The organism is Bhargavaea cecembensis DSE10 (genome assembly GCF_000348905.1).
GTDB classification, from domain to species: domain Bacteria; phylum Bacillota; class Bacilli; order Bacillales_A; family Planococcaceae; genus Bhargavaea; species Bhargavaea cecembensis.
The window spans coordinates 57,281-113,437 of record NZ_AOFT01000008.1 but is presented as its reverse complement, the minus strand read 5'-3'; the positions used below and the strand labels follow the sequence as shown (position 1 = coordinate 113,437).

The following is a 56,157-nucleotide window of genomic DNA, read 5'->3' as shown; positions in this document are numbered from 1 at the left end:
CGCACCGGAACTCGCGCACTTTGGCCTCGACTTCCTCGGTGTTGCTGATGGAGATGACGACTTCCAGCTTCGGGTGGGCGGCAAGCAGATCCTCCAGCAGTCGGGGAAGGACGTACTCTCCGATCGTATAGCTTGCCGCGACCGTCAGCGTTCCGGTGAGCTCGCCGCTCTGCCGCATCATGTCTTCTTTCGTTTCTTCGGCAAGCGCCAGCAGCTGCCTGGCCCGCTCGTAAAGCAGTTGCCCGGCCGGGGTGATGCTGAACTGCTTCCGTGACCGGATAAAAAGCGCCGTGCCGAATTCCTCCTCCAGCTGTCTGATGTGCAGGCTGACAGTCGGCTGGGCGAGGTTCAGCGCCTCACCCGCTTTCGTAAAGTTCCTGCGCTCTGCCACTTCGGTGAATGTCCTTAATTGCTCCAAAAGCATATCCTGCCTCTTTTCCATCAGAATTTCTGATTGATTCTATCATAAAGGTTCATTTTAATGATTGACACCGTAAGTCTATAATGAAGGCAAGGAAAGGGGCAACATTCATGAATAAAGGATTCTGGATCGGAATCGGCCTGACGCTTCTGCTTGCGGTGCTCGCAGAGCTCGCGGCCGGCCTTCCATATATATCGCTGATCGGGCCGCTCGTGTTTGCGATCCTGCTCGGCATGCTCTGGAATACATTCTTGCCGGTGAAGGATGAGTGGGGGAGCGGACTCAAGTTTGCCTCGAAAAAACTGCTCCGGGCGGGGATCATCCTGCTCGGGATGCGGCTGCATCTCGGTGACCTGGCGGAGGCCGGCTGGACAGCTTTCGGGCTCGCGGCCATCAGTGTGGCCGTCGGGATCGCAGCGGTATGGGCTGCGGCCAAACTGCTGAAGTCGGACCCGGCGATCGGGTTCCTGACCGCGGCGGGCACGGGTATCTGCGGAGCGGCTGCGATCGGCGCGGTTTCTTCCCAGGTCAAGTCCAAGCCGGAAGAGACCGCGGTGAGCGTAGCGATCATCTCGATCGTGGGGACGCTGTTCACTTTCGCCTATGCGCTTCTGCACCCGGTCATGGGACTGACCGAGAAGCAGTACGGCCTGTTTGCCGGCGGTTCGCTGCATGAGATTGCAAACGTCGTCGCGGCCGGGGACGCGGCAGGCGCTGAAGCGCTCGACTACGCGCTCGTCGTCAAGCTGACACGCGTCGTCCTCCTCGTCTTTGTTGCAGCGGGCATCGGCATCTATGCCGCCAGGAAAATGCAGAAGGAAGGGAAACAGGGAGGCCGCCTGACGTTCCGCGAGCTCCCGATCCCTTGGTTCATCATCGGCTTCCTCGCTGTCAGCGCCATCTACACGACAGGAATCGTGCCGGATGCTGTCGCCGCGCGCATCGTCGACCTCGCCTATCTCCTGCTGGCGATGGGATGGCGGGCATCGGCCTGAGTGTCAGCTTCCAGGCATTCCGGAAAGCCGGCTTCAGGCCTTTCGCAGCCTGCCTGATCGGCTCCGTCGTGCTGGCGGGCGTTGTCTATGGTTACGTGACATTGATCGGCTGATAAAAAAACAGCGCGCCGCCTGTCCACAAGGGACAGCGGCGCGCTATTTTTTCTGTAAGCTTATTCAAAGACGTGATAATTCTTGTGCGACACAACGGTGCGGTCGGACGGCACGCCGATCGCATCGGCGTCATCTTTCGTGATCTGCACGATAACCGAGTTCTCGAGGATCTTTTCAATCTTCCCGATAACCTCGTGATCGTTACGGACGAAAGAAATCACCTCGCCCACTTTCCGTGCTGCAACAAATGGCGACTGGTCTTTCTGCTTGGCAGGAAAAGCCATCCTCATCCACCCCTTTGAAATAATTCTCGGTAAAAAAGAAAAAGCCCGGGTCTGATCCCAAGCATGAGAACGGGAGCGGCGAAATTGCCGACCCTCCGGACAGGTTGTCCATATACGATTATAGCATACTTTGTATTTTTTTGCAGTTTCCTGATACGAGACAATAATTCCCGGGAGTGTTTCTGTAGACACACTGTCAAGTGAAGGGACGGATGATTAAACATATTGACAGACGAATCAGAAAAGTATGTTCTATAATATTTAAGGAAGCTCAACGGCTGCTGACGGGGAATCAGCTGGAAGTAGTCCCTATACCAAAGGGACGGGAAGTTTTGTAGAATCATGGTACATTCAGACGTTCCGGTTCCGTGTTTGACCGGGGATTGGACAAAGGGGGAAAAGCATGAGCAACAACAAGACAGATTGGCGATTTAAAGTTGCCAACCGGGAGGCGCTGATCGGCTGCGGTCTCGCACTGCTCAATTTCGTCTGGTGGTTCGGCTTCGCCTACGGGATGGGTTCGAGACCGGTGGAGGAGTATTCATACATATTGGGCATGCCGGACTGGTTTTTCTACAGTTGTGTAGTGGGGTTCATCCTGATTACGGCACTCGTTATCGTTGTCGTCAAATTTTTCTTTAAAGAAGTTCCGTTCGAGGAAGAGGAGGAGACGCAATGAACTGGTCGGTCATCATACCGCTCCTCGTTTTCCTGATCGTCATTTTCTTTATCGGGATCTGGTCCAGCCGGAAGGGGGCCAAGGTTTCAGGCGGAGACTTTCTGCAGGATTATTTCCTGGGCGGCCGTGAACTTGGCGGCTTTGTGCTGGCGATGACGATGGTCGCGACCTATGGCAGTGCATCAAGTTTCCTCGGCGGACCGGGAACAGCCTACACAATGGGCTTCGGCTGGGTGCTTCTTGCCATGTCGCAGGTCGTGACTGGCTATTTTGTCCTGATGATCCTGGGGAAAAAGTTCGCCATCATGGCGCGACGGTACCGGGCGCTGACCCTCGTCGACTTCCTGAAGGCCCGCTATAACAGTGCGCCGGTCGTGATCCTTTCAGCTGCGGCCATTATCATCTTCCTGTTTTCGGCGATGGCCGCCCAATGGATCGGCGGGGCGCGCCTGGTCGAATCCCTTACAGGGATGAGCTATCATACAGCGCTCTTCGTCTTCGCCGTATCCGTTCTGGTTTATGTAACCATCGGCGGATTCCGCGCGGTCGCCGTGACCGATGCGGTCCAGGGGGCCGTCATGGTCATCGGCACGATTGTCCTCCTTGCGGGCGTCATTATCGCGGGCGGTGGCGTATCGAACATCATCCATGATCTCGTGTCGGAAAACCCGAATCTCGTCACGCCATTCGGTGCAGACGGGAATCTCGGAAAAGCATACGTATCTTCATTCTGGATCCTCGTCGGGGTCGGAGTGGTCGGATTGCCTCAGATCGCGGTCCGTTCGATGTCATACAAAAACTCCAGGTCGATGCACCGCGCATTGATCATCGGCACGGTTGTCACCGGGGTAATCATGCTGAACATGCACCTGATCGGCGTATTTGCGCGGCCGATTCTCCCGGGCATCGATGTCGGGGATAAAGTCATTCCGCTGATTGCAATGGATGTCCTGCCGGCCTGGCTGGCAGGGATTGTGCTTGCCGCGCCGATGGCGGCCATCATGTCGACGGTCGACTCACTGCTGATTCTTGTTTCCTCGACTGTCGTGAAAGACGTTTATCTGAACTACATCAAGCCGGATGCCAACGTCAGGGCGATCAAACGCGCCAGCTTCGGAGTGACGGCCGTTCTCGGGACCATTGTCTACATTCTGGCACTTGACCCGCCGGATCTGCTCATCTTCCTGAACCTGTTCGCATTCGGCGGTCTTGAAGCGGCGTTTATCTGGCCGATTGTTCTGGGGCTTTACTGGAAATATGCCAACAAATACGGGGCTATCGCTTCGATGATTGTAGGGATCGGCAGCTATATCGCCATCCACTTTTATAACGAGGCGAACGGGAATCTGTTCGGCGTGCATACCGTAACGCTGCCGGTTCTCCTGTCATTTGTCGCTTTCATCGTCTTCAGCCTGGTGATGAAGCAGGAAGCCTACGACTATGAACGGATCAGAAAAGGGGAGATTGCATGACGACCGATATGAAGAGCGTAACTTATCTGAGAGACCGCGAGGCGGTCATCCGCCTGACACAAGAGCTTGTCCGGATCGAAAGCGTCTACCGCGGCGAAGGCATCTCCGGCGGAAATGAAGAAAAGGTCGCGAACTATGTGGCGGATGTACTCCGCAGCTATGCCATCGAGACGCACGTCGAAGAAGTTGTTCCCGGAAGGCCGAACGTCATCGGGATTGTGGACTCGGGCAAGCCGGGCCCGACGCTTTTGTTTGAAGGGCACACCGATGTCGTGACGGAAGGAAACCGGGAAGCCTGGACATATGATCCGTTCGGAGCGGAAATCATCGACGGCCGCATGTATGGGCGGGGCACGAATGACACGAAGGGAAATCTGGCCTGCATGATCACCGCCGTCCACTCGCTGCTCCAGGACGGAGAAGACTTCCGGGGCAAGATCATCCTTTGCATCCCATGCGATGAGGAAGGCATGATGATCGGCATCAAGCACTTCATCGAGCAGGGCTGGGCAGACGGCGTCGACGGCGCCATCATCTGTGAGCCGGAGGAAAACAATGTCTGCATCGCCCAGCGCGGCGCGATGCGCATCCGGGTCGACATGTACGGCAAGATGGCCCACGGTGCGATTTCCTGGAGCGGGATCAATCCGAACTGGCGGATGGCCCGCCTGATCGTCGAGCTAGAAAAGCTGGAGAAAGCGGAACAGGAACGGCTGGGAGAGGACCCGTACCTGAAATGGCCGTCCATTACGCCGACCATCCTTCAGGCGCCGGTCAAGGGCGATGCGCAGATTAACGTCATCCCTGATCACTGCCGGATGACGCTGGATATCCGGACCGTGCCGGCGCAGGATCACGACGAGCTCCGCGGCAAGATCGATGCGATCATCGAAAAGCTGAAGGCGGAAGATCCTGACTTCAACTGTGAGCTGACCGTTCTCGATGACCGCCCTGCGACCGCGACATCCAAGGACGAGCCGGTCGTCCGGGCGATCTATGAAGCTGTACAGCATGTGACCGGGAAAGAGCCGGTCTACAACGGCGTGCCGGGCGCAACTGACGGAACTTTCCTCCACGTGCACGGTGTTCCGATCGTGACAATCGGCGCCGGCGACCGGGACATTCCGCACCAGATCGACGAATACGTGGATATTGAAGAGCTTGCCGAGACGACAGCGATTTACCGGGAGGCGGCACTGCGCTTTCTGAACAGGGAAAAGGCGGAGTCATGAATACCTGACAGGCGCCGACGGCATCAAATGCCGTTTCGTGGCTGCTTGGGATTTGAATAGGGAAGCGGAGCGGCCGGACTGGATTCCGGCCGTTTTTCATTTGAAGTTCTGTTTTACCCCCCAAAAACCCCCCTGCGGGCGTTCCGAAGGGGGGAGGTGGACTGTCATTTATTCAGGTGAGCGCTGCACGTGAGCCGGAGCCTGTCCGAGGCCGGGGGCTTCCTGCTTTTTCTTGTAGAACAGGAAGTAGATGCCGACGACACCCAGGGCGACAATTGTGGTCAAGATGACCTGAATCTGCATCGACGGGATAAAGAACATCGCCAGGTAGATGCCGGATACAGCGATGATCGTCGCATACGTCAGGTAAGGGAACAGCCACATCTTGACCGGCAGGTGGCCGCGCTCCTGCTCGAGCCGCTTCCGCATGCGCAATTGCGAGACACTGATGATCAGGTAGACCAGAAGGGCGACCGCACCCGACGAGTTGATCAGGAACAGGAAGACCTTGTCCGGCGAGATGAAGTTCATGATGCAGGCGATGTAGGAGAACACCGTGCTGAACAGGATGGCCCGTACCGGCACGCCTTTTTTGCTGAGCTTGAGGAAGTATTTCGGCGCATCGCCCTTTTTGGCCATTCCGAACAGCATCCGGGAGTTGGCATAAAGTGCCGAGTTCAGGCAACTGAGCACCGCGGTCAGTACGACGAAGTTCATGATCTGTGCGGCGGCCGGAATGCCGATATGGTCCAGTACGGCAACGAACGGACTGACCAGGATGTTTGCCGAGTTCCACGGCAGGAGCGTCACGACGACTGCAATCGAACCGATATAGAAGATGAGGATCCGCCAGACAACGCTGTTGGTCGCTGTACGCACGGAGCGTACGGGGTTTTCTGATTCACCGGCAGCGATGGCAACGATTTCGGTGCCCATGAACGAGAAGATGACGACCGTGATTCCAAGCATGATGGCGCCGAATCCGGATGGCATAAACCCGCCTTCACCGAGGAGGTTGACTGTTCCCGGAGCCGCAATGCCCGGGTACCACCCGAACAGGACGGCAACGCCAAGAACGAGGAACAGCGTAATGGCGACGACTTTGATGAGGGAGAACCAGTATTCGAATTCACCGAACGCCTTGACGGAGAACAGGTTCGTCGCAGTCAGCGCCACCGTCAGGATCAGGCTCATCAGCCAGATCGGGAAGTCCGGAATCCAATACTGGATGATGGCCGCGCCGGCAAGCGCTTCGATGGCGATGACGACGACCCAGAAAAACCAGTACAGCCAGCCGATTGTAAAACCGGCCCACGGCCCGATCGCTTCATTCGCGTAGGTCGAGAACGAGCCGCTTGTCGGGTACGCGGCGGCCATCTCGCCGAGCATCCTCATGACCAGGACAACGATCAGGCCTGCAAATGCATAGGAGAGGATGGCGCCCGGCCCGACGGAGTTGATGACTGCACCGCTCCCGATAAAGAGCCCTGCGCCGATCACCCCTGCAATCGAGATCATCGTGATGTGACGGGTTTTCAGGTCCGACTTCATGCCCGGCTGCGTGCCGGAACCGGGTTCTGTCTGGTTCTGTAAGGCCATTTTAAATTCCCCTTTCTGCTATCGGCGCTTTCGGAAAGCGCTTTCAATAAGTGCTTGAAATTTCTTATCTCTCTTTATCATAGTGAATCAGAAGGGAAAGTGAAATGGACAGGACGTCAAATGCTTTTGGCGTGCAGGCGACGGAATGTAAAAAACACATCAAAATAACTGGAACACCGTAAATTTCTCTGTATTTTACATGATTTGGCTAAGCTGATTGATCCATAATAGACAAACTGTCCATAGAGAGAGGGCGATTGTTAGACATAAATATAGAAGAATCAGAATGTTCTATCCGTTAGGCTATTGGTACAAGCGAATGTTGTAAGCGTTATCAAAACAGCTTGAGGTGCTCGGGGGAAAAAATAAGTAGGGGGGAAATGCATGAAAGCCACATTCAGAACACCTAAAACTCACAAAGGGTGGATCGGACTTTTCGCTATTCTGACCATCGTGTTATTGGGAAGCTGGCCGGTTATTCCGCTGCTGAATCATACCACCATTATTTTCGGCATGCCGATCCTGATGGTCTGGTCGATCTTGCTGATTTTCCTGACCACGGGAATTCTCATGATACTTAATAAGATGGGGGTGAATGACTGATGGCACAGTGGATTCCCTTTTTAATTACGGTTTCCTACATGGTGATTGCGGTCTGGCTCGGCTTCGGCGCAGGTAAAGGGCGCAATATGAACAAAGTGGAAGAATGGGGAGTTGCTGGCCGCAGCCTGGGGCCGATTGTCATGTATCTTCTTGTCGGTGCAGGGGGCATCAGCGCGTATACGTTCATGGGGGCACCGGGATGGGCGTATTCGAAAGGGGTACCGGTTCTATACGTTGTCGTTTATCTGACGTTTATGGGCATAACCGCATGGTATCTGGGGCCGAAAGTATGGGACCTTGGCGTGAAGTATAACCATGTGACGCAGGGGGCAGCGATCACTCACCGTTATGAGAGTCCTGCCCTGGGAGCACTGGCTTCCTTCGTCACTTCGATTGGAGTTCTTGCCTACGCGGTTCTTCAAACCACAGGCTCTGCTTATATTCTGAATGTCATGAGCCACGGCAAGATTCCGGTCTGGCTGGGCGTAATTTTGTCTCTCGCCGTTATTTCAATCTATCTGTTCAAGAGCGGGTTACGGGCGATCGGAATCACGAATGCGTTTCAGGGTGCACTGATGTTCGTTGTCTCGTGGGCATTCGGTCTGTGGGTAGTCAAGCAGTTTACAGGCGGTTATTCGTTCGGTCCGGTGTTTGAGCGGGTCCGCGAAGAGGCACCGCAATTCCTGACACTTCCGGGAAACCTGGGGGACATGGGTTTTGCGTTCTGGACGACATCCATTCTGATTTCCATGGTATCGGTCTGGCAGACTCACTGGATCCAGTGGATGGGAGCCAATACACGTAAGTCGATCCGTACCGCAGCCACGATGCTTCCGACTTACTACGTCGTGTGCATTCCGATGCTGGTGGTAGGATTCATCGGCATCTTCGTTTACCCATCGCTGGCACAGGCGGACACCGTCGCCATCCAGATGGCGATGGATAATATGCCGGTACTTCTGGCAGGTCTGTTGGGTGCGGGAACACTGGCTGCTGCGATGTCCTCGAGCGAGCCGTGTATCCATGGGACAGCGCTCAGTTACAGCAAGGACATCATCCAGCCAATCTTCAAGCTGTCTGATGAGAAAGCGGGCAAACTGACGCGCTGGCTCATCTTCCCGATCATGGGTCTGATCGTTGCGCCGATTTCGATCATGCAGCCTGCCAGCCTCGTTTACATCCTGCTGATCGGCTATGGCTTTATCGGCCAGGCGTTCCCGGCGCTTGTCGGAATGTTCTTCTGGCCGCGTGCAACCAAGCAGGGCGCATTCTGGGGACTCGCTGCAGGCTTTGTCGTGACGCTGGTCTTCTCGGTCTGGTTCCCGCATCCGCTGGGCATCCATGCCGGAATATGGGGGCTCTTCGTCAACCTGCCGATCTTCTTCATCGTTTCTCTGCTGACCGAACCGGTCTCCAAGAAGACAGTCGAAGAATTCTTCCCGGATATGGTGGATGAACTGTATGAGGAAGTTCCGGAAAATACAACGAAGCCGGCGTCAATCTGACGCCGGCTCCGCATGGAAGGGGAATGACATCATGGCAAAGGAACTGTTTATCAACGGTGAGGTCATCACCGTCAACAGCCAAAACGAAATCGCGGAAGCTGTCGCCATAGAGGACGGAAAAGTTCTCGCTGTAGGTACTGCGGAAGACATTCTGAAACTGCAGGATGGGGAGGCGGCGGTCACTGACCTCGAAGGGCGGACGCTCATGCCCGGCATCATCGAATCGCATATTCATACGACGATGTACGGGGCCAACGTCCTTGCCGTCTCCTGCAAGGACCCTGGTATCCGTTCCATACCGGACTTGCTGGACAAGTTAAAGGAGCAGGCGGCTTCGGTACCCGAAGGGCAATGGGTCCGTGCCTGGGGCTTCAATGAGAATGCCATCGGGGAGGGGCGTTTTCCGACCCGCGAAGAATTGGATGGTGTTACGGACAAGCATCCTGTGATGGTGGTCCGGGCATGCGGACATATTTCCGCGGTCAACAGCAGGGGGCTGGCGATCGGCGGGATCACCCGTAATACACCGGACCCGGAAGGCGGAACCATCGGAAGGGATGCGGACGGTGAGCCGGACGGACGACTCATTGAAAATGCCCACATGAACCTGTATCAGCTAGCCGCCCATACACGTGATGAAATCCGCGAAGCCCACAGGGTCGCTTCGGGGCACTTTGCGGAAAAAGGGATTACCGCCGTCCATGATGCGACCGGTTATGGCATTGAAAACATTGAAGCGCTGCGTGAGGATGCCGAAGAGGGAGTGATCGCACAGCGTGTGTATGCGATGGTCGGGGCGCTGAACAATCCGGACAAAGTCGTCAGGCATTACCTGGAGAAGGATATCCGCACCGGTGAAGGGAACGATCGCTTCAGGTACGGGCCGGTCAAGGTATTTCTTGACGGCTCAAGCAGCGGACCGACCGTCTGGACGACTGAACCGTATACGAGTGATCCTGAAAACTACGGGATTCACTATATGACTCAGGAAGAGCTTGACGAATTGTTTGTCCCGGCACATGAAAAAGGCTGGCAGATCACAGCACATGCACAGGGTGATGCGGCCATCGATCAGTTGCTGAACACGATTGACAAGGCGCTCAGGCTCCACCCGCGTGAAGATGCGCGCCATCGTATCGAACACGCCGGGCTTGCAAGAAAAGACCAGGTGCAGCGCATGAAGGAACTGGGTGCTGTCCCGACACCAAACCCTGCATTTTTCTATGAGTACGGGGACGGCTATGTAAAGAACTACGGTCAGCGTGCACAAAACATGTACCCGCTAGCCAGCTACCGCGAGGCCGGCGTTCCGGCAACGCTCACAGCGGACTGCCCGGTTACAGATTTTAACCCGATGAGGGGCATCCATAGCGCCATCACGAGAAAGGCGCCGTCCGGACAGGTTGTCGGAGAGGCGGAACGAATCGGCTTGCTCGATGCCATCCGCTGCTGCACGATCAATGCGGCCTATTCCGGATTCAGCGAAGAAAGGACTGGATCCATCGAACCCGGGAAGCTTGCCGACCTCGCCATTCTGGACCGTTCTATTCTAACTGCTGAAATCGATGACATTCCTGAGATCCTGGTCGACCGGACGATCATTGGCGGAGAGACGGTCTTTGAACGGAGCGGAGAGGCGGTCCGTTCATGAACGATACCCGGACGGTCAGAAAAATCCATCTGAGCGGCTCGCCTTATGAGATCGGTCGTGGTCACGGGGAGCAGGGAAAGAGAGAAATCACAAATAGCCTGTCCACATATGAAGCACTTTTCCATGGATACACGGGGATGTCCTGGCAAGAGGCCTGTGAAAAGGCATTGCTTCATCATGACGCAATATCGGCTTTCCGGCCTGATTATCTGGAGGAGATGCAGGGCGTCGCAGACGGGGCCGGTGTCCGGTTCGAAGATATTCTCGCATTAAATGCAAGAAGTGAGATTGCACTGACGGCTACTCCGGATGGATGTACGTCATTTGCTTGCAACTGGGAGGGCGAAGTCTGGCTCGGGCAAAACTGGGACTGGAAAAGCAGCCAGTTAGATTCGCTGCTGGATATCCAAATCGAGCAGGAGGGGAAGCCTTCTGTGCGAATGATCACGGAAGGCGGCATTATCGGGAAAATCGGTTCCAACAGCGCCGGTGTAGGGGTTTGTCTGAACGCACTCATGACAAGGACCTGGCAGCCGAAAGTGCCGATCCACCTGGGGTTGCGTGCGGTTTTGGACTCCCATACGTTCGAGGAAGCTTCTGAAGCCGTAAGTGATGGGCGGATGGCCTCCCCCGCGCATTTTCTCATTGCTTCCAAAAGCGGTGAGATGGCCGGCACAGAGGTGTCGCCTGTCCATACTGCAGCCATTCCCCCTGAAAACGGGTTGGTCGTTCATACCAATCACATTTGTGATCAGCAACTGCAAAAGGCGGTATCAGACTTTCCGATTCCTGATTCTGCCCCTCGTCTGAATCGGATCCAGGAGCTGATGAATGGGTTGGATGAAACCGCAAATGCTGAACAGATGTTTGCTGTACTATCCGATCATGAAAACTATCCGGACTCCATTTGCAGACACATCAACCCGTCCCATCCGGAGCACATGCAGATGGAGACTGTTTTCAGCATCGTGATGAACCTCACCGCCGGATCTTTTGACTATCGCACAGGAAGGGCATGTGAAGCAGGCGCCGGTTCAAGCAGAATCTGAACCGGTGCTCTTCCTTTTGTGCGAACATCGGAAAGGAGCAGTGTCACCATGTATATCCCTCCGAAATTTAAAATTACGGATGACGAAATCAACCGTGGGATAATCAATCGGCATAGTTTTGCGACTCTGTTCTCACAGCATCATGGATTGCCTTTTGCCACACACTTACCGTTAATGTTAAGTGAAGATCACTTATCCCTTTACGGGCACTTCGCCCGTCAGAATCCTCAATTCGAAGACATTGCCGGTCAAAATGTATTGGCTGTTTTCCATGGACCCCATTGTTACATTTCACCTTCCTGGTATGAGACGAATCAAGCAGTTCCGACATGGAATTACGTGACGGTGCATGTATTTGGGGAAGTCGAGCTGATTGGGAACGGAAGTGAGCTAGCAAAACACCTGAATGATATCGTTCTCAAATACGAAGCGCCGGATAGTCCGTACAGGCTGGATCAGGCTGATTCAAATTTTATCGATGGAATGACCAGGGGCGTTCAGGGATTCAGAATCAAAATCAGCAAGATCGAAGGAAAGGCAAAGTTAAGCCAAAACCAACCTTTGCAACGGCAAAAACGGGTGATTGAGCAGCTGGAGAAAAGCCCGAATTCCGACGAGCGCCAAATCGCATCATTCATGAAGTCAAATCTGGAAACAAGACCTGCCAATCCTGCTCTTTCAGAATAGGATTCCAACGCATCGAGGGGGGATACCAAATGGAAAAGGTTAATCGTCAGCGGCTGCAGAGTTTGCTGGAACAGTTCGCCTCATTCGGGGCTACGGGGGAAAATGGAGTGACCAGGCTTTCCTTGTCCCGGGAAGATATCGCCGCACGAGATAAATTCATAGAAGTCAGTGAGGAAATTGGCATGTCGGTGAAAGTGGACGACATGGGGAATCTGTATGCCACTTTATCCGGCAAAAAAGACATGCCGCCGATTGTGATGGGCTCACACCTCGATTCTGTAAAAAAAGGCGGTCGGTTCGACGGAACGCTGGGTGTTGTGGCAGGGCTGGAAGTAGTCCGGACCATCGTAGAGCGGAACATCGAGACGGAACATCCAATAACAGTGATGAACTTTACAAATGAAGAAGGTGCCCGCTTCGACCCGGCGATGATGTCTTCCGGGGTGTTGGCGGGAAAATTTGCGAAGGAAGACATGCTCCTGTCTGCAGACACGGAAGGCGTGACATTCGGTCAAGCACTAGAGATAAGCGGGTACGAGGGGGAAGCCGGGAACCGTCTCAGGGAAGCCGCTGCCTTCGTAGAGCTGCATATTGAACAGGGCCCGGTGCTGGAACATACCGGTGAGGAAATTGGCGTCGTCCAGGGCGTGATGGGAATGACCTGCTGTGAAATTTCACTGAAAGGCGAATCGAATCACGCAGGTACCACACCCATCCCGATGAGAAAAGACCCCATGTTTGCTGCCGCACAAGTCATTGTGGACCTGCAGCGGGAACTCAAAAAGCTGCCGGAGGATCTCGTCTACACGATCGGCAGGATCCAGGCCCATCCAAATATCCATACGGTCATCCCGAACGAGGTCACGTTTACCCTCGAGGCACGGCACACAAGCATGGACGTCGTCCGGCAGGTTGAGCGGATCATTGACCGACTCCCCAAAACACTTGAACGGTGTGAGGTAACCTCCAGAAAGCTGTGGGGAAGAGAGACGGTTGAATTCGATGGGGCTGTTGTCAATGCGGTTTCCGAAACAGCGGCAGAACTCGGGTTAAGAACCCGCAACATGTACAGTGGAGCCGGGCATGATGCACAATTTATCGCCAGTTACATTCCGACAGCCATGATTTTCGTTCCGAGTGCCAAAGGTTACAGCCATCGCGAGGATGAGTACACATCGTATGAGGATTGCGCACAGGGTGCGGATGTCCTTTTGAATACGGTGCTGAAGCTGGACCGGAATGCCAGTACCCAAGAGGAGAAAGTATTGGAAGAGAAAAGTGTATAAAAGAAAAACGGGAAAGTCCTTTTCATCAGGACTTTCCCGTTTTTAATGAACCGGCAGCAGTTTCTCCGCTCCGCTCTGCTCCAGCATCCGGTACGCCTGCACGGCGACTTCCAGCGCAAGCCGGTTATCGGGCTCCATAAAGTCTGTACCGAGCAGGACCTCAAGCTTGCCGATCCGGTGGTAGAGCGTCTGGCGCACGATGAACAGGCGCTCTGCCGCCTCTTTCTTGACGCCGCCGCATTCCAGGTAGACAACGAGCGTCTCGAACAGGCGGCTGTCATGACGGGCATCGTGTTCAAGCAGCGCCCCCAGATAATCATCGACGTATGTCTCCAGCTCTCCGCTCCGCTTCAGCAACAGCAGCAGACGGTGAATTCCGAGCCCTTCATAGAAAACCGATTCCGTGATGCCCTCTTCCTGCAGCCGGATCACATCCTCGCTCTCGCGGTAGGCCCGCCGGATGTATGCGATGTCCTGATAGGTTTTCCCGATCCCGAACCGGCTGCCCTCGAACTGTGGTGCCGGCATGTTGAGGAATTCCCGGATCAGCGGCCGGAAGCGGTCGTCCCGTCGGCTCTGTTGTTCCTCCGAGATAAAGAAGGCAATCACGATCAATTCATTTTCTCCCGAAGTGATGGCGGGGAAGAAGCCGTGCCGCTGGAACAGACTGCGGATCAGCAGTGCCCGCTGGACCAGTTCTTCTTCAAGCAGGTCCTGTGACGGGAATGGCGGTATCTCAGGCATGTGGATGGTGAACACCCGGTAGTACATGTTTTTGCCGCGCGCCGGCAGTACGGCGCGGATCGTTTCCGGATCCATGCGCCGCCCGGTAATCAGGTTCCGGACCACCTTGTCCTCGAGGTTCTGCTTGCGCTCTTCAATTGTCCGGTTCCGCAGGAGCACCTGGGAAATGGCGAGGCCTGCGCGGTCCAGGATCAGGAAATAAAAGTCATCCTGGAGCGGTTCATCCATGCCGAGGAAGAGCCGTCCCCACACTTGCCCGGGGCCCCGCACCGGTACGTTCGCGTAGCGTCTGTCCGCAATTTCCACATAACGTTCGGTGTCCTCCAGCCCGCCTTCCGCTTCGAGGCGGGACCGCAGGAGGGATTCGCTATGCTTGGCCTCCGAAGGATAAAAGTAGGGGGCCGGACGGTCGGAGATGAAGATGGCCTCGCGCCGAAAGTATTCATGGAGTTCCTGGAGAATCTTCAGGATGCCGTTGGAGGTAAGGGAAAGTTCGATAAAACGTCCCGACAGGCGGTCCAGCTCGGAAATCATCTTGTGATGACGGTTGATCAGCGCCGTATGGAGATCATGCGTGATGTCGACGAACCGGATCACTTCTTCGAACACGATGATCGGGAAGCCGAGATTGTCGGCCAGCTTGAGAACTTCCGGGGCGATCTGTTTCGAGGAGTCCGCCAGTTCGATGCACAGTGCGGATGCCCCGAGTTCATTTAACTTCCCGATATAATAAAGCTGCGTCTCCAGGTCAAGCGCCATGCTGATGCCGGTTGTCAGGATCAGTTCGCCGCCATTGATCAGCGACTCAAACTCCCGGACTTCAAGGATATGCGACCAGCGGATCTTCCGGGAAAGACCGGATGCACCCGCGGCCAGTCTGGCTTTTTGAAAAGACTCTCGTTCCAGTACGTCCCGGACAGTCAGCTCGATGTTCTTCAAGTTCAGCCCTTCCTTTCGTCCAATCACATAGCCTGTCAATTTGACACATTGTCAAATGACAAACATTCTGATAGTTTGTACAGTAGATTATGAAGTGCACAAGCCAACCAGTCAAGATGACCATTTAACCAAGAGGAGGAGTTATCAATGGAAACAGCAGTCGTTAAAACGCAAACGCTTTCAAACTATATCGGTGGACAATGGGTCAAATCGACCACGGAAAAATATGAGGAAGTCCCGAACCCGGCAACCGGAGAAATCATCGCGGAAGTTCCGATTTCCACAAAAGAAGACCTCGACAAGGCAGTTGCAGTTGCAAAAGAGGCATTCAAGACCTGGAAAAAGACGCCGGTGCCGCAGCGTGCACGAATCATGTTCAAGTTCCAGCAGCTGCTCGTAGAGAACTGGGATGAACTCGCCCGGCTTGTCACGATCGAGAACGGCAAAAGCTTCACGGAAGCGCACGGCGAAGTGCTCCGCGGCATCGAATGCGTCGAGTTCGCGGCGGGTGCGCCGTCCCTCATGATGGGCCAGCAGCTTCCGGACATCTCGAAAAACATGGAATCGGGCATGTATCGCTATCCGATCGGTGTCATCGGCGGCATCACGCCGTTCAACTTCCCGATGATGGTTCCGGCATGGATGTTCCCGCTTGCAATCGTCGCAGGGAACACGTTCGTCCTGAAGCCGTCCGAGCGCACGCCGCTCCTGGCGAACCGCCTGGCGGATCTTCTGAAGGAAGCAGGCCTGCCTGATGGAGTGTTCAACATCGTCCACGGCGCGCATGACGTCGTCAACGGCCTGCTCGAGCACAAAGACGTTCCGGCCATTTCCTTTGTCGGCTCCCAGCCCGTTGCAGAATATGTCTACAAGACGGGTACGGCACACGGCAAGCGCGTCCAGGCATTGGCAGGCGCGAAAAACCACTCCATCGTCATGCCGGATGCGGACCTCGACAATGCGGTCAAGAACATCACCGGCGCGGCATTCGGCTCGGCCGGCGAGCGCTGCATGGCTGCGGCAGTCGTCGTGGCCGTCGGAGACGTAGCGGATGAGCTTGTCGACCGGCTGAAAAAAGCGGCAGACGACATCACAATCGGCAACGGTCTTGAAGACGATGTGTTCCTCGGACCGGTCATCCGTCCGGCCCACAAGGACCGCACGATCGGCTACATCGAATCGGGCGTCGAGGAAGGCGCGAAACTCGTCCGCGACGGCCGCAACGACAAGTCGAGCTCCGAAGGCGGCTATTTCGTCGGACCGACGATCTTTGACGAGGTGACACAGGAAATGAAGATCTGGAAAGATGAAATCTTCGCGCCTGTTCTGTCTGTGGTCCGCGTTGAAACTCTTTCGGAAGCAATCGAATTTGCGAACGCTTCGGACTTTGCAAACGGCGCCTGCCTGTATACGGACAGCGCATCGGCAATCCGCGAATTCCGCGACGACATCGATGCCGGCATGCTCGGCGTCAACCTCGGCGTCCCTGCACCGATGGCCTTCTTCCCGTTCTCGGGCTACAAGAAGAGCTTCTACGGCGACCTCCACGCCAACGGCAAAGACGGCATCGAGTTCTACACCCGCAAGAAAATGCTCACACAGCGTCACTGATAGAAAAGCGGAGCGGGCCTGTTCAGACCCGACAGGCATAAGACGGAATGCGTCGCGGGTCCTGACCCGCAAAGCAGGCCGGCTTATGACCCCGAGGGTCTGGCCCGTGCAGCTGGACAGCAGAAAAGCGGAGCGGGCCTGGCCCGCAGAGCCGGGCAACAAAAGGGGTGGCGGGGCTGGAAGATCAATTAGGGACCGCGAAAGATCATCAAAGTCCCTCGAAAGATCAATAACGCCCCGCGAAAGATCAATAAGACCCGGCGAAAGATCAAATAAAGGCCGGATCCGTCCGGCGTCAATTTTGAGCAGCCGCCCCTGAGGCGGCTGAATTTTAAAACGAATTCATCCGAGAGGGGATAGTACGATGACCGTTGTTAAGACGGATACACAAACGCTTGTCGAAAAAGACCGGCAGAACGTCTGGCATCACATCTCTCCATATGTGGAGAAAAGCCCGCCGATGATCTGGGCAAAAGGGGAAGGCGCCTGGGTGACGGATCATGAGGGGAACCGCTACCTGGACGGCATGTCCGGACTGTGGTGCGTGAACGTCGGCTACGGCCGCGAGGAACTGGCAAAAGCGGCCTATGACCAGATGAAGGAACTTTGCTATGTGCCGATGACCCAAAGCCATGAGCCGGCGATCGAGCTTGCGGCGAAGCTGAACGAATGGCTCGAGGACGATTACATGATCTTCTATTCCAACAGCGGATCCGATGCGAACGAAGTCGCATTCAAGATCGCCCGCCAGTACCATCAGCAAAAGGGCGAAGCTTCCCGCTACAAGTTCATCAGCCGCTACCGTGCCTACCATGGCAGCTCGATGGGCGCACTTGCCGCCACCGGCCAGTCGCTCCGCAAGTACAAATATGAGCCGCTCGCACCGGGTTTCCTCCATGTGGCGCCGCCGGATAACTACCGCCGTCCGGAAGGCATGAGTGTGGAGGACTACAACATCATGCGCGCGGAAGAACTCGAGCAGAAAATCATCTGGGAGCAGGAAGAAACGGTTGCAGGGGTCATCATGGAGCCGCTCATCACAGGAGGCGGCATCCTGATTCCGCACCCGGTCTATCTCCAGAAAGTGCAGGAGATCTGCAACAAGCACGGCGTTCTCCTGATCATCGACGAGGTTATCTGCGGATTCGGCCGTACTGGGAAGAAGTTCGGCCACCAGAACTTCGGCGTGAAGCCGGACATCGTGACCATGGCAAAAGGCCTCACAAGCGCCTATCTGCCGCTGTCGGTCACCGCGGTGCGCAAGGATATTTACGAAACCTTCAAGGACAGCGCGGAAAACAGCCACTTCCGCCATGTGAACACATTCGGCGGCAACCCTGCAGCTTGCGCGGTGGCGCTGAAGAACCTTGAGATCATCGAGCGGGAGGGCCTTGTCGAGCGGGCGGACCGCCACGGCGAACGTCTCCGTGCGGAACTGGCGCATCTTGAGGATCACCCGTATGTCGGTGAGGTCCGCGGGATCGGCTTCCTTCTCGGCATTGAGCTGGTCGAGGACAAACAGACCCGCGAACCGGCAAGCGCCGCGCGCATCGGCAAGATCATCGCCAACTGCAAGGCGAACGGCCTGATTGTCGGCAAAAACGGAGACACCGTGGCGGGACACAACAATATCCTGACACTGTCCCCGCCGCTTGCGTGCACGGACCAGGACGTCGATTTTATTATTTCCGTGATCAAGAAGGTTTTTGAAGAGAATCGTTGAAATAAGTACGTTGGGGATTTAGTATGCGGGAGGCGTCAGCCTCCCTTTACAATGGAGGGAAATGGAAATGAAAATCGGTGTACCTAAAGAGATTAAAAACAATGAAAACCGCGTCGCAATGACGCCTGCGGGAGTGGCGACACTGAGCACTGCCGGTCACGAAGTGATCATCGAGAAGGGAGCGGGACTCGGTTCCGGCTTCACCGATGAGGAATATGCAAACGAAGGTGCGGTCATTGTAGAAACAGCGGCGGATGCATGGGCTGCCGAAATGGTCATGAAGGTCAAGGAACCGCTGCCGGAAGAGTACGGCTACTTCCGCGAAGACCTGATTTTGTTCACTTACCTGCACCTGGCTGCGGAACCGGAGCTTGCGGCAGCGCTTCTCGAGAAGAACGTAACCGCCATTGCCTATGAAACGGTCCAGCTGCCGAACCGCTCGCTGCCGCTCCTTTCGCCGATGAGCGAAGTTGCCGGCCGCATGGCGACACAGATCGGCGCCCAGTTCCTCGAGCGCATCCACGGCGGCAAGGGAATTCTCCTGTCCGGCGTACCGGGTGTCCAGCGCGGCAAGGTCACCGTCATCGGCGGCGGCATGGCCGGCGCGAACGCCGCCCGCGTCGCGGTCGGCATGGGTGCCAAGGTAACGGTCATCGACCTGAGCCCGGAGCGTCTCCGCCAGCTGGACGACCAGTTCGGCAACGATATCCAGACACTGATGTCGAACCCGTTCAACATAGCGGAAGCAGTGAAGGACGCGGACCTCGTCGTCGGTGCCGTGCTCATCCCGGGTGCCAAGGCGCCAAAGCTCGTCACGGAAGAAATGGTCAAGTCGATGCAGCCGGGCTCCGTGCTCGTTGACATCGCGATTGACCAGGGCGGCATCTTCGAGACATCGGACCGCATCACGACACATGACGACCCGATCTATGAAAAGCACGGCGTTGTCCACTACGCTGTCGCCAACATGCCGGGCGCAGTGCCGCGCACGTCCACAATGGCGCTCACAAACGTCACTGTACCGTATGCGCTCCAGATCGCCAACAAAGGCTGGAAGCAGGCGGCACTCGATAACGAGCCGCTCCGCAAAGGCTTCAACACCTACGCGGGCCGTGTGACTTACAAGACAGTCGCGGAAGACCTCGGCTACTCGCATGCCGATCTGCTCGATCTGATCGAGCCGGTGGCACAGCACAACTGAACATGAAGAAGGGGAACCTGTCCTGGACAGGTTCCCCTTTTAATATGAGTGCTAATATTAGTGTCGGTGATAAAGTAGTGCGTTATAAATAGAAACCAATTTTTGATCCACGGGGGTGAAAAAACTTTCCTAGTCAGGCAGTCTTCTTCTTCCCGAACACCGATGATACCCGGTTTTCCTCCCCGGCCCGCATCCTGCGGAAGTTCTCGAGGTGCTTCCATACCGCCATCCCGAAGAGTCCGACGGCGATCAGGTCCGGCCCGATGCCCGGTGCCAAGAAGACGGCTGTCGCGGTGAAGGTGACATACAGCATCAGGACACCGAACACGAGGAAGTCGGTCACGAGTGAAATGACAATGAGCAGGGCGAGTCCCACAAGGCCGATCTTCCAGTCGAAGCCCAGGAGCACCCCGATCACCGTTGCCGTGCCCTTGCCGCCATTAAAGCGCATATGAAACGGGAAGTTATGCCCGATGATGGTCAGCGCGGACATCGAGAAGACAAGAAGGGCTCCGGCTTCCGGTCCGAGCCCAATTGCCTGGGAAATCCATCTGGCAAGGAGCACGGCCGCGACCCCTTTTCCGATGTCGATGGCGGCAACAAGCGCGCCGAATTTCTTGCCGAGCACGATGGCGGCATTTGATGCACCGGCATTTTTCACACCGGTTTCTTTCAGGTTTACGCCGGACAGCCATCCGGCGACGGTCGATCCGTGGATGTTGCCGATCAGGTAACCGGCCGTCACGGCGATCATGATCCATATCCAGCCCAGCTGCTCGGGCATGTCGTCAGCCTCCTATGATTGTTCTTTTTCCTTATATTAAGCTTCATTCAGCCTAATATAAGGGGTGTTAACCGTCACCCGCACTGCATGATCAACTGTGTCCGGTCAAAGCGCTTCCCGGCAAGATCCTTTTTCCGGATGCAGAAGTACAGCATGCCAAGGTCGCCCCAGACAACATCAAGATCTTCGTCACTGTCCATCTGGAAAAGAAGGACGTAGTCATCCGCTGCTTTTGCAGCTTCACCCCAGTCTTCTATTCCGTCACAGTAGTGGGCGATTTCCGGAAACACCGGGTTCTGGACGGCGAACGGATGGCCAAGCACCCGGTGATGCGGGGCCCCTTCTTCAAGCAGTCCGAAGATGGCGTCTCCGGTGTCGTCGTCGAAATCCATCCCGATCACGGCGTCTGTGTCCAGCGTTTCCTGCTCGAGGAACGCTGCGGCGAACTCCGGCAGCATCGCTTCTTCAGGAACTTCACGCCTTTCAAGTTCAGCCGGACTTTCAAAGTACAGCACTTCCCAGCCGTTCCGGTCTTCCGCCTCTCCGCCCCACGGCTGTTCTTCCCTGTCATAGAAAAATGACAGGACACCGGAAACAGGAAGCGGATGGGCAGTGCCGGCAAGCGCTGCATCCGACAGATTAAGCTGGGCGATCAGCGTAAGCGGCTTGCCGTCATTGGACGGGATCTCCACATCAGGCGGAAGGTCCGGCGCGCCTCCGAACTTCGATGCGCCGGGAGCCAGCGTCCCGGCGGCGTCTTCTTTATTCAGTCGGAAGCCCGGCTTCGTCAGTTCGGAAAATGGCGCAATGTATTCGGCCAGTCCGTTTGCTTCCAGCTTTTCTCTCCAGGTTTTCATAGAATCCCTCCCAGGAACGGCAGTCTTCTATAAGTTAACGGATGAGCCCCGTAAACGTTTCATGTTTTTTCTGAAAAATACACTTGACTTTACCCGCAGCACAGTCCTATACTGTTTACCAGATGGAAAACAAAATCAGAATACTCTTATCAAGAGCGGCGGAGGGAATAGGCCCTGCGAAGCCCGGCAACCGGCAGACCCTGTCTGCAAAGGTGCTAATTCCTACAGATTCGGGAGCGGATCTGACAGATAAGGGGAGGCATGCGGCGTGTTCGCATCGGCCCTCTTCCTATCAGTGAAGAGGGTTTTTCATTTTTCCGAAAAGGCAAATCCTCCTCTCCTATCGCGTTTCCATCGAAACCACACCTTTAGGAGGCAATCAATATGACAAACTTCAAACCAGAAACAATTCTCGTGCACGGAGGCCAGGAGCCGGACCCGGCAACAGGCGCAATCGCAGTACCGGTCTACCGCACGACAGCTTATGCATTCCGTGACACGGAGCACGCGCAAAACCTGTTCGCACTGAAAGAGTCGGGCAACATCTACTCCCGCATCATGAACCCGACGGTTGACGCATTCGAGAAGCGCATCGCTGAACTGGAAGGCGGCACGGCTGCCGTTGCTCTTTCTTCCGGCATGGCGGCGATCGCATTCTCGATCCTGAACGTCGCACAGGCAGGGGATGAGATCGTCTCCGCGGCAAACCTTTACGGCGGAACGTACAACCTGTTCGCGGTGACACTCCCGCGCTACGGCATCAATGTGAAGTTCGTTGACTCCACAGATCCAGAAAACTTCCGCGAAGCGATCACCGACAAGACAAAGGCGATCTTCGGCGAAATCATCGGGAACCCGAGCCTGAACGTCCTTGATGTCGAGGCTGTTGCGAACATCGCACACGAAAACGGCCTGCCGCTCATCATCGACTCCACGTTCGCGTCGCCTTACGGCTCGAACCCGATCGAGTACGGTGCGGACGTCGTCGTCCACTCTGCAACGAAATGGATCGGCGGCCACGGCCGCGGCGTCGGCGGCGTAGCCGTTGACGCGGGCAAGTTCGACTGGACACAGGGACGCCACCCTGGCTACACCGAGCCGGATGTCACTTACCACGGCCTCCGCTACGGCATCGATACGGCACAGGCAGCATTCGCAACACGCCTCCGCGTGCAGCTGCTCCGCGACTTCGGCCCGACGCTCAGCCCGGATAATGCGTTCCTCTTCCTCCAGGGGCTTGAGACGCTTCACCTCCGCATCCAGCGCCACAACGAAAACGCGCTGAAAGTCGCCCAGTGGCTGAAGGATCATCCTTCCGTCGAGTGGGTGCAGTACAACGGCCTTGAAGAGCACCCGTCGTACGAACTCTCGAAGAAGTACCTGAAGAACGGTGCCGGCTCTGTCGTCATCTTCGGCATCAAGGGCGGACGCGAATCGGGACGCAAGCTGATCGACAACGTGAAGCTGTTCTCGCATGTCGCAAACGTCGGCGACGCACGCTCGCTGATCATCCACCCGGCTTCCACGACGCACCAGCAGCTGTCGGCGGAAGACCTGAAGAAGACAGGCACGTCGGAAGAACTCGTCCGCCTCTCTATCGGCCTTGAGAATGTCGAAGACATCATCGCCGACCTGAAACAGGCGATTGAGGCTGCGGCACCTGTAAAAGCATAAGACAGCACCGAATTTTTGAACAATTTTAAACTTTTCCCGCCCCGGGGGTTTCTTTGCGGGGCGGAACTTGTTATATTGGAAGGAATCTTTGTGTCGGAGGTGTTTCGCCCATGGCTCCAGTGAAAGCGGCCATCCTTGGATTCGGTACGGTCGGCCAAGGCATTTATACAATCGTGAATGAACGGAAACAACAACTTGAGAAAACGATCGGTTCCCCGATCGAAATTGCTGCGATCCTCGTCCGCGACTTGGATAAAACCCGCCCTGAGACCCCGGGAGTCCTCATTACCGACCGGTTTGAGGACATCCTCTCCATTCCGGATCTGAAGGTCGTTTTCGAGGCGATCGTCGGCGAAGAGCCGGCGCGCACTTATCTGGAGCAGGCGATTGCGCAAGGCTGCCATGTCGTTACGGCAAACAAGGTCATGTATGCAAAAGCCGCCCCTGCACTTGAACGGCAAGCCAGGGAACAGGGGACCGGTGTCGGATACGAGGCGACCGTCGCAGGCGGCGTCCCGGTGATCAAGACCATCGGCAACCTGAACCTGACCAACGAAGTGACCGGCATTCAGGGTATCCTGAACGGCACATCGAATTTTATCCTGACGAAGATGCGCAAAGAATCGTGCACATTCGAGGATGCCCTGAAGGAAGCCCAGGAACTCGGCTATGCCGAGGCGGATCCGACCAATGACGTGTCCGGCTTCGATGCGTTCTGCAAGCTGATGATCCTGAGCGGCCTGTCGTTCGGTGAACAGCCTGACTGGGAAAACGTGCCGATGGAGGGCATTGATTCGCTCTCGCTTGAAGAAGTGACCGATGCCGACCGCCAGGGCCTCCGCTACCGCCACATCGCGGATGTCCGCCGCGGGGAAGACGGCTCCATCCAGGCGTCCGTCGGCCCGGTGCTGATCGGCCCGGACCACCCGCTCTACGGCATCGACGGCGTCGACAATGCCGTCGCCATCGAAACCGCCTATGCCGGAACGCTCACCGTCATCGGCCCGGGCGCCGGCATGCTGCCGACCGCAAGCGTCATGGTCGAGGACGCAGCGGTAAAGCTCCGGGAACACGCCACCTTTCGCGAACTGGTGACCCGGTCATGATAAAAGCGATGCCCTTTTGGGGGCATCGCTTTTTGGTGCGGCTCAGAACGGGGTCAGCCTGCGTGCACTGCTTGCGGTTGTGTCCTGATGGTCTTGAGCGCGGTTGACCAGGCAACGACTTCATCGAGCATGTTATGGACCGTCTGCTCATGAAACGGTGCAGGCTTGAAGGTCGTCATGTTTTCAAAATCCGTGAAGAGGCTCAGTGCCGGCTGTGTCCGGACAGTTGCAACGGCGGGGACCGATAAGATCAACCGCAGGTTATTGGCGGCCGTGACCCCGAGGGAGGAGCCGTAGCTGACAATGCCGGCAGCCTTGTTGTTCCATTCAGTATACAAGTAATCGATGGCATCTTTTAGGCCGGAAGTGACCGCTTTGTTGTATTCCGGAGTCACAAAGACGAAACCGTCAAGCCCGCTGATTTTTTCCGACCAGGGGCGGGCTTCCGGTGTGGCATACCCCTGCGACATGATGGCCGGTACGGGCTCATTATAGCTTGGCAGGCGGTAGTCCTTGATATCCACCAGTTCAAATTCCGCATCTGTTCGCTTATCGGCAATTGACTTTACCCATTCCGCCACTTGCCGGTTGACTCTTGAATCCCTTGTGCTTCCGGTAATGATTCCGATTTTGATCATTCTTGTTTCCTCCCTAATTCATTTGGTTTCTTGCTCTACTTGTAGTCTAGGGCAGAACGGAATTGGGCAACACCAATAGTTTTGCGGAAGTGTCGCTTATACAACACACTCGAGAAAGTGTCTAAAACAGGAGCGTTGATATCATGACTCAAACCAAGACAGACCCTCGGGTCATACGCACCCGCAGCCTGATCATGGATTCATTTATCCAGCTTTCCGGAAAAAAAGATTTTAAGGACATCACCGTGAAGGATCTGACCGCTGAAGCCATGATCAACCGGGCTACGTTCTATTATCATTTTGAGGATATTTATGACTTGCTGGAGAAGGCGTTGTCTGAAGTATTGTTGGTCAACCTGGACTATGAGCACTTTCGGGACAGCCGGCTGGATGAGGAAGCGCTGGTCAGGATTTTTACGGCCGTGACGAATTTTCAGCTGTCTTTATCCAATCGATGCCACAGTGGTTACGAAGACACGATTGCCCGGATCATCAGAAATCAGCTGGAAGTGATTTTCAGCAAAATGCTGTCCGGACAGGATCCGGAAGCGGATGATCAGTCGCTTCAGATCACGGCTGCCATGCTGAGCTGGGAAATCTACGGGGCTTCGGTGGAATGGAGGAGGAATAGCGGGGTGGATCCGGGGGATTTCATCCGTCCTGCACTTTCTTCCGTCCTCAATGGCATTCGGGTGGTCCGCTGAGACGCCGGAAATTCATAAAAAGCGATGACCCCCTTGAGCGGGGCATCGCTTTTTTAAGTGCCGGACTGTAAGAGTTATGAAAAAGCCCCCGGCAGCCGCCTGGGCTTCAGTTTGAAGAATAAGCATCCGAGTTTGAAGAATAACCGCCCGAGTTTGAAGATAAGCCCCCTGAGTTTGAAGATTACGCGTGTGGGCGGCTGCTCGCCGGCAACAAAAAAGGAGGTCCCCGGTAAGTCCGGGGAACCTCCTTTTATTCAGGAAACAGGTCGGACGACAGATACCGCTCGCCGGTGTCAGGCGCGAGGCAGAGGACGTTGGCGCCCTTCGGCAGTTTCTTGGCGACCTGGACGGCGAAGTGGGCGGAGGCCGCCGCGGAGGCACCGACGAAGATGCCTTCTTCCGCTGCGAGGCGGCGCGCCATCACCTGGGCGTCTTCATCTTCGATGAGGAGGATCTCATCATAGACATCCCGGTTCAGGATGGCCGGGACAAATCCCGGGCCCGTACCCGGGATCTTATGCGGGCCGGGTTCTCCGCCGGACAGGACGGGTGATCCTTTCGGCTCGACGACATAGATCTTCAGGTCCGGGATCTGCTTTTTCAGCTCTTCTCCGGTTCCGGTCACGGTGCCGCCGGTGCCTGCCGTCAGGACGAAAGCGTCCAGCTTTCCGTCGAACGCCTCAAGGATTTCCACGGCGGTCGTGCCCCGGTGGGCGTCCGCGTTCGCCGGGTTCTCGAACTGCATCGGGATGAAGGCATCCGGGATATCCGCCGCCAGTTCTTCTGCCTTGGCGATTGCGCCGTTCATCCGCTCTGCGGCAGGAGTCGAATACACTTCGGCACCGTATGCTTTCAGGATCTTCACCCGTTCTGCAGTCGCATTGTCCGGCATCGTCATGATGCACCGGTAGCCTTTTGCCGCGCATACCATGGCGAGGCCGATTCCCGTATTGCCGGATGTCGGCTCGATGACCGTGCTCTTGCCGGGGATCAGCTTGCCTTCGGCTTCCGCCTGCTCGACCATGTTTAGTGCAGCCCGGTCCTTTACGCTGCCGCCGGGATTGAATGATTCCAGCTTGATATATACATTTGCGCCATCCGGATCCGGAATTTTATTGAGCCGGACGGCGGGGGTGTTGCCGATCAGGTCCAGAATGGACTCGACAATTTTCATGGCAGATTCCGCCTTTCTCACATACGATGGAGTTAATTCCTATTTACAAAGTATAGTTTAAAAAAATAACTCCGGCAACCGTCCGATATTTCCAGGACTCATCCATTGACATCTCAGCTTTTTAGGGTAATATTATGCTTAAAACTTAGTAATTCGATATGGATTATAATTTTAGATTTAGAAGGAAGTGCAATGATGTTCCTTAAGATAGATGGAATCCAAAAAAGCTTCGGAAAGGACGGCCGGCGCGAACAGGTACTCAAGGATATCAGCGTCGATGTCCGGGAAGGCGAATTCATCTCGCTGCTCGGGCCATCCGGCTGCGGCAAGTCGACACTGCTGAACATCGTTGCCGGGCTGAACCGTCCGGATTCGGGCATCCTGCAACTGGACGGCCGGGACATCGTGAAGCCGGGCAAAGAGCGGGGCATGGTGTTCCAGCAGGCTGCTTTGTTTCCTTGGCTGACTGTTGAGGAGAACGTGATGTTCCCGCTGAAAGGGATGCCGAAAAAGGAAGCGAAAGAAGTCGCGAAGAAATACCTCCGGCTCGTGCAGCTGAGCCAGTATGCGGGGCACCATCCGCATGAGCTGTCGGGCGGCATGCAGCAGCGTGTGTCGATTGCGCGTGCGCTTGCGATGGATCCGGCAGTTCTTCTCATGGATGAACCATTCGGCGCACTGGATGAGCAGACCCGTATGCGCCTCCAGGGCGTGCTCGAAGAAATCTGGATCGAGACAAAAAAGACGATCATTTTCGTTACGCACAGCATCCAGGAAGCGGTCCGGCTGTCCGACCGCATCATCGTCATGGGAACCCATCCCGGCCGTGTCCTTCAGGATATCGAAGTCACGCTCGGGCGCCCGAGGGAAGGCCATCTGAAAGAGATGGCCGCCTATGAGGAATCGATTCTTGAAATGCTGAAGACGGAAAATGACAAAGTGGAAGAAGAGGAACGTAACCATGCGGTTGGTCATTAAGCGTCTCGTCTTCTTCGTCTCTCTGTTTCTTGTATGGGAACTCGCGGTCAGGCTGTTCCAGATCCCGGCGGTCCTTTTGCCGGCGCCGACCGATGTGTTCCGCGCACTCGGTGAAATGATTGCGGACGGCACGCTGTTCCGTGACCTCGGGGCCAGCTTCATGCGGCTCCTGGTCGGCCTCGCAATCGCCCTCCTGATCGGGCTTCTGCTCGGCATTCTGCTCGCGAAGTCCAAGACGGCCGATGAAACACTCGGCTCACTGATCCTCGCACTGCAGAGTATCCCGAGCATCGTCTGGCTGCCGCTTGCCATCATGTGGTTCGGCCTGAACGAGAAGTCGGTCATCTTCATTATCGTCCTTGGTGCGGCGATCGTCATGACGATCAATGTGCGCACGGGCATCCAGAACGTCTCGCCGATCTACCTGAAGGCGGCGCAGACAATGGGCGCATCCGGCCCGGACCTGTTTTTCCGGGTCATGCTGCCGGCGTCGGTTCCGTATTTCGTCACCGGTACACGCCTTGCCTGGGCATTCGGCTGGCGCGCACTCATGGCCGGTGAGCTTCTCAGCACCGGCCCGGGACTTGGCTACACGCTGAAATATGCTTCCGACTTCGGACGGATGGACATGGTGCTTGGCATCATGATCGTCATCGGAATCATCGGGGTCACAGTCGACCTGCTTCTGTTCCAGCGGTTTGAACAGCAGGTTCGGGTGAAATGGGGACTTGAACCGTCCTCATGACGGAGTTTACGGTTGTGGATTTTCAGTATGAATGAATATACCGGGCTCGGACCCGGAAAGGGGATGTTGGAAATGAAGAAATGGTGGCTTGGAGCACTTATGCTCGGCATCATCACGCTGCTCGCAGCATGCGGGGGCGGAGATTCGGACAATGCAGGCGGCGGGGACAAGGAAAAAATGGTCATCGGCTACTTCCCGAACATTGACCACGCACCGGCAATGGTGGCAAGGGAAAACGGCTATTACGAAGAAAAACTCGGCGATGATGTAGAACTTCAATACATCACGTTCCCTGACGGCGGCACATTCATGGCGGCCCTCAAATCGGGTGAAATCGATGCGGGACTCGTCGGTCCGGGTCCTGTCCTGAACAACTTCTCGAACGGAGCGGAAGTGAAAGTCCTTGCCGGCGCATCTTCCGGCGGCACGGTCGTTGTCGCAAGCGAGAAAAGCGGCATCGATTCGGTCGAAGACATGGCAGGAAAGACGTTCATCACACCTGGCATCGGGTGCACGCATGATGTCCAGTTCGAAACGTATCTCCAGCAGCTCGGCAATGACGAGCTGGCTTCTTCCCGGATCGGCGGCTCGCTCAATCACGTAACGGGCAACCCGGCATCCTACCAGGCAATGTTCGAATCCGGCAAGGTTGACCTTGCTGCGGTTCCGGAGCCATGGGCTTCGATCCTCGTCGACAACGGCGCAAAAGTCATCATCAGCACGGAAGAAATCGCCTACGGTGAAAGCCTTCCGAACACGGTCCTCGTTGCGAACAACAAGCTGACAGAGGAAAAGCCGGAACTCGCGGCGAAGCTGCTTGAAGCACACAACGAATCGGTTGCGTTCATCAACGACAACCCTGAAAAGGCTCAGAAGATCGCAATCGACTCCATCAAGGACCTGACAAACCAGGAGATGGACGCGAAGATCGTCGAGCAGGCAATGAGCCGCGTCACGTACACAACAGAAGTCAATGAAGCGGTCCTCAAGGAATTTGGAAACTCTTCCTACGAACTCGAGTTCCTGAAGGAAGCCCCTGAATTCGACGGTCTTGTGGCAGATAAGGAATAACAAAAAGCGATGCCCTCCGCGGCATCGCTTTTTCATGCGGTCATTGAAATCAGTCCTGTTTGTCCGTCGGCATCACGATGGCTGCAATGAGGTAAATCAGCCAGGTGATCCCGGATGTGAAAAAACCGGACAGGACGGTCACGATTCGGAGGATGCTTACGTCGATACCGAACCGTTCACTGAGTCCGCCAAGTACACCAGACAGCTGCTTTTCCCGTGTGGACCGGTAGTATTTTCTCATCAGATCACTCCTTCTCCTTAATATACGGATGAGTCTGCGGACAGTTCCAAAAAATATAAGCCCCGGCAGGCAGCCGGGGCTTACTTATGAATCAGTCTTCAATCAGTCTGCTGAAGTCGATCCGCTTATTCAGCGCATTCATGATCGGCACGCCGACAATCATGACGACAAATTCGCTGATGGCGAGAGTGGCGTAGGTGAACCAGAACGGAAATCCGAGTGCCAGGTTCAGCGAGATCGCGATGATGAACATCGTGAACGTGAACACGAGTGTGTTCGCGACCATTCCTTTCACGCGCCCTTTTACAAATCTGCAAAGGAAGATTGTAATCGTCAGCGAGATCAGGGTATGGGCCACGCCGAATGTCAGGTCATACCAGCCGAGCGACGACATCAGCAGGTTCGAGATGAACACGCCGAGGACGATGCCGATCAGGTACTTTTTGTTGAACACGACGAGATGATTGAACATCTCGGATACCCGGAACTGGATATTCGTAAAGCCGAATGGCGCAATCAGAGCGGTGACGGCAAGGTATAATGCAGCAATGACGGCATTGACGGCCATCGTTTTGACTTTCATTTATGTTCTCTCCCTTAGTTTTGTTATCGCGGGATGGTTACGAACCGCGCGGGGGGTAAAAAGCCCGAAGTTCAATAATATGACAGACTGGCCATGCGGGTCAATGGGGAATAATGGCGAGAGGTGGTCCGTTCTCAGCGTGCGGGGCTTGAATGTTGTTTAGTATGGTTGACTCCTATAGATTAGAAAATGTCTGGATCATCAGTCGTCTTTGCGGTTCCGAAAGAGCCATTTCGCAACCGGAAAGAAGGTGGACGTACACGCCCGCTGCCGGGAGTGAATATAATGACTGACCTTTTAAATCCTATATGGAAAGAAGGAGAAAACATGAAAAAACTGATTCTGGCGATCCTCTTTACCCTTTCTTGGCCCGCTGCGGCGATGGCCCATTCCCAAATGGAATCATCGGTGCCTGAAGACGGGGCGACGGTGACGGAACCGCTTGAGGAAGTCAGCCTGACGTTCAGTGCGGGCATCGAAGAAGGGAGCACGTTAACCCTGACCGGAGCGGAAGGGGAAATCGGGTTTGCGGAAATCATCATTGAAGGCGTCCAAATGACCGGCACACTCGCCGAGCCGCTGCCGGATGGCGAGTGGACCCTTCTCTGGAATGTCATCAGTGAAGACGGACATCCGATCGACGGAGAACTCACTTTCGAGGCGGCTGCTGGAATTTCCGCAGACAGCCCGGCAGAAGAGGAAGCGGTCCCCGAAGAAACTACAGCCGATGAAGAAGAGGCTGAGTCGGGAACTGCAGACGAAGGGGAACAAGGGACGGAACAATCCCCGGCTAAAGAAGTCAACGACACGGACCAGCCGGAAGAGGGGAGCAGCGTCTTCCTGACAGTCGGACTGTTGGTTGCGGTGATCATACTCCTCGGCCTGATCTTAAGGGCGTTACGCAAGAAGAAATGATGACTGTCTTCACAGCTCTGTCTGATTTCTTCCTTTATATTTTCATGGCTGTATTGGCCGGAGCCATCACACTCAGATTTGTTCCCGAAACCCGGAGGCCCGGCGCACACCTGGGCAGAAGGGCTGAAGCCCTGCTCGCTGCAGCCATGCCTATTCTTGGAGCGGCACCCGTCGTGCAGCTGACGTTCCTCCTTGCGCCAGAGGGATACCGGCTGCGGGGTTTTATGGACATTGCCACGGGTTTCCGTTCCGGACACAGTTTCCTTGCGCTCACGGCGGCTGCCCTTTTGCTGGCGGTGGCGCTCAGATTTGGCGCGAACAGAGTCATCCAGGCTCTTCTTCTCCTGACAGCGTTCGGGGCCATCGCCTACGGCAGTCACTCCGCAACCATTGATGAGACAGGCGGCCTGATCGCACATGGAGTTCATCTGACAGCACTCTCCGTCTGGGCGGGGATCTTGCTGCATGCAGCGGCAAGGCCGGATGCACTGCCGGACTGGCGCGGGTTCCTGAAATGGTTTACCCCGACTGCCGCAGGCCTGATGGCAATCATGATCGGTACGGGTATCTTCCTCATGCTGCTCGTCATGAAAGCCGGTGATTACGCCAGCTCCTGGATCTTGCCCTATGGTCAGATGCTGCTGCTCAAGCATTTAAGCATCATTCCGCTCCTTGCAGCAGCCATGATCAACGGGTTTATCGCAAAAAAGGAACTTCCGCCTGCCGGGTGGCTCAGGACAGAAAGCCTGATGCTCCTGCTCGTGCTTTTCTTCACGGCGTTTATGAGCAAGCTGTCGCCGCCCCATGATATCGACACGACGTTCCGGTCGGAAGGGACGGCGCCGCTTGCGGAATGGCTGTCCGGCCCTCCGGCTATGCCGATTGATGCCCGGCTTGATCTGTCTCTGGAAGGTATTCTCTTCCTGATGATCTCGCTGCTGATGCTGGCGCTGTTTATTATCGGGAGCAGGCGGGACCTTCCGAAATGGCTGCTAGCCTTTTCGGGGATCGGCTTCATCGCAGCGGCGTATCTGGGCCTGATGATGATCACTTCATTTTGACCGGTTTGCGCTTCGGCTCAGCCTGAGGACTGCCGCTTCCTGCACAGGGGCTGCAGTCCTTTTATATTTAAAAATCATCTTCCTTTTTTAACCATGTGTGGCGGCGTGGAGACTGGAAACCTTAATGGCATGCACAAAAAATGGACGTCCGGCGTCATTCCCGGTGATTTGAAAAGTTTGCCATTATCCATGCCGGGTATTTAGGGGATACGTTCAAATCTGCAGTGGAAGGAGGCAAATCGACAATGGATGAAACGCGTCATGTGGATCACGGAAAAGCGCTCATGATCAAGGCTGCACTCATATTTCCGGTCGTCTGGATCCTGCTTTCGCTCTTTAACGATGTTTCGTTCCTGGACTCCACGATCATCGCCGCCGGACTGTGGCTGATTTCATATGCCATGGGCGACCTGATGGTCTTGCCGAAAATGGGCAATATGGCCGCAACGGCCGGAGACTTTGTGCTCAGTTTTCTGATTGTCTGGGGCGGTCTTAATCTTCTCGGTTATGATGAAGCCCTGGGCGAAGCGTTGCTGACGGCAGCGATCATCACGGCAGGGGAGTATTTCTACCACTCCTGGCTGCTGCGCACCCAGTACGACGATGCACAGGTCTGATCTGATTTATTGCGATTACAGCGGAACGCCCACTCCAACAGGGGAGCGGGCGTTCCGTTTTTTCTGCTTTGATTGCAGGCCGGGTCGTGACGGATATTATTTTCCTTTAGCAAGCTTTTCCATTCTCTGCCGCTCTTCCCTCAGTGCTTTAAGGATAGCGAATGTCATGAGAATCATGACGAAGGAGAACGGCAGGGCGGCGATGATGATTGTATTCTGGATGGCTTGCAGTCCGCCGACATACAAGAGCAGGACAGCAATGGCGGACTGTGCAACTCCCCAGATCAATTTCACCTGGTTTGGCGGTGTCAGTGAGCCTTTTGTCGACTGCATCCCGAGGACGAAGGTGGCCGAGTCTGCCGATGTGATAAAGAATGAAGCAATCAGGAGGATTGCGATGACTGACAGGACCATGGACATCGGCAACTGGTCAAACATATTGAACAGGACCAGTTCCGACGACAACTCGCTCAAGTCTGTGCCCGAATCATGGACAAAGGCTGCCGTCGAGCCGAAAGCCGCAAACCAGAATGATACGAATAACGTCGGGATGATGATGACACCGAGCAGAAATTCCCGGACAGTCCGCCCGCGCGATACGCGTGCGATGAACATGCCGACAAATGGAGCCCAGGAAACCCACCATGCCCAGTAGAAGATGGTCCAGCCATCGACGAAGCTGCGGTTATCCTCTGCGAGCGGCGCGGTCCGGAAGCTCATCTCCAGCATATTCACCAGATAAAGTCCGAATGTTTCCGTGAAGATGTTAAAAATCATGAGTGTCGGACCGACCACAACAACGATGATCAGAAGCACGACCGCCAGCACCATATTCGTGTTGGAAAGGTACTTGATTCCTTTGCTGAGTCCTGACCATGCGGATATGATAAACAGGATGGTCACGGCCACGATGATGACTAACTGGGACGTGAATCCGATCTCGACTCCGAACAAATGATTCAGCCCTGCGTTAATTTGGACAGCACCGAAGCCGAGGGAAGTCGCGACGCCGAATGCAGTTGCAAAAACAGCGAGCACATCGACGACAACTCCCCAAGGGCCGTTCATCTTATCACCGAAAATCGGCTTCAATGTTGACGAAATTAACCCGGGTTCGTCTTTGCGGAACTGGAAGAAGGCGAGTGCCAGTGCAGTGATGCCGTACATGGCCCAGATCGGCGCGCCCCAATGCAGGTACGAATAGGTCAGGCCTTCCTTCAAGGCCGCGCCTGTGCCTGGCTCTTCCGTAGCAGGATTGACGATATAATGAGAAATTGGTTCAGACGCACCGTAGAAGACGAGTCCGATGCCCATTCCGGCAGAAAACAGCATGGCCACCCATGTCGCTGTTGAAAAGTCAGGACGGTCGGTGTCCTTTCCGAGGCGGATTCTGCCGTAAGGGCTAATTGCGACAATGATTGCGAGAATAAGGAACGCTGCAAAAAGCAGCAGATAGTACCAGCCGAATGACGTGGAGACAAAGGACTGGATGTTGGTTGTAACCTGTTCATACGTTTTGGGCGCGATGACGCCGAAAACAACAGTCAGTGCAATAATGGCGACAGTGATATAAAAGACATTTGAGACTTTCTTCATGATTCCCCCTATGAATAATATGGCCTGACAATCAGCTTACCACCATATCAGACATTCAAACCAAACGCAACGTGATTTGTTTGAATATTTTTACCGGAAGGCTAAGTAACCTGCCCGCTTCCCGTTGTACAGGGGAGCGGGCGGCTTTGCCGTCACTTGCGGATCTGCTTTCCTTTTGCGAGTTCTTCCATGCGACGGCGTTCTTGTTTCAGCGCTTTGTAGGTGCTGTACACCATCAGGATCAGGATGATTGAAAACGGCAGGGCGGCAATGATGATCGTGTTCTGGATCGCCTGAAGCCCGCCCACATACAGCAGCAGTGCCGCGATGCCGGACTGGGCCACGCCCCAGATCAGCTTGACCTGGTTTGGCGGGGTCAGGGATCCGTTCGTTGACTGGATGCCGAGGACGAAGGTCGCCGAGTCCGCGGAAGTGATAAAGAATGAAGAAATAAGCAGTATGGCGATACCGGACAAAATGACCGACAGCGGCAGCTGGTCGAACACATTAAATAGTACAAGTTCCGTCGCAAGTCCGCTCAGGTCTGGTCCCGAATCGTGAACATGGGCTGCCGTCGTTCCGAAGGAGGCAAACCAGAAAATCGAAAACAGTGTCGGGACAAAGATGATGGCCAGAAGGAACTCCCGGATTGTCCGGCCCCGCGAGACGCGGGCGATGAACATGCCGACAAACGGTGACCAGGAAATCCACCATGCCCAATAGAAGATGGTCCAGCCTTCCACAAAGTCCCGGTTATCCCCGGAAAGCGGAGCCGATCGGAAACTCAGCTGGATCAGATTCTGGAAATGGGTACCGAGGGTTTCGGTGAACAGGTTGAGGATCATCAGAGTGGGTCCGACAATAACCACGAAGATCAGCAGGAGCACGGCGAGCACCATGTTCGTGTTGGACAGGTACTTGATCCCTTTGCTGAGGCCCGACCAGGCGGAGATCATAAACAGAACGGTCACGACCGCGATGATCGCGAACTGGGCCCCAAAGCCGACTTCCACACCGAACAGGTGGCTCAGCCCCCCGTTAATTTGTACAGCACCAAAGCCGAGTGACGAGGCGACCCCGAATGCGGTAGCGAAAACGGCGAGCACATCGACAGCGATTCCCCAAGGACCGTTCATCTTGTCACCAAAAATCGGCTTCATTGTTGCAGAAATTAAACCGGGTTCATTTTTGCGGAACTGGAAAAAGGCGAGTGCAAGTGCCGTCATTCCATACATTGCCCACGGCAGGATGCCCCAGTGCAGGTAGGTCGACACCAGGCTGTCTTTGAGTGCGGCTTCCGTGCCGGGTTCTTCTGTTGGAGGATTTACCGCGTAATGTGTCAGCGGTTCGGCTGCCCCGTAGAAGACCAGCCCGATCCCCATGCCGGCGGAAAACAGCATGGCCAGCCAGGTAGGTGTTGAGAAATCCGGCCTGTCGGTATCCTTGCCGAGCCGGATTCGCCCGTACGGACTTAATGCGATGAACAGTGAGACCACGACTAATGCGGCCATGAGCAGCAGGTAATACCAGCCGAAATTTGTGAGGATAAAGGACTGGATGTTGCCGGTGACTGTTTCGTATTGCTCGGGCACAATGACACCAAACAGCACGGCCATGGCAATCAGTGCAAGCGTGATGTAAAAGACGTTTGTGACTTTTTTCATGGTTCCCCCTTAAAAAGTGCGAGTTATTATGAATACAGTTACCCACCCTAACAAAATAGGAAACCGATTGCAAATCGGCTTAAGGAAAAATGAGGGTTCGGGTGTTCTTCCGGTTATGATATAGTCGAATGAATAATGCGAAAAAGGAGGAATCCATCATGAATCTGCTGCCGTTTATCAGTGTGCTGATCGGCGCCATCCTTTGGGGGACGACTGGCACGGCACAGTCCTATCTTCCCGAGAGCGTGCATCCGCTGACGGTCGGCGCGCTCCGGCTTGCCGGCGGCGGATTGATCCTCCTGTTTTTCGCTGTTGCGATGCGCCAGGTAAACTTCGGCGAGTGGCCATGGCGGGCAACGCTGGTCGCGGCTGTCGCGATGGCGCTTTTTCAGCCGTTTTTCTTCAGTTCTGTGCGCCTGACGGGCGTCGCGGTCGGCACGGTGACGGGGATCGGCAGCGCGCCGGTCTTCGCCGGACTCATCGAATGGGCCCTGCTGAAGCGGAGACCGTCCAGGAGGTGGGCGATGGCCACGGTTCTTGCCGTTGCAGGATGCGCGCTCCTGCTGTTAACCGGTGATAACGTTACGGTCAACCCTACCGGTGTCCTGCTCGCACTCGGGGCCGGCCTCACATTTGCGGCCTACTCCATGACAAGCAAAATCGTGCTGGAATTTGCGCAGCCTGCCGCTTCGGTCGGCGTCATCTTCACGATCAGCGCCCTGCTCCTGTCGCCGTTCCTCTTCATTTACCCGATGGACGGCCTCCGTTCCCAGGAAGGGATCTCGGTGATCGTCTACATCGCAATTGCTGCTACAGCAGTTGCCTATCTGCTTTATTCATCAGGACTGAAGGAGATTCCGGCGGCCACCGCTGTCACGCTGTCGCTCGCCGAGCCGCTCACGGCAGCGATTCTCGGCGTCGCCATTGTCGGCGAGGAACTCAACTTCTTCGCCTGGATGGGCGTCGGGCTGCTGCTTGGGGGACTGATCGTGCTGACATTCGGCAAGCGCGGTTCCGATGAAAATAAAACGCCCTACTTCAGGAAGCGGATCCGGACAAAGAAAGAATAATTCACCAAACGGGCAGCCGTCCTGGACGGCCGCCCGTTTTTCAGCGTTCTTCCTTTTTGTTGCCGCGGGGCTTCTGCTTTTTCGCGGCGTCATTCTGCCCGATGACACCCAGATCATCGATGCTGATGTCATAGCCGTAGCCGTATTCCTCACGGTTTTTCGTATTGCCGGGCTTGTTGTGCTCGTTCTTATTTTTGCTCATGATGCACCTCCACTTCCAGAATGCCCGGGAAGAAAGCACTTCATTCATCGGTCCCGCAGGGTAAGGACCTGCACCGCTTTTCTTCCTTAAGAAATTCTTCATCTTTCCCCTCCTAATTTCTTCAGTTTTCCGCGGTACAATGAAATCAACATGAAAGGGGCGGCGCTTTATGGAACGGTTTAACGTGCTGGTCGTTGACGATGACAAGGAAATCCGGGACGGCATCGAGATCTACCTGAAAAATGAAGGCTACGTCGTGCTGAAAGCAAGTGACGGATCGGAAGCGCTGCGGCTGCTGGAGGACAACGAGGTGCATCTGATCATCCTCGACATCATGATGCCGGAAATGGACGGCATCCAGGCCACATTCCGTATCCGGGATTCGAGGAACATCCCGATTATCATGCTGAGCGCAAAGTCCGAGGAGACGGACAAGATCCACGGGCTGTCCGTCGGGGCGGACGACTACGTAACAAAGCCGTTTCATCCGATGGAACTGATGGCTCGCGTGAAGTCGCAGCTCAGGCGTTATGTCCGGCTCGGAACGTATGCCGATACAGGCGGCGAAATCCAAGTCGGCGGGCTTACGCTGAATCCGGAGTCGAAGGAGTTGCTGGTGGATGGCGAGCCGGCAAGGCTTACGCCGACCGAGTACCGCATTACCGAACTGCTCATGCAGAATGCGGGGCGGGTGTTCTCGATCAACGACATCTACGAGCGGGTGTGGAATGAACAGGCGTACAACGCCGACAACATTGTCGCCGTCCATATCCGGAAAATCCGGGAGAAGATCGAGGCAGACCCGAAAAATCCGAGATACCTGAAGGTGGTGTGGGGCATTGGCTATAAAATCGAAAAGTGACCTCTGGCTGTCCATGATTGCTTTGGCGATAGCGGCTGCAAGTCTGATCTACTGCTCGGGCTTTATCGGCGACTTTTTCGCCAGCCGGGGCGTGGATACCGAGGAGACGGTTGCAAGGCTTCGTGATGTGCTGAAAGGAAGTGCGCTCTGATGCCTAAGGGTAAATGGACACAGGCCGTCTGGCTGGTGCTTGCCGCATTCGTCGTGTTTTCCGTGATGGTGCTGATCGAGGCGGGACCGCGGATCATCGGGAAGTCGTACACCGAATCGGATGACTTCCGCAACAACATGAATTTCTTCTATGACCAGATCGGGCCGTACGTCCTGAATCCGGTCGAGCCGGAAGAGGCAAAGAAAAGCATCGGGGTCACGGAAGAGGAACTGGATGAACACCGGTACCGGTACGGCGAACTCGATATCCAGCTGAATTCGATCCATGATCAGTACGAAAGCCAGATCAACGAGGCGGAAAATGAGGAGGCAAGGAATACCCTCATTGCGGAGCGGGATGCCAAAATGGAGGACATCCGGAAAAACTTTTCGGATGATGAGCATGTCGCCGGAAAAGTCCGCGTCGAGAAGGGGCAGGTCATTGATGAGTATATGAAGGCCCTCCAAGAGAACCGGCCGTCATTTGAGCATCATGTACGCCATGTCTATTACGAGCTGACCGACACGGCAACCGGAGAGACCTATACGAACGGCAATATCCGGGAGGAAGCAGCCTACAAGCGGACCTTCAGCGAGAAAGACGGCTACCTCAGGGCATCGCAGATTGCAGGTGATCTGGACTACACAGGCGAGGCCGGCAGCCTGATTCCGGATGAAGTGAAAACCTTCGAGGGAACGGTGATCGTCCCGCAAGCCGTACTGAACGAAGCGGCGGACCGGGGGATCAGGGATGAGGTTTATCTGAATGATGACCAGCTCGCCTGGGGGTATACCGTGTTCAAAGCGGAACAGCGGGCGTACGTGGGCGTCTGGCTGGCCGGCATTCTTGCGCTTGCGCTCCTGCTCACCGTGTTCCGCCTTCAGCCATCGGTCTGGACAGGAAACAGGATGGCAATGAAGTTGGAACGCTTCCCGATCGATGTGGTGACGGCGGCAGCGGCTGTTGCATCGCTGATCGCGATCGCATTCGCGGAATATATGAAAGAAACCTTCATGAATTTTGTTCATCATACCGGCAACTTCCTGTACTCGGAACTGGCCGTCAACGCAGTGTTTTTCGTGCTTGCACTCGGAGTGGCCGTGCTCCTGATCCTTCATGTGGTCCGGAGGTTTTCGGACAGCGAACGGATTGGGCAGGATTTGGAGCAGGCCTACATCCGGAGAGCCGCGGATGATATGCGGGCGTTCTTCCTGAACCGGAAACTCGGCACGCAGGTGCTGTTCCTGCTCGTTGTAATTTTCCTTGCCGGCCTTGGATTCGGGGGCGTCTTCCTGTCGTTTATGCTGGGACTAAATATCGGCTTCGCACTGAGTGCTGTCTGGCTGTTCCTCTTCTTTACAGTGGCCCTTCCGGTACTGTTCTTTATGATTCGCAGGACCGGTTATCTGAACCGCATTATTGATGCGACCGGCAGGATGGCGGCGGGCCGATTGACCGAAGAGATTCCGGTAAAGGGGACAAATGTGTTCGCAAGGCATGCGGCGGACCTGAACCGGCTCCGGGAAGGCGTCCGCCTCTCGATGTCCGAGCAGGCCAGGAGCGAGCGGCTCAAGACGGAGCTGATCACGAATGTCAGTCACGACCTGCGCACACCGCTGACGTCCATCATCACGTATACGGATCTGTTGAAGAAACCGGACCTGTCGGCGGAAGAGCGCGCGGAATACGTGGATGTCCTTGACCGCAAATCCCAGCGGCTGAAGACGCTGATTGACGACCTGTTCGACGTCTCCAAGATGGCGACCGGAAACGTCGAGCTGAACCGCCAGCGCGTCGACCTCGTGGAACTCGTCCGGCAGGCGATCGCCGAACACGGCGAGGAAATCGCCGCCTCCCCGCTCGACTTCCGGGTAAGCATCGCCGACGGCCCGCTCCCGGCCTCGGTTGACGGCCAGAAATGGTGGCGTGTGATTGACAACCTGATCCAGAACGCGCTCAAGTACGCCATGCCGGGCACACGCGTTTACGTCTCGCTGGATGAGGCGGAAGGCGTGTCGCCGGAAGTGCGGTTTACGATCAAAAACGTTTCCAGGTACGAACTCGGCGACAGCGCAGACGAACTGTTTGAGCGCTTCAAGCGCGGCGACGCCTCCCGCCACACCGAAGGTTCCGGTCTCGGCCTCGCGATCGCCCAGTCGATTGTCGATCTGCATGGCGGCCGGATGACGATCGATTTGGACGGGGATCTTTTTAAGGTGACAGTTGCCGTTCCGAGAGCGTGAGGATGAATGACGAAATCGGCGCGGCGAATGACGAGATTGAAACGCTGAATGACGAAATCGGTGCGGCCACAAGTAAAGCGATCCTGCAGAATCACCTGCAGGGTCGCTTTTTCCTATTTCCCGGTGCTGCCGATAAACTTTCTGAGTACCTTATTAAACTTGTCATGTTCTTCCCAGAAAAGACCATGACCGCTGTAGTGAAACGGAACAAGCTTAGAGTGTTTGATTTGCTCATTTAGTTCATAGGCCTGTGCAAAAGGGATCACCTTGTCGTGAACACCATGAACAATCAGGGTAGGGACACGGATTTTCGGCAAATCTGCATCAAGTTCCTCATCTCTTAATGTAATGATGATCGCTGCGGTTGACCAGCCGGCTGCCTGTAAGCCCAATTGGAAAAACCACTCAGAGAATGGAGAGGTAATGTATTGGAAGAAAAAGTTGTCTGTCACTTCCCGCATCATCTTGGGTCGGTCATTTAACGCCTGGGTCAGGAATCGGGCTGCAGTTTCTGCAGTAAAACCTATAGGAGCGGCAGCGTCAATCAGTACAAGGTTTGAAACTCCATACCCATGATGCCGGGACATGTACCGGACCGCAATGGCTCCGCCAGTTGAGTGCCCTGCAAGAGTGAACTGTTCGAGCCCAAGTGCATCAACCACCGTACGGATATCATCCGACAACCGGTCAAAACTGTATCCGCTGCTTGGCTTGTCTGATTTTCCAAACCCTCTCCAGTCAATCCCGATGCAGCGGTAACCCTTATGGGGAAGAACATTAAATTGATATTCAAACTGTTGGTGGCTTAAAGGCCAACCATGCAAAAACACGATCGTCCTACTGCCCTCGGGATTGATATCTTCTACATATAATTTCACGCCCGGTTCAACAGTGACATAGTAGCCCACACCGATTCCCCCCTTAAAACGCATTCCAAATAAGGTATTCATTTGGGCAAATAAGGTGAATGCCTATTCCACGGCTGATGATTTTAAGGAATCGTACGATGGGCCATCAGACAATCGGAACATGGCACTCACATAAAAGCGCTCCTGCAGAACGGTCTGCAGGAGCGCTTTTTCCTATAAGTTCAGTTCCTCCGCCCGGCGGATAACGATGAGTTTTCCGGGATAGACCTTCCGGAAATGTACCAGCAGTTCCGGCTTGTCCCGGCGCTCAAATGTGTGGTTCCACTTGAACATCTTTCGGAAGATGGTCCATGTCGGACGGTAATGAGCGGCATCAATGCCGATTTTCTGTCTCGCAAAACGCCTGATGATCCGCATGGTCCGCACCCTGTAGGGCGGATCGAGGAACACGATCAGTTCCGCTTCCCGAAAACAGGGACGAACCCAGTCATGCGGATGAGTGCCTTCCGTGATCCAAGCTTCTCCGGAAACGATTGAAGCGAGCAACTTGTCAAGGGCCTCGGGACTCCGGCGGACATCTCCGCCCGGACGGCGTTCCCAGGCGACATTGTCGATCTCGTAGTGGGGAATACCGAGCTTTTCTGCAAGCCCCCGCGCCATCGTCGTCTTGCCGCTCCCGACCGCGCCTATGATTTGGATTTTATATGCCATGTCCGTGCCTCCCAATCATTGATTCTATTTACGGTCGGAGAATCCTCTTAAGCAATATGAACTCACATTTTTATGCGTTTATAGTGTCTATTAAAAGTGGTGAATTAATGAAAGCCGGTTTGAAACTCATTACTAATTATGTTAACAATGAAGGAGGGGGCAGAGTAGCACCGAGGCAATCCGGCCTGGAGGCGGCAGGAGAATTTGAGTATTTTCTTTTATTTCCGGGCACTAATTCGGCGCTGCAACCACCAGGGGAGCAGTTCCGGAATGGATTGACGGAAAAATCCGATCTGCTGAAATAAACTGTTTTGATAGCGCTTTCCGATGGAGGGCAAATGGGCAAAACACATCGGCGATTGATCCAATTTGATAATGAATGGAGGATTCTGTGCAGAATTTTATAGATTGGTTTAGTGGAGTCATTTGGAATCAGTATTTCATTTATGGGTTTTTGTTGATCGGCCTGTATTTCACACTGGCCACGAAGTTTGTCCAGGTCAGGTACTTGAAGGATATGTTCAGGCTGACCTTTGAAAGGAAGAGTTCCAAGAGCGGTATTTCGTCGTTCCAGGCGATCTCGATGTCGCTCGGGAGCCGGGTCGGGACCGGCAATATTGCCGGTGTGGCAACAGCGATCACGCTCGGCGGTCCCGGTGCCGTGTTCTGGATGTGGGTGATGGCCTTTATGGGCTCCGCCACTTCCTTTGTCGAGGTGACGCTTGCGCAAATCTTCAAAAGCAAGCAGGACGGGGAGTATCGGGGAGGTACGCCGTACTACATAGAAAAGGGTCTCGGATGGACGAAGCTTGCGATTTTCTTTGCCCTCCTGACCATCGTGGCAAAAGGCTTCCTCCTCATGAACATCCAGTCCAACACCGTTGCGCTTTCCATGAAGCAAGCCTTCGGCATCGAGCCGGTTGTGGTAGGAGTCGTGCTGACGGTCCTCTTGTCGCTCGTGATCTTCGGCGGGGTCAAGCGGATCGCGCAGACGCTCGAATTTCTCGTTCCGATCATGGTCGTTCTTTTCTTCCTCGTCACCGCAGTGGTCCTGACTGCTAATATTACGCTCATCCCAGAAGTTTTCCGGCTCATCATCTCCAGTGCTGTCGGTACAGACGCCGCGTTCGGCGGTCTGATCGGTTCAGCGGTCGCCTGGGGCGTTCAGCGGGGATTCTTCTCCAATGCAGCAGGATCTGGCGGGGAAACCTACGAAGGCGCAGCCGCCGAGGTTTCCCACCCTGCCAAGCAGGGACTCGTGCAGTCGATGTCCGTGTACATCGATACTTGGCTCATCTGTTCGGCAACGGCCTTCATGATTCTCATTTCCGGCATGTATAACGTGCAGCCTTCCGGCGGAGATGCAGTTGTCGCCAACGTGCCTGGCGTCGAGGCGGGCCCTGTTAATACGCAGCTGGCTGTCGACAGTGTGCTTCCCGGCTTCGGATCGCCGTTTCTGGCGATTGCGCTGTTCTTCTTCTGCTTCACGACGATGCTTTCCTACTACTACAAGTCGGAAACGGGCCTTGCGTTTATCCAGCAGAGGCTGGGCCGCAAGTTCTTCGGTGACGGCCTTCTGAAGACGGGCATTCTCATATTCGTCTTCACAGGATCAGTCGTTTCCGCAAGTACGGCTTGGACACTCGGCGACATCGGTCTCGGCAGCATGGCCTATATCAACATGCTTGCCATCGTCCTGCTCGCCAAGCCGGCACTGATCGCGCTGAAGGATTACGGCGAACAGAGGAAGGCCGGAAAGGATCCGGTCTTCGAACCGGAGCGGCTCGGCATCAGGAATGCCGACTTCTGGGAGACCGAACGTCCTCAAAGCAGCAATCCGGATCTCGGGAAAAAGCGGAAGGCTCCGGAGAAAAAACGAGGCGTCGCGCTCAACTTTTACGACGATGCCGGCAGCACGGTCAGAAAATAAACCGCTCATTCGCCTGCAGGGATGAAAGACGGATGGGCAAACCCTCCCCCTATTAAAAAAGGAGCTTCCGGCATCGGGCCCGGAAGCTCTTTTTCTTATAGGATGGCCTGCAACAGGGTGGGCAGGTCGCCGGGCAGCTCCTTCAGGTAGACGATGAACATGAAGAAGAGCCAGACGAAGGCGGGAACGGCGAAACTCTTGAGGACAACGGGCCATCCGGGTGCTGGACGCTTCTTGAGCAGCCGGTCCGCGGCGAAGCCGAGAAGCGCAGCCGCCACACCGTAGCCGAGCGCGACCAGGCCGAACGCCGCATGCAGCACACCGGAAATCACCGGCTCGGCCGCCGGTTTCCGAAGTCCGCGTGAAAGGCGTGCTGCAAGAAAGTCCGCAAGCAAGGATGCCGGCACGCCGAACAACAGAATGACCGGGAAGCTGTACATCAGGTAGACCGGGACGTACAGCGTGAATGCATGCAGGAAACCGCCGGGATTTGCCGGGTATTCCCCGAACGGATCCGGTGCGAGAAGGCCGAGGAGGACAGCGAAGGCAGCGCCTGCCAGGGAAGCGGCGATGATTTTCCTCCGGAGCGGCACGCTTGCGGTCCTCATTCCGCTTCCTCGATGGTCAGGCCGTCATCATTGAATACTGCATGTGCCCAGGAAGTGCCGTCTTTCAGCTCGACTGGCTTCGTCTGTCTGGCGCCGACTCCGGTCCCGTCCGTGCTGACGGACAGGGCGAATGCCGTCGTTTCTTTCCATTCCCCTGGCTGTATATCGAACCAGATGACCTCACCGTCTTCAAACTGGCTGCCATCAGCGTTCACCACATTTTCATCCGGCACCCTCTCGCCATTTTCGTACCGGATCAGCTGGACGTGGCGGTACTGGCCGCCGGTCTTCATTTCCACCGACAGGCCGCTCCCGTGGTCGGCTGCTGTTTTCACCGCCCCGCAGCCGGAGAGCAGCATCACGGCAGCGAAGGATGCTGCAAGCAGCAGGTTTTTCATCGATTTTCCCTCCTCTCATCCGGAGTGATGGATATTTCCATTAATAGGACGCGCACCCTGCCGGAGAGTTGCGGTTACCGGCAGGTCTCCCAGGGTAAGAGTAAAAGACCAGACCCCCGAAAGAAGGGTTGCTAATGTTCAGGAAAAAATGGCTCGATATCCCGACCGGCTACCGGCGGCTGCTGTTTCTCAGCCTGCTGGTTATTCTCCTTGTCGGGGTCGGGATTGTGGGGTTCATGCATTATGAGAGCCTGTCATTTTTCGATTCGCTTTGGATGACGATCATCTCGGTCATGACGATCGGCTATGGGGACATGTATCCGGTGACCGATGAAGGCCGGCGCTTTGCGCTGCTGATCGTACCGTTCGGTGCGGGAGTTGTCACATACGGGCTCGGCACCGCAGCCTCGTATCTGATTGAAAAACAACTGTCGGAGAAAGTGTGGGATAAGCAGATGGACCATGAAGTCGACAAGCTGGAGGATCATATCATCGTATGCGGATTCGGACGGGTCGCCCAGCAGGTGTACCGGGAATTGCGCGACATGGGAGAGGAAATGAAGGTCCTGTACATACATGACAATGAAGACGAACTCCTGGAAGTGGTCGACCAGGGAACGCTCCGGCTGATCGGCGATCCGACAGACCGGGATATCCTCGAAAAGGCCCGGACGGACAAGGCGCGCGGCCTGATTGCTGCACTCGACAGCGACGCAGACAATGTTTTCATCACCCTGACAGCGAAGGGCATGAATGAAGACATCGAGATTGCGGCTCGTGCCGAGAAGGAAGGTTCCGAGGAAGTGCTGAAGCGGGCCGGCGCCACCCGTGTCATCAACCCGTCAAGCATCGGCGGCCGTGAACTTGCGCTGTCCGTCGTCAGCCCGTCCGGCATCGATTTTATCAATGATCTGATGATGGCCGAGAAGAAAGAGTTCGTCGTCGGGGAAGTGATCCTTGGAGACAGCTGCCCGCTTGCAGGAAAGTCGGTCGAGTCGTCCAATCTCCGCCGTGAGTACGGCATCACGCTTCTGGCGATCAGCAGGGAAAAAGACGTCCTCAGCAATCCGGATCCCGATGAGCAATTCAGGGTCGGGGACAAGCTGATTGTCGCGGGCAACCACGATAGCATCGAATCACTCGACGGGAAAGTGAACGGGCCGATTGACTGATCCGGTTCGGAGCTTTGTTACCGGGTCCTTTTGTTCATTTCCGCCTATTCAGGTTTAAAGGGCCGTGTGAAAAAGGAATAGTCTATCACCTTTCCCGTCGCCCCGACGCTGTTTGTTGAGTTTCCGTAAATTTGAAGTTCCCTTGCAGGAATTTAAATGGGAATCAAGAAAAGGATAAATAGAAGTTCAGGCGATTGCAGCAGACAGGGGAGAATGGGAACGCTCCGGCCGGGAGCCCTGGAATTTGCAGGGCGGCCGGCCGGGGCATCCGGCGTGTCGCCGGTCAGGACGGTGAGCCGTCCGCAAATAAAACCATGGACTGACGGGCTTGCAGCCGGGTCAGCCGGGGGAAGGAGCGGAAACCATGACTAGACACGAAAACTATCCGAACGCACGCGACTATGATCCGCAGCGCGGAGACCGTAACGAAGGTGAACTTCCGTTGGCCGATCCGTCCGAATCCAACTCGACGGACATCTTCCGTGAAAACGAAAACGAAGACGTCGGCAAGGACGAGCCGTCTGCATTCGAGGGTGATGAAGGCCTGGATAAAGGCTATAACGATACCGCCCCGAATGAACGGTACCCTGGAAAAGAGTGAATCAAAACCGCTGACCCGCAACGGGCAGCGGTTTTGTGTGTTTCGGTTCAAAAAATCCGGCGCTTGGGCGACAATGAAAACAGTACCTTGAAGGAGGAATTCAATTGACATCCATTAAACAGATGAAATTCGCTCGCGGCTACACGCTCGGACAACTGTCACAGCTGGAAGGGGCGGACTGGGACAAGCTGTACCCCGGCTTCCGCAACAACATCCGCTGGAACGCGGGCCATATCTTCGTCTCGCTCGAGAACTTCACGAAGATGATCGCCCCCGACTATGAGGTCGTCCACCCGGAATGGTCCGGCTTCTTCAACACCGGGACCAGTCCGGACGGCTGGGGAGAAGGTGTTCCGTCCGATGAAGAGCTTTTGTCCGCGCTGAAGGAGCAGACGGACCGCATAGCAGCGGCGCTTGAAGGACAGCTTGACGGACAGCTTGGCCGCCCGCTCGAGATTGCCGGCCATCAGATGGACACCGGAGAAAAACTCCTGCAGTTCACGGTCTGGCACGAAGGCGTCCACGGCGGCATCCTGAACGCCATGGCGCATTTGGCAAAGGGATAATTCAATAGGAAAAAAGCCGCTTCCGGCAGGGGAGCGGCTTTTTGATGTAGGGGGAGTATGGAGACATTCGCGAGGGCCATCCCGCCGCTCACTCCCTCCGTCCGCCGCCCCGCTTTTTCATCCACAAAATCACGAGCACGCCGGCGATGCCGATGACGGCGATGATGATGACCATCATCCACCGGAAAGGAAGCGCGGGGAGGACGATGTTCAGGAACAGGATGGCGGCGATCATCAGGATGACCGCCACCGGGATCAATGCGGAATTCTGGTTGTTGTTGTTCAATCACATGCACCTGCTTTTCCGCGGCATGCCGCGGATTTTCTTATTCTGCGAGGCCGTTCTGATAGGCGTAGACCGCGGCCTGCGTGCGGTCGTCGACGCCGAGCTTCGAGAGGATGTTCGAGACATGCGTCTTGACTGTCTTGAGGGCGATGAAAAGCTCGTCGGAAATATCCTGGTTCGTCTTGCCCTTTGCAATGAGAAGCAGGATTTCCATCTCCCGCGCGGTCAGCTCGTCATGTGGCGCGCGCTCCGTGCCGCGCATGCGCTGCATCATTTTCGTCGTCACCTCGGGCTCCAGCACCGTCCGGCCGCCGAGCGTGTCACGGATGGCGTCGGCGATGCGCGATGCCTTTGAGGTCTTCAGGATATAGCTGGACGCGCCGGCCTCGAGCGCCGGGTAGACCTTGTCGTCATCAAGGAAGCTCGTGACGACCATGATCTTCGCCTCGGGCCAGGCCTTCATGATCGCAGCCGTCGCCTCGGCGCCGTTCATCTCCGGCATGACCATGTCCATCAGGATGATGTCCGGCCGCAATTGCAGCGCGAGGTCGACTGCCTCGCGTCCGTTCGAGGCTTCGCCGACCACTTCCATATCGGGCTGGACCTGGAGATAGGCGGACACGCCGATCCGCACCATTTCATGGTCATCCGCAAGCAGTACCCGGATCATCTCGATTCCTCCGTTTCTACTGGTTGGCCGTCCGCCTTCTCCTCTGTGTGGGGAAGAGGGGCGGTTTCCGCTTCGTTTTCCGGCGGGCCGTCTGCCGGTGCGTCCTCTTCTGAAGGACGAGTCACCGGAAGCTTCACTTCCACGATCGTGCCCTGCGACGGAACGGATACGATCTTGCACGTGCCGCCGATTTCGACGGCGCGCTCGCGCACGTTGCGAAGGCCGTAGGAGCCGCTTTTCCCGTCGCCGTCCCGGAAGCCGACGCCATTGTCCTGGACACGGAAGATCGCGAGGCCGTCCCGCTCGACAAACAGCAGGTCCAGTTCGGTTGCCTGCGCATGGCGGAGTGCGTTCGACAGCGTTTCCTGGGCGATCCGGAACAGATGGTCCTCGGCGCCCTTGGAAAGCGGGACGTCTTCGATGCGTCCGCGGATCGTGAAATGGACTTTCTCATCCAATTCGCGGAGCAGGCCGCGGAGTCCTTCCGACAGGGTCTTGTCGTTGAGCGGGGCGGGGCGCAGATGGAGGAGCAGCGCCCGCATCTCGACCTGTGCCTGCTGGACGGTCTTTTCCACCTGTTCGAGCGTCCGGGACGTCGAGCCCGTCTCCGCGCGTTCCTTTTCCGCCATCGCGGACAACAGCATGGAAGCGGCGAACAGCTGCTGGGAGACGGAGTCGTGCAGCTCACGGGCAAGCCGCTGGCGTTCCTGTACAAGGCGTTCCTGGACTATCTGTTCCTGGTTTTCCGCCCGCTTGTCGGAGATTTCCTTCAGGCGTTCGCGCTGTGTCGTGAGAAGCCCTTCCACTTCTCCGACCGCGCGTTCGGTCGGGCGGGGGAGCTTGCGCCGCTTTTTCGCCGGGGCTGTCTCAAGGAGGCCGTACAGACGCTGCTCGACCGCGCGGATGTTCGAGCGGACGATTCCGGATGCCCAGAACGCGAGCATCCATCCGGCCGCAACGGAACCCGCGACGATCCACACCGCAGCCGGAAGGCCGTATTGCTCCTCTTCGATCAGGAACCACCAGTCGTCATCCGGCATGCCGAGCAACAGGAACACGATCCCCGCCGAGACGGCGAGGAACAGGGTGGACAACGAGATGGCTCGTGCGATCAGATGCCTCATTTGCGCGACACCTCCAGGTCCCCGAGCCAGGAGGCAACGGTGATGATGAGTTCGGAAGCCGGGCGCTCTTCCGCCCCGTAGCCATCTTTCATATGAAGCTGCTCATTGAAGATGCGGTTCTGGTGGCGGCCGAACAGCCGGGATTCACCGAGGAGCGATGTATAGTGGACGCGCACGGGAATCTCATACGGCACGTCGACCTTGACCTTGCCGATGCCCTGCCGGATCGAGATGAACGATGTCCCTTTCGGAAGGACGGTCTCCGTCACATCGACATGGATGTCACCGAAAACCCCATGGATATGGACATCTTCCCACTCGTAGGAGCTGAACGGCGTCGACTGCACGGAAAATAGCCGATTTCTCAGGATGCCGTTCGGTGTCTCGGTCCTGGCATCCCGGAGCGGCCGCGTGATTTCTTCTGCGGGCACGCCTTTCCACAGGCTGATGAAAATGTAGCCGAGCACGGCGAGAATGAGCAGCCGGAGGCTCCAAAGGGAAAGGATCGCAATTCCGAGGAAGAACAAACCCGTCCAGAGGATCCATTTATTGCGGTGGCGGAAGCCATAGTACGCCAGCCCGCCGCCGAGGATGACAAAGATGATGTTGCCGTCCCTGAAAAAGGCGGCTTCAATGAACACGAGCAGCACGAAGCTGATCACGATAAACCGGAGCTGGTCGGCTGATGGATGCATGGCGGGTTCCTCCTTTCGGGTGGTTTCGGCAGAAGCGGGCGGGTATGCCCGCATGATGCACAAAAGAAGGGGGAGATCCCCCTTCTTATCTTACAAAATCCGGGCGCCGATGTCCCCGTCAGACAGTTTCTTTATCGGCTTTGCCGGCGTTTTCCGCCTGTTCGATGATGGCGAGCGCGTCCAGACGGCGCTCCATCGTGTCATGGCTGTGTTCCTTCTCGATCTTGCCGCCAAGCTGCTCGACGTATGCCTTCATCTCGTTGTAAGGCGCCATTCCGCTGCTTTCATCCTGAATGACCTGGTCCATGCGGCGATGGGCGCGCGTCACATTCTCCTTGCCCATCAGCTGAAGCTGGCGGACTTTCATGTCCTTGATCTTATGTTTCATTTCTTCGTACTTGCGCTCAAGGCCGATCAGCTCGGCATCCGTCTCGGCAAGCGTGCGGTCAAGTTCATCGACGCGGTTGCCATAGGCACGGATTTCGTCCCGGGCGAACGCGACGAGGTCTTCCACGCCCGCTTTCTCGGCAATCCCCAGCTGGTTGCGTCGCTTTTCAAGCATCGATGCCGCTTCTTCCCGTTCCTTTTCAAGTTCCTCTTTCAGCTTTGCCTGTCGGTCCAGCAGACGGCCGGTGGCTTCGGTCTGCTTTTCCGCCTGGCGAAGATATTCGTTCAGAAGGGAGACGGGGTTTTTTTCTTCCTTTTTGTCCAGCAGTTCATGAAGATCGGCCTGGACAGAGTACTTGATGCGGTTGAACAGTGAGTTCATAACGATTCCTCCTTGGTGGGATCTTATTTCGTGATGTTTTTCCACTCGCGCTCGAAGTTGGCGAACGGGTCGCTGTCGTTTTCGAACAGGACGGCTTCACGGGCATTCCACTTCTGGTATACATACCAGAGTGCCGCGATCGCGAGCAGGCCGATAAATGCCGGGATGTTGCCGATTGCGGTCAAGAGGCCGATGATGCCGACCGCTGCCCAGCAAAAGCGCGCGAAGCCGGATGTGCTCCGCTTGTAGTAGTGGTAGCCGGCATACATGATGGCGGCCGAGATGGCGAGACCGATAATCGCGCCGAGGTTGGCAAGGACGGTGATCCCTGCAACGATTCCGATGGTGATCAGCAGAAATTTTTTCAAGGTTTCCGCCTCCTTTCGTTGTTAACCTTATTGTAGTCGGGGACAGGGTTTTTCCGAACGGACCGGATGTTGATTTCCGTCTAGGTCCAGAGGCTGATTTTCACTCGGACCAACCTGTTCGTCCGGGTGCCGAATGATATGGACGATGAGAACGTTTTCATGATACGATCCTTTTAAGAATAGTCTTTCTATTGTGATAAAGGGGGAGAGAGAATGAGAGAAGTTGTGATCGTGGAAGGTGTGCGCACGGCTGTCGGACGGCGCAAGGGAGCGCTGTCGGAAACGCGGCCCGATGAGCTGGCAGCGGTCGTATTGGATGAGCTCGTGAAACGCGCGGGTGTCGGGAAGGAACAGGTGGAAGATGTGATCCTCGGCTGCGTGACACAGTCGGGCGAACAGGGAGGCAACATTGCCAGGACATCTGCACTGATCGCGGGATTCCCGATCGAGGTGCCGGGCGTCACAATCGACCGCCAGTGCGGATCCAGCCAGCAGGCGGTCCACTTCGGCGCGCAGGCCATTGCTGCGGGTGATATGGAGATCGTCATTGCGGGCGGCGTCGAAAGCATGACGCGTGAGCCGATGTTCTCGAATGTCGGAGACGCCAGGCCGAGCGGAAAGCTGACGTCACAATACGAAATCATCAACCAGGGCCTGTCCGCGGAACGGATTGCGGAAAAATGGGGCATGAGCCGCCGGGAACTTGATGAATATAGCGCGAGAAGCCATGAGCGGGCATTTGCGGCAATCGGGGAAGGCCGGTTCAAAGATGAGATTGTTCCCGTGGAGACAGCGGAAGGAAACGTGTTCGACACAGATGAAGGCCCGCGCGAAGGCTCGACACCGGACGTGCTCGGCGGGCTCAAGACGGTGTTCAAGGAAGACGGCGTCATCACGGCGGGCAATGCCAGCCAGATGAGTGACGGCGCATCCGCGGTGCTGCTCATGTCCCGCGAGAAGGCGGACGAGCTCGGACTCAAGCCGAAGGCCCGCATTGTCGCGCGTTCTGTTATCGGATCCGATCCGACACTGATGCTGACGGGACCGATCGCCGCGACGGAGAAAGTATTGAAGAAAGCCGGCCTCTCAATCGATGAGATGGACACCTATGAAGTGAACGAAGCGTTCGCGCCTGTTCCGCTTGCGTGGCTCAGGGAAACCGGTGCGGATCCGGAAAAGCTGAACGTCGACGGCGGCGCCATCGCACTCGGCCACCCGCTCGGCGCAACGGGAACGAAACTTCTTGTCACACTCATGAACCGCCTGGAGCGGACCGGCGGACGATATGGTTTACTGGCCATCTGCGAAGGCATGGGCATGGCCAATGCCACGGTCATTGAGCGCTTGGATTAAAAATAGTTCTTATACCGAATGAGCATTCAGTCAGATTAGGGGGATTCAGGATGAACATGAACCATGTAAAGGCGATTGTCACCGGCGGGGCATCGGGCCTCGGCGGCGCAACCGCAAAACGGATCGTCGAAGCCGGCGGCAAGGTCGCCATCTTCGATCTGAATGAAGAAAAGGGCGCAGCGTATGCAGCCGCACTCGGAGAAGGCAACGCCTTCTTTTATCAGACGGACGTTGCCGACGGGGAAGCCGTCGCGGCAAATGTGGCAGCCGCAAAGGAAGCGCTGGGCGGACTCAACGCCGTCGTCAACTGTGCCGGCATCGGGACGCCGGGCAAGCTGATCGGCAGAAAGGGCGTCCACCCGCTGGAGCAGTTCGAGCAGGTGATCCGCGTCAACCTGACCGGCACCTTCAACGTCATCCGCCTCGCCGCGGATGCGATGACGGACAATGAACCGGGGGAAGACGGCGAGCGCGGCGTCATCATCAACACCGCCTCCGTCGCCGCGTTCGAAGGCCAGATCGGCCAGGTCGCCTACAGTGCATCCAAGGGCGGAGTCGCCGGCATGACGCTTCCGATCGCCCGCGAACTCGCGGCCCACGGCATCCGCGTCATGACGATCGCCCCCGGCCTCATCAACACACCGATGTTCGACGGCCTGCCGGACAATGCCCGCACCGCACTCGAGCAGACGGTGCCGTTCCCGAAACGCCTCGGTGAGCCGGAAGAATACGCCCAGCTCGTCGAGTCGATCGTGACAAACCGCATGCTGAACGGCACCGTCATCCGCCTGGACGGCGCCATCCGGATGCAGCCGAAGTAAGGGGGCGTGGGATTGGAGGGAGCCGTCGCGGAATTGGGTATTGCGGTCGCGAATTTTCGGGTTGCCGGCGTGAACACAGCTGGCGTCGCGAATTTGCGAGTTGCCGACGCGAAATGGCCTGTTGCCGTCGCGAACTCACCTTTTGCCGCCGCGAATCCAATCCACCCGCTTCAACCAACCCATACACAAAGAAGGGAGTGGTCGCCATGCCGCGATACCGCTGGGAGACTGAAGAGCATGATCTGTTCCGGGAGTCGCTCCGGAAATTTCTCGAAAAAGAAGCCGTGCCGCATTATGAACAATGGGAACAGGACCGGCTGATTCCGAAATCGTTCTGGAAAAAGCTCGGGGAGATGGGGTTCCTCTGTCCGCAGGTGGAGGAACAGTACGGCGGGCTCGGACTGGATTTCAGCTTCGGCGTTGTGATCGAAGAAGAGATGGAGCGGGTCGGCGCCGGGCTCACGGGAGTCGGACTGCACAATGACATCGTCGTGCCTTATATCGAATCGTACGGGACCGAGGAGCAGAAAAAACGTTTCCTGCCGGGCTGTGTGACCGGGGATACCATTACCGCAATCGCGATGACGGAGCCCGGGACAGGATCGGACCTCGCCAATATTAGGACGACCGCGATTAAAGACGGCGACCATTACGTTGTGAACGGTCAGAAAACGTTCATCACGAACGGGATCAATACGAACCTGGCGCTGGTCGCGGTCAAGACCGACCCGAAGGCAGAGCCGAAGCACCGGGGTGTGAGCCTGCTCCTGATTGAGGAAGGAACACCAGGCTTCACGAAAGGCCGGAAGCTCGACAAGGTCGGCATGTATTCGCAGGATACGGCGGAACTTTATTTCGAGGACTGCCGTGTGCCTGCCTCGAACCTGCTCGGCGAAGAGGGCAAGGGCTTCCATTACATGATGGAAAAGCTTCAGCAGGAGCGTCTTACCGTGGCGATCGGTGCCCAGACCGCTATGGAGGACATGCTCGGAATCACGATCGACTATGTCAAATCCCGCGAGGCGTTCGGCCGCCCGGTCGCCGCGTTCCAGAACACCCAGTTCACGCTGGCAGAGCTCGCGACAGAAGCGGAACTCGGCAAGGCCTTCCTCGAGTCGCTGATCGCCGACCATCTTGAAGGCAAGGATATCGTCACGAAGGTGTCGATGGCGAAGTACTGGATCACCGAGACCGCACGAAAGGCCGCTGCCGAGTGCATGCAGCTCCACGGCGGCTACGGCTATATGGAAGAATACAAGATCGCCCGCTGGTACCGCGATATCCCGGTCATGTCGATCTACGCCGGCACAAACGAGATCATGAAAACGATCATCGCGAAAAACATGGGGCTTTCGGGAGGAAGGAAGGCATGACCAGCATGAAGGAAACCCGCAAACCACATGCCGTCCGCCCTCCTGGCGGCGGATTCCTCGAAAGCATAAAGGTGCTGGACGTGACATATTATCTCCCGGGACCGTATTCGAGTTACCGCCTCGCCGAAATGGGTGCCGACGTCACAAAGGTCGAGCCGCCCGGCGGGGAACCCGCCCGGCGTCTTGCCGGAGGACTCATCCATGAAAAGAAAAACGCCGGTAAGACAATCGTCGAGCTTGATCTGAAGTCGGAAGAAGGCCGCGCGCGGATGAAGGAATTGGTCAGGGAAACCGATGTCCTGATCGAATCGTTCCGGCCCGGCACACTGGAGCGGCTCGGCTTCGGCGAGGACGAGCTGTTCTCGCTGAATGCCGGACTGATCTACTGCTCGATGACCGGCTACGGCCTTGAGGGCGAGTTCGCGAAGGCCGGCAGCCATGACCTCAATTACCTGGCGCTGTCCGGCGTGCTGTCACAGCTTACCGATGAAAGCGGCCGTCCGGTCCAGCCGAAAAACACGCTGGCCGACTTTGCGGGCGGTCACTTTGTCGCGGAAGCCGTCCTTGCCGCGCTTGTCCGGAAAATGAAGACCGGAGAAGGCGCCCGTCTCGACGTCTCCATCACCGACGGACTCACGCATTGGCAGAGTGTCCACAAGGCGTTCGAAGAAGCCGGCCTGTCCGACCGCGGGGTGCCCGACCTTGACGGGTCCCGTGCGCGATATGCCATCTACCCGACCGCGGACGGCCGATATGTCGCACTCGGCGCGCTTGAGGACAAGTTCTGGCACGCCTTCTGCGACTTCGCCGGCCATCCGGAATGGAAGGAGCGTGACGACGTCCACGAAGACGTCGCCCGCTACTTCCGGGCAGAACCCCTCAGCCACTGGTCCGACGTCTCGCTCCGGACGGACTTCTGCCTGACCCCGGTTCTCCGTCCGGGTGAACTTGACGAACACCCGCACTGGAAGAAGCGCTGAGCGGGACGTAATCTTCAAACTCGGGGGCGTAATCTTCAAATCCGGGAGTGTAATCTTCAAACTCGGGGGCTTAATCTTCAAACTCGTCCCATGCAGCACCACCCGCAACCAGACCTTCACCATCGCAAATCC

The 56,157-nt window shown here is 56.1% G+C and carries 57 protein-coding genes, 1 pseudogene and 2 riboswitches (1 of these 60 running past the window's edge); of the genes and pseudogenes, 35 read left to right on the top strand and 23 right to left on the bottom strand.

Going from position 1 to position 56,157, the window contains the following annotated elements; genetic code table 11:
• Positions 1–418: the 5' portion of a LysR family transcriptional regulator gene (locus C772_RS09145; protein WP_160162844.1), read on the bottom strand. 458 nt of this gene lie to the left of the window's left edge; the window shows 418 of its 876 coding nt (coding positions 1–418); its start codon is at positions 416–418; the stop codon falls past the left edge of the window.
• An 86-nt stretch (positions 419–504) separates the two neighbouring features.
• Here C772_RS09145 and C772_RS09140 point away from each other — a divergent pair.
• Positions 505–1,529, top strand: a pseudogene (locus tag C772_RS09140) (YeiH family protein).
• Between the two features lie 60 nt (positions 1,530–1,589).
• Here the strand turns inward: C772_RS09140 and C772_RS09135 are convergent.
• On the bottom strand, positions 1,590–1,814 hold the full coding sequence (locus C772_RS09135; RefSeq protein ID WP_008299381.1) for a DUF2187 family protein: 225 nt from the start codon (positions 1,812–1,814) through the stop codon (positions 1,590–1,592).
• 403 nt (positions 1,815–2,217) lie between these two features.
• Between C772_RS09135 and C772_RS09130 the strand changes: the two genes are divergently transcribed.
• Genes C772_RS09130 through C772_RS09120 form a run of 3 tightly spaced genes read left to right on the top strand, consistent with a single transcriptional unit; the run spans position 2,218 to position 5,197 of the window.
• On the top strand, positions 2,218–2,493 hold the full coding sequence (locus C772_RS09130) for a YhdT family protein (protein ID WP_008299379.1): 276 nt from the start codon (positions 2,218–2,220) through the stop codon (positions 2,491–2,493).
• Entirely contained in the window at positions 2,490–3,965 is a 1,476-nt protein-coding gene (panF, locus tag C772_RS09125) for a sodium/pantothenate symporter (RefSeq protein ID WP_008299376.1), read from the top strand. Before C772_RS09130 ends, panF begins: the two co-directional genes overlap by 4 nt.
• Positions 3,962–5,197, top strand: coding sequence for a M20 family metallopeptidase (locus C772_RS09120; RefSeq protein ID WP_008299373.1), 1,236 nt, complete (start codon positions 3,962–3,964; stop codon positions 5,195–5,197). The genes panF and C772_RS09120 overlap by 4 nt, the downstream gene beginning before the upstream one ends.
• A gap of 168 nt (positions 5,198–5,365) precedes the next feature.
• Here C772_RS09120 and C772_RS09115 read toward each other — a convergent pair whose 3' ends face one another.
• Positions 5,366–6,748 (bottom strand): amino acid permease, encoded by a 1,383-nt coding sequence (locus C772_RS09115; RefSeq protein ID WP_051059429.1) that lies wholly within the window; start codon positions 6,746–6,748, stop codon positions 5,366–5,368.
• Between the two features lie 432 nt (positions 6,749–7,180).
• Between C772_RS09115 and C772_RS09110 the strand changes: the two genes are divergently transcribed.
• From C772_RS09110 to C772_RS09085, 6 genes are read left to right on the top strand one after another with little or no spacing between them, the layout of a single operon-like run.
• Positions 7,181–7,399, top strand: coding sequence for a hypothetical protein (locus tag C772_RS09110; RefSeq protein WP_008299368.1), 219 nt, complete (start codon positions 7,181–7,183; stop codon positions 7,397–7,399).
• Positions 7,399–8,904, top strand: a complete 1,506-nt coding sequence (locus tag C772_RS09105) for a sodium:solute symporter family protein (protein ID WP_008299366.1) — start codon at positions 7,399–7,401, stop codon at positions 8,902–8,904. Before C772_RS09110 ends, C772_RS09105 begins: the two co-directional genes overlap by 1 nt.
• A gap of 31 nt (positions 8,905–8,935) precedes the next feature.
• On the top strand, positions 8,936–10,555 hold the full coding sequence (locus tag C772_RS09100) for an amidohydrolase (RefSeq protein WP_035001922.1): 1,620 nt from the start codon (positions 8,936–8,938) through the stop codon (positions 10,553–10,555).
• A complete protein-coding gene (locus C772_RS09095; RefSeq protein WP_008299362.1) occupies positions 10,552–11,604 on the top strand; it encodes a C45 family autoproteolytic acyltransferase/hydolase in 1,053 nt (350 codons plus the stop codon). Before C772_RS09100 ends, C772_RS09095 begins: the two co-directional genes overlap by 4 nt.
• Before the next feature lie 48 nt (positions 11,605–11,652).
• Positions 11,653–12,291, top strand: coding sequence for an FMN-binding negative transcriptional regulator (locus tag C772_RS09090; protein WP_008299361.1), 639 nt, complete (start codon positions 11,653–11,655; stop codon positions 12,289–12,291).
• 29 nt (positions 12,292–12,320) lie between these two features.
• Positions 12,321–13,577: a Zn-dependent hydrolase gene (locus tag C772_RS09085; RefSeq protein ID WP_008299359.1), complete on the top strand. Its 1,257-nt coding sequence runs from the start codon at positions 12,321–12,323 to the stop codon at positions 13,575–13,577.
• A gap of 42 nt (positions 13,578–13,619) precedes the next feature.
• On the opposite strand, the gene C772_RS09080 is transcribed toward C772_RS09085, so the two are convergent.
• Positions 13,620–15,260: a PucR family transcriptional regulator gene (locus C772_RS09080; protein ID WP_008299357.1), complete on the bottom strand. Its 1,641-nt coding sequence runs from the start codon at positions 15,258–15,260 to the stop codon at positions 13,620–13,622.
• A 147-nt stretch (positions 15,261–15,407) separates the two neighbouring features.
• Between C772_RS09080 and C772_RS09075 the strand changes: the two genes are divergently transcribed.
• The 3 genes from C772_RS09075 to ald all read left to right on the top strand — a co-directional run bounded on the left by C772_RS09075 (position 15,408) and on the right by ald (position 19,795).
• On the top strand, positions 15,408–16,871 hold the full coding sequence (locus C772_RS09075; RefSeq protein WP_008299354.1) for a CoA-acylating methylmalonate-semialdehyde dehydrogenase: 1,464 nt from the start codon (positions 15,408–15,410) through the stop codon (positions 16,869–16,871).
• Between the two features lie 364 nt (positions 16,872–17,235).
• A complete protein-coding gene (locus C772_RS09070; protein ID WP_008299352.1) occupies positions 17,236–18,594 on the top strand; it encodes an aspartate aminotransferase family protein in 1,359 nt (452 codons plus the stop codon).
• Positions 18,595–18,661: 67 nt separating this feature from the next.
• Positions 18,662–19,795, top strand: coding sequence for an alanine dehydrogenase (ald, locus tag C772_RS09065; RefSeq protein ID WP_008299350.1), 1,134 nt, complete (start codon positions 18,662–18,664; stop codon positions 19,793–19,795).
• Between the two features lie 133 nt (positions 19,796–19,928).
• Here ald and C772_RS09060 read toward each other — a convergent pair whose 3' ends face one another.
• Positions 19,929–20,579, bottom strand: a complete 651-nt coding sequence (locus C772_RS09060) for a glycerol-3-phosphate acyltransferase (protein ID WP_008299349.1) — start codon at positions 20,577–20,579, stop codon at positions 19,929–19,931.
• Positions 20,580–20,653: 74 nt separating this feature from the next.
• Positions 20,654–21,436, bottom strand: a complete 783-nt coding sequence (locus C772_RS09055) for a YwqG family protein (RefSeq protein WP_008299347.1) — start codon at positions 21,434–21,436, stop codon at positions 20,654–20,656.
• 143 nt (positions 21,437–21,579) lie between these two features.
• Positions 21,580–21,692, top strand: a riboswitch (SAM riboswitch).
• Between the two features lie 128 nt (positions 21,693–21,820).
• Between C772_RS09055 and C772_RS09050 the strand changes: the two genes are divergently transcribed.
• Together C772_RS09050 and C772_RS09045 are read left to right on the top strand one after the other, a co-directional pair.
• Entirely contained in the window at positions 21,821–23,110 is a 1,290-nt protein-coding gene (locus C772_RS09050; protein ID WP_008299346.1) for an O-acetylhomoserine aminocarboxypropyltransferase/cysteine synthase family protein, read from the top strand.
• A 110-nt stretch (positions 23,111–23,220) separates the two neighbouring features.
• Positions 23,221–24,216, top strand: a complete 996-nt coding sequence (locus C772_RS09045; RefSeq protein WP_008299344.1) for a homoserine dehydrogenase — start codon at positions 23,221–23,223, stop codon at positions 24,214–24,216.
• A 53-nt stretch (positions 24,217–24,269) separates the two neighbouring features.
• Here the strand turns inward: C772_RS09045 and C772_RS09040 are convergent, their stop codons facing one another.
• Positions 24,270–24,854, bottom strand: a complete 585-nt coding sequence (locus tag C772_RS09040; RefSeq protein WP_008299341.1) for an NADPH-dependent FMN reductase — start codon at positions 24,852–24,854, stop codon at positions 24,270–24,272.
• Between the two features lie 143 nt (positions 24,855–24,997).
• Between C772_RS09040 and C772_RS09035 the strand changes: the two genes are divergently transcribed.
• Positions 24,998–25,558 carry a TetR/AcrR family transcriptional regulator gene (locus C772_RS09035; protein ID WP_008299340.1) on the top strand — a complete coding sequence of 187 codons (561 nt, stop codon included), beginning with the start codon at positions 24,998–25,000 and terminating at the stop codon, positions 25,556–25,558.
• Between the two features lie 250 nt (positions 25,559–25,808).
• On the opposite strand, the gene cysK is transcribed toward C772_RS09035, so the two are convergent.
• Positions 25,809–26,732 (bottom strand): cysteine synthase A, encoded by a 924-nt coding sequence (gene cysK, locus C772_RS09030; RefSeq protein ID WP_008299338.1) that lies wholly within the window; start codon positions 26,730–26,732, stop codon positions 25,809–25,811.
• Positions 26,733–26,927: 195 nt separating this feature from the next.
• Here cysK and C772_RS09025 point away from each other — a divergent pair, with 195 nt between their 5' ends.
• The 3 genes from C772_RS09025 to C772_RS09015 all read left to right on the top strand — a co-directional run bounded on the left by C772_RS09025 (position 26,928) and on the right by C772_RS09015 (position 29,526).
• Complete coding sequence (locus tag C772_RS09025; RefSeq protein ID WP_035001976.1) at positions 26,928–27,710, top strand: ABC transporter ATP-binding protein; 783 nt, start codon at positions 26,928–26,930, stop codon at positions 27,708–27,710.
• Complete coding sequence (locus tag C772_RS09020) at positions 27,694–28,455, top strand: ABC transporter permease (protein ID WP_008299334.1); 762 nt, start codon at positions 27,694–27,696, stop codon at positions 28,453–28,455. The genes C772_RS09025 and C772_RS09020 overlap by 17 nt, the downstream gene beginning before the upstream one ends.
• A 72-nt stretch (positions 28,456–28,527) precedes the next feature.
• Complete coding sequence (locus tag C772_RS09015) at positions 28,528–29,526, top strand: ABC transporter substrate-binding protein (protein ID WP_035001973.1); 999 nt, start codon at positions 28,528–28,530, stop codon at positions 29,524–29,526.
• A 49-nt stretch (positions 29,527–29,575) separates the two neighbouring features.
• Here the strand turns inward: C772_RS09015 and C772_RS09010 are convergent, their stop codons facing one another.
• Positions 29,576–29,767: a PspC domain-containing protein gene (locus C772_RS09010; protein ID WP_008299330.1), complete on the bottom strand. Its 192-nt coding sequence runs from the start codon at positions 29,765–29,767 to the stop codon at positions 29,576–29,578.
• Positions 29,768–29,858: 91 nt separating this feature from the next.
• On the bottom strand, positions 29,859–30,350 hold the full coding sequence (locus C772_RS09005; RefSeq protein ID WP_008299328.1) for a QueT transporter family protein: 492 nt from the start codon (positions 30,348–30,350) through the stop codon (positions 29,859–29,861).
• A gap of 8 nt (positions 30,351–30,358) precedes the next feature.
• Positions 30,359–30,404: riboswitch (PreQ1 riboswitch) on the bottom strand.
• Between the two features lie 273 nt (positions 30,405–30,677).
• Between C772_RS09005 and C772_RS09000 the strand changes: the two genes are divergently transcribed.
• The 3 genes from C772_RS09000 (at position 30,678) to C772_RS08990 (ending at position 32,943) form a co-directional block, all read left to right on the top strand.
• Entirely contained in the window at positions 30,678–31,265 is a 588-nt protein-coding gene (locus C772_RS09000; RefSeq protein ID WP_008299326.1) for a copper resistance CopC family protein, read from the top strand.
• Positions 31,265–32,326: a copper resistance D family protein gene (locus C772_RS08995; protein WP_035001921.1), complete on the top strand. Its 1,062-nt coding sequence runs from the start codon at positions 31,265–31,267 to the stop codon at positions 32,324–32,326. The genes C772_RS09000 and C772_RS08995 overlap by 1 nt, the downstream gene beginning before the upstream one ends.
• Positions 32,327–32,571: 245 nt before the next feature.
• A complete protein-coding gene (locus C772_RS08990) occupies positions 32,572–32,943 on the top strand; it encodes a DUF2512 family protein (RefSeq protein ID WP_008299321.1) in 372 nt (123 codons plus the stop codon).
• 96 nt (positions 32,944–33,039) lie between these two features.
• Here C772_RS08990 and C772_RS08985 read toward each other — a convergent pair whose 3' ends face one another.
• Together C772_RS08985 and C772_RS08980 are read right to left on the bottom strand one after the other, a co-directional pair.
• Positions 33,040–34,539, bottom strand: coding sequence for a BCCT family transporter (locus tag C772_RS08985; protein ID WP_008299319.1), 1,500 nt, complete (start codon positions 34,537–34,539; stop codon positions 33,040–33,042).
• A gap of 152 nt (positions 34,540–34,691) precedes the next feature.
• Positions 34,692–36,203 (bottom strand): BCCT family transporter, encoded by a 1,512-nt coding sequence (locus C772_RS08980; RefSeq protein ID WP_008299317.1) that lies wholly within the window; start codon positions 36,201–36,203, stop codon positions 34,692–34,694.
• 158 nt (positions 36,204–36,361) lie between these two features.
• Between C772_RS08980 and C772_RS08975 the strand changes: the two genes are divergently transcribed.
• Positions 36,362–37,273, top strand: a complete 912-nt coding sequence (locus tag C772_RS08975) for a DMT family transporter (protein WP_008299316.1) — start codon at positions 36,362–36,364, stop codon at positions 37,271–37,273.
• Positions 37,274–37,313: 40 nt separating this feature from the next.
• Here the strand turns inward: C772_RS08975 and C772_RS08970 are convergent, their stop codons facing one another.
• A complete protein-coding gene (locus C772_RS08970; RefSeq protein ID WP_008299313.1) occupies positions 37,314–37,577 on the bottom strand; it encodes a hypothetical protein in 264 nt (87 codons plus the stop codon).
• 67 nt (positions 37,578–37,644) lie between these two features.
• Between C772_RS08970 and C772_RS08965 the strand changes: the two genes are divergently transcribed.
• From C772_RS08965 to C772_RS08960, 3 genes are read left to right on the top strand one after another with little or no spacing between them, the layout of a single operon-like run.
• Positions 37,645–38,337: a response regulator transcription factor gene (locus C772_RS08965; RefSeq protein ID WP_008299311.1), complete on the top strand. Its 693-nt coding sequence runs from the start codon at positions 37,645–37,647 to the stop codon at positions 38,335–38,337.
• Positions 38,315–38,488, top strand: a complete 174-nt coding sequence (locus tag C772_RS16670) for a hypothetical protein (RefSeq protein ID WP_008299309.1) — start codon at positions 38,315–38,317, stop codon at positions 38,486–38,488. Before C772_RS08965 ends, C772_RS16670 begins: the two co-directional genes overlap by 23 nt.
• Entirely contained in the window at positions 38,488–40,731 is a 2,244-nt protein-coding gene (locus C772_RS08960) for a sensor histidine kinase (RefSeq protein ID WP_008299306.1), read from the top strand. The genes C772_RS16670 and C772_RS08960 overlap by 1 nt, the downstream gene beginning before the upstream one ends.
• A gap of 113 nt (positions 40,732–40,844) precedes the next feature.
• On the opposite strand, the gene C772_RS08955 is transcribed toward C772_RS08960, so the two are convergent.
• The gene (locus C772_RS08955) at positions 40,845–41,639 is read right to left on the bottom strand and encodes an alpha/beta fold hydrolase (RefSeq protein WP_008299304.1); all 795 of its coding nucleotides are present in this window, start codon (positions 41,637–41,639) and stop codon (positions 40,845–40,847) included.
• Between the two features lie 174 nt (positions 41,640–41,813).
• The gene (locus tag C772_RS08950) at positions 41,814–42,311 is read right to left on the bottom strand and encodes a P-loop NTPase family protein (protein ID WP_008299302.1); all 498 of its coding nucleotides are present in this window, start codon (positions 42,309–42,311) and stop codon (positions 41,814–41,816) included.
• A 107-nt stretch (positions 42,312–42,418) separates the two neighbouring features.
• Here C772_RS08950 and C772_RS08945 point away from each other — a divergent pair, with 107 nt between their 5' ends.
• Both C772_RS08945 and C772_RS08940 read left to right on the top strand, forming a co-directional pair.
• Positions 42,419–42,616, top strand: a complete 198-nt coding sequence (locus C772_RS08945; RefSeq protein ID WP_035001920.1) for a hypothetical protein — start codon at positions 42,419–42,421, stop codon at positions 42,614–42,616.
• Positions 42,617–42,702: 86 nt separating this feature from the next.
• Complete coding sequence (locus C772_RS08940; RefSeq protein WP_008299299.1) at positions 42,703–44,241, top strand: alanine/glycine:cation symporter family protein; 1,539 nt, start codon at positions 42,703–42,705, stop codon at positions 44,239–44,241.
• A 95-nt stretch (positions 44,242–44,336) separates the two neighbouring features.
• On the opposite strand, the gene C772_RS08935 is transcribed toward C772_RS08940, so the two are convergent.
• On the bottom strand, positions 44,337–44,849 hold the full coding sequence (locus C772_RS08935) for a hypothetical protein (RefSeq protein WP_008299298.1): 513 nt from the start codon (positions 44,847–44,849) through the stop codon (positions 44,337–44,339).
• On the bottom strand, positions 44,846–45,247 hold the full coding sequence (locus tag C772_RS08930) for a hypothetical protein (protein ID WP_008299295.1): 402 nt from the start codon (positions 45,245–45,247) through the stop codon (positions 44,846–44,848). The genes C772_RS08935 and C772_RS08930 overlap by 4 nt, the downstream gene beginning before the upstream one ends.
• Positions 45,248–45,381: 134 nt before the next feature.
• Here C772_RS08930 and C772_RS08925 point away from each other — a divergent pair, with 134 nt between their 5' ends.
• From C772_RS08925 to C772_RS08915, 3 genes are all read left to right on the top strand, one after another.
• Positions 45,382–46,419: a potassium channel family protein gene (locus C772_RS08925; RefSeq protein ID WP_008299294.1), complete on the top strand. Its 1,038-nt coding sequence runs from the start codon at positions 45,382–45,384 to the stop codon at positions 46,417–46,419.
• Between the two features lie 364 nt (positions 46,420–46,783).
• A complete protein-coding gene (locus tag C772_RS08920) occupies positions 46,784–47,020 on the top strand; it encodes a hypothetical protein (protein ID WP_008299292.1) in 237 nt (78 codons plus the stop codon).
• Positions 47,021–47,124: 104 nt separating this feature from the next.
• Positions 47,125–47,586: a DinB family protein gene (locus C772_RS08915; RefSeq protein ID WP_008299291.1), complete on the top strand. Its 462-nt coding sequence runs from the start codon at positions 47,125–47,127 to the stop codon at positions 47,584–47,586.
• A gap of 88 nt (positions 47,587–47,674) precedes the next feature.
• On the opposite strand, the gene C772_RS08910 is transcribed toward C772_RS08915, so the two are convergent.
• The 6 genes from C772_RS08910 to C772_RS08885 all read right to left on the bottom strand — a co-directional run bounded on the left by C772_RS08910 (position 47,675) and on the right by C772_RS08885 (position 51,498).
• Positions 47,675–47,872 carry a hypothetical protein gene (locus C772_RS08910; RefSeq protein ID WP_008299289.1) on the bottom strand — a complete coding sequence of 66 codons (198 nt, stop codon included), beginning with the start codon at positions 47,870–47,872 and terminating at the stop codon, positions 47,675–47,677.
• 40 nt (positions 47,873–47,912) lie between these two features.
• Positions 47,913–48,542, bottom strand: a complete 630-nt coding sequence (locus tag C772_RS08905; protein WP_008299287.1) for a response regulator — start codon at positions 48,540–48,542, stop codon at positions 47,913–47,915.
• On the bottom strand, positions 48,539–49,666 hold the full coding sequence (locus tag C772_RS08900) for a sensor histidine kinase (RefSeq protein WP_008299284.1): 1,128 nt from the start codon (positions 49,664–49,666) through the stop codon (positions 48,539–48,541). The genes C772_RS08905 and C772_RS08900 overlap by 4 nt, the downstream gene beginning before the upstream one ends.
• Positions 49,663–50,361 carry a cell wall-active antibiotics response protein LiaF gene (gene liaF, locus C772_RS08895; RefSeq protein WP_008299282.1) on the bottom strand — a complete coding sequence of 233 codons (699 nt, stop codon included), beginning with the start codon at positions 50,359–50,361 and terminating at the stop codon, positions 49,663–49,665. Before liaF ends, C772_RS08900 begins: the two co-directional genes overlap by 4 nt.
• A gap of 118 nt (positions 50,362–50,479) precedes the next feature.
• Positions 50,480–51,130, bottom strand: coding sequence for a PspA/IM30 family protein (locus C772_RS08890; RefSeq protein ID WP_008299280.1), 651 nt, complete (start codon positions 51,128–51,130; stop codon positions 50,480–50,482).
• A gap of 23 nt (positions 51,131–51,153) precedes the next feature.
• Entirely contained in the window at positions 51,154–51,498 is a 345-nt protein-coding gene (locus tag C772_RS08885; RefSeq protein WP_008299278.1) for a lmo0954 family membrane protein, read from the bottom strand.
• Positions 51,499–51,711: 213 nt separating this feature from the next.
• Here C772_RS08885 and C772_RS08880 point away from each other — a divergent pair, with 213 nt between their 5' ends.
• The 4 genes from C772_RS08880 (at position 51,712) to C772_RS08865 (ending at position 56,025) form a co-directional block, all read left to right on the top strand.
• Positions 51,712–52,851 (top strand): thiolase family protein, encoded by a 1,140-nt coding sequence (locus C772_RS08880; protein WP_008299276.1) that lies wholly within the window; start codon positions 51,712–51,714, stop codon positions 52,849–52,851.
• Between the two features lie 50 nt (positions 52,852–52,901).
• Entirely contained in the window at positions 52,902–53,672 is a 771-nt protein-coding gene (locus C772_RS08875; RefSeq protein ID WP_008299275.1) for a 3-hydroxyacyl-CoA dehydrogenase, read from the top strand.
• A gap of 206 nt (positions 53,673–53,878) precedes the next feature.
• The gene (locus C772_RS08870; RefSeq protein WP_008299272.1) at positions 53,879–55,045 is read left to right on the top strand and encodes an acyl-CoA dehydrogenase family protein; all 1,167 of its coding nucleotides are present in this window, start codon (positions 53,879–53,881) and stop codon (positions 55,043–55,045) included.
• A complete protein-coding gene (locus C772_RS08865; RefSeq protein WP_008299270.1) occupies positions 55,042–56,025 on the top strand; it encodes a CaiB/BaiF CoA transferase family protein in 984 nt (327 codons plus the stop codon). The genes C772_RS08870 and C772_RS08865 overlap by 4 nt, the downstream gene beginning before the upstream one ends.
• The last annotated feature ends 132 nt before the right edge of the window (positions 56,026–56,157 follow it).

Excerpts from the sequence above, each read along its gene's own strand:
- C772_RS09020 (WP_008299334.1), top strand. The coding sequence starts at position 27,694 with ATGCGGTTGGTCATTAAGCGTCTCGTCTTCTTCGTCTCTCTGTTTCTT.
- C772_RS09070 (WP_008299352.1), top strand. The coding sequence starts at position 17,236 with ATGACCGTTGTTAAGACGGATACACAAACGCTTGTCGAAAAAGACCGG.
- C772_RS08920 (WP_008299292.1), top strand. The coding sequence starts at position 46,784 with ATGACTAGACACGAAAACTATCCGAACGCACGCGACTATGATCCGCAG.
- C772_RS09045 (WP_008299344.1), top strand. The coding sequence starts at position 23,221 with ATGGCTCCAGTGAAAGCGGCCATCCTTGGATTCGGTACGGTCGGCCAA.
- C772_RS09010 (WP_008299330.1), bottom strand. The coding sequence starts at position 29,767 with ATGAGAAAATACTACCGGTCCACACGGGAAAAGCAGCTGTCTGGTGTA.
- C772_RS09105 (WP_008299366.1), top strand. The coding sequence starts at position 7,399 with ATGGCACAGTGGATTCCCTTTTTAATTACGGTTTCCTACATGGTGATT.
- C772_RS08975 (WP_008299316.1), top strand. The coding sequence starts at position 36,362 with ATGAATCTGCTGCCGTTTATCAGTGTGCTGATCGGCGCCATCCTTTGG.
- panF (WP_008299376.1), top strand. The coding sequence starts at position 2,490 with ATGAACTGGTCGGTCATCATACCGCTCCTCGTTTTCCTGATCGTCATT.
- C772_RS09135 (WP_008299381.1), bottom strand. The coding sequence starts at position 1,814 with ATGGCTTTTCCTGCCAAGCAGAAAGACCAGTCGCCATTTGTTGCAGCA.
- C772_RS08950 (WP_008299302.1), bottom strand. The coding sequence starts at position 42,311 with ATGGCATATAAAATCCAAATCATAGGCGCGGTCGGGAGCGGCAAGACG.
- C772_RS09090 (WP_008299361.1), top strand. The coding sequence starts at position 11,653 with ATGTATATCCCTCCGAAATTTAAAATTACGGATGACGAAATCAACCGT.
- C772_RS09115 (WP_051059429.1), bottom strand. The coding sequence starts at position 6,748 with ATGAAGTCGGACCTGAAAACCCGTCACATCACGATGATCTCGATTGCA.
- C772_RS09120 (WP_008299373.1), top strand. The coding sequence starts at position 3,962 with ATGACGACCGATATGAAGAGCGTAACTTATCTGAGAGACCGCGAGGCG.
- C772_RS08890 (WP_008299280.1), bottom strand. The coding sequence starts at position 51,130 with ATGAACTCACTGTTCAACCGCATCAAGTACTCTGTCCAGGCCGATCTT.
- C772_RS09060 (WP_008299349.1), bottom strand. The coding sequence starts at position 20,579 with ATGCCCGAGCAGCTGGGCTGGATATGGATCATGATCGCCGTGACGGCC.
- C772_RS09025 (WP_035001976.1), top strand. The coding sequence starts at position 26,928 with ATGTTCCTTAAGATAGATGGAATCCAAAAAAGCTTCGGAAAGGACGGC.
- C772_RS08985 (WP_008299319.1), bottom strand. The coding sequence starts at position 34,539 with ATGAAGAAAGTCTCAAATGTCTTTTATATCACTGTCGCCATTATTGCA.
- C772_RS08960 (WP_008299306.1), top strand. The coding sequence starts at position 38,488 with ATGCCTAAGGGTAAATGGACACAGGCCGTCTGGCTGGTGCTTGCCGCA.
- C772_RS08980 (WP_008299317.1), bottom strand. The coding sequence starts at position 36,203 with ATGAAAAAAGTCACAAACGTCTTTTACATCACGCTTGCACTGATTGCC.
- C772_RS09055 (WP_008299347.1), bottom strand. The coding sequence starts at position 21,436 with ATGAAAACCTGGAGAGAAAAGCTGGAAGCAAACGGACTGGCCGAATAC.
- C772_RS08945 (WP_035001920.1), top strand. The coding sequence starts at position 42,419 with ATGAAAGCCGGTTTGAAACTCATTACTAATTATGTTAACAATGAAGGA.
- C772_RS08870 (WP_008299272.1), top strand. The coding sequence starts at position 53,879 with ATGCCGCGATACCGCTGGGAGACTGAAGAGCATGATCTGTTCCGGGAG.
- C772_RS08900 (WP_008299284.1), bottom strand. The coding sequence starts at position 49,666 with ATGAGGCATCTGATCGCACGAGCCATCTCGTTGTCCACCCTGTTCCTC.
- C772_RS09050 (WP_008299346.1), top strand. The coding sequence starts at position 21,821 with ATGACAAACTTCAAACCAGAAACAATTCTCGTGCACGGAGGCCAGGAG.
- C772_RS09110 (WP_008299368.1), top strand. The coding sequence starts at position 7,181 with ATGAAAGCCACATTCAGAACACCTAAAACTCACAAAGGGTGGATCGGA.
- C772_RS09040 (WP_008299341.1), bottom strand. The coding sequence starts at position 24,854 with ATGATCAAAATCGGAATCATTACCGGAAGCACAAGGGATTCAAGAGTC.
- C772_RS08880 (WP_008299276.1), top strand. The coding sequence starts at position 51,712 with ATGAGAGAAGTTGTGATCGTGGAAGGTGTGCGCACGGCTGTCGGACGG.
- liaF (WP_008299282.1), bottom strand. The coding sequence starts at position 50,361 with ATGCATCCATCAGCCGACCAGCTCCGGTTTATCGTGATCAGCTTCGTG.
- C772_RS08865 (WP_008299270.1), top strand. The coding sequence starts at position 55,042 with ATGACCAGCATGAAGGAAACCCGCAAACCACATGCCGTCCGCCCTCCT.
- ald (WP_008299350.1), top strand. The coding sequence starts at position 18,662 with ATGAAAATCGGTGTACCTAAAGAGATTAAAAACAATGAAAACCGCGTC.
- C772_RS09015 (WP_035001973.1), top strand. The coding sequence starts at position 28,528 with ATGAAGAAATGGTGGCTTGGAGCACTTATGCTCGGCATCATCACGCTG.
- C772_RS09075 (WP_008299354.1), top strand. The coding sequence starts at position 15,408 with ATGGAAACAGCAGTCGTTAAAACGCAAACGCTTTCAAACTATATCGGT.
- C772_RS09085 (WP_008299359.1), top strand. The coding sequence starts at position 12,321 with ATGGAAAAGGTTAATCGTCAGCGGCTGCAGAGTTTGCTGGAACAGTTC.
- C772_RS08925 (WP_008299294.1), top strand. The coding sequence starts at position 45,382 with ATGTTCAGGAAAAAATGGCTCGATATCCCGACCGGCTACCGGCGGCTG.
- C772_RS08965 (WP_008299311.1), top strand. The coding sequence starts at position 37,645 with ATGGAACGGTTTAACGTGCTGGTCGTTGACGATGACAAGGAAATCCGG.
- C772_RS09130 (WP_008299379.1), top strand. The coding sequence starts at position 2,218 with ATGAGCAACAACAAGACAGATTGGCGATTTAAAGTTGCCAACCGGGAG.
- C772_RS08935 (WP_008299298.1), bottom strand. The coding sequence starts at position 44,849 with ATGAGGACCGCAAGCGTGCCGCTCCGGAGGAAAATCATCGCCGCTTCC.
- cysK (WP_008299338.1), bottom strand. The coding sequence starts at position 26,732 with ATGAAAATTGTCGAGTCCATTCTGGACCTGATCGGCAACACCCCCGCC.
- C772_RS08875 (WP_008299275.1), top strand. The coding sequence starts at position 52,902 with ATGAACATGAACCATGTAAAGGCGATTGTCACCGGCGGGGCATCGGGC.
- C772_RS08990 (WP_008299321.1), top strand. The coding sequence starts at position 32,572 with ATGGATGAAACGCGTCATGTGGATCACGGAAAAGCGCTCATGATCAAG.
- C772_RS09035 (WP_008299340.1), top strand. The coding sequence starts at position 24,998 with ATGACTCAAACCAAGACAGACCCTCGGGTCATACGCACCCGCAGCCTG.
- C772_RS08970 (WP_008299313.1), bottom strand. The coding sequence starts at position 37,577 with ATGAAGAATTTCTTAAGGAAGAAAAGCGGTGCAGGTCCTTACCCTGCG.
- C772_RS08905 (WP_008299287.1), bottom strand. The coding sequence starts at position 48,542 with ATGATCCGGGTACTGCTTGCGGATGACCATGAAATGGTGCGGATCGGC.
- C772_RS09005 (WP_008299328.1), bottom strand. The coding sequence starts at position 30,350 with ATGAAAGTCAAAACGATGGCCGTCAATGCCGTCATTGCTGCATTATAC.
- C772_RS08995 (WP_035001921.1), top strand. The coding sequence starts at position 31,265 with ATGACTGTCTTCACAGCTCTGTCTGATTTCTTCCTTTATATTTTCATG.
- C772_RS09100 (WP_035001922.1), top strand. The coding sequence starts at position 8,936 with ATGGCAAAGGAACTGTTTATCAACGGTGAGGTCATCACCGTCAACAGC.
- C772_RS09095 (WP_008299362.1), top strand. The coding sequence starts at position 10,552 with ATGAACGATACCCGGACGGTCAGAAAAATCCATCTGAGCGGCTCGCCT.
- C772_RS09000 (WP_008299326.1), top strand. The coding sequence starts at position 30,678 with ATGAAAAAACTGATTCTGGCGATCCTCTTTACCCTTTCTTGGCCCGCT.
- C772_RS08930 (WP_008299295.1), bottom strand. The coding sequence starts at position 45,247 with ATGAAAAACCTGCTGCTTGCAGCATCCTTCGCTGCCGTGATGCTGCTC.